The 56,308-nt window shown below is 71.0% G+C and carries 56 protein-coding genes, 1 tRNA gene and 1 pseudogene (2 of these 58 running past the window's edge); 37 read left to right on the plus strand and 21 right to left on the minus strand.

What is annotated here, in order from left to right; genetic code table 11:
- The 7 genes from hisS to ACZZ9K_RS14635 form a co-directional block, all read left to right on the plus strand.
- Positions 1-386 carry the end of a histidine--tRNA ligase gene (hisS, locus tag ACZZ9K_RS14605; protein WP_138802683.1) on the plus strand. The gene continues 859 nt to the left of window position 1, outside the view, so only the last 386 of its 1,245 coding nucleotides appear in the window; the start codon falls outside the window, past its left edge; its stop codon occupies positions 384-386.
- Between the two features lie 123 nt (positions 387-509).
- Positions 510-1,793 carry a phosphopyruvate hydratase gene (eno, locus tag ACZZ9K_RS14610; protein ID WP_027464494.1) on the plus strand — a complete coding sequence of 428 codons (1,284 nt, stop codon included), beginning with the start codon at positions 510-512 and terminating at the stop codon, positions 1,791-1,793.
- Between the two features lie 342 nt (positions 1,794-2,135).
- Positions 2,136-2,669 carry an FtsB family cell division protein gene (locus ACZZ9K_RS14615; protein ID WP_111056958.1) on the plus strand — a complete coding sequence of 178 codons (534 nt, stop codon included), beginning with the start codon at positions 2,136-2,138 and terminating at the stop codon, positions 2,667-2,669.
- Between the two features lie 76 nt (positions 2,670-2,745).
- The gene (locus ACZZ9K_RS14620) at positions 2,746-3,294 is read left to right on the plus strand and encodes a DUF501 domain-containing protein (RefSeq protein WP_027464495.1); all 549 of its coding nucleotides are present in this window, start codon (positions 2,746-2,748) and stop codon (positions 3,292-3,294) included.
- A gap of 40 nt (positions 3,295-3,334) precedes the next feature.
- Positions 3,335-4,810, plus strand: coding sequence for an NAD(P)/FAD-dependent oxidoreductase (locus tag ACZZ9K_RS14625; RefSeq protein ID WP_463444441.1), 1,476 nt, complete (start codon positions 3,335-3,337; stop codon positions 4,808-4,810).
- A gap of 71 nt (positions 4,811-4,881) precedes the next feature.
- Positions 4,882-4,955 (plus strand) — tRNA-Leu (locus ACZZ9K_RS14630).
- Positions 4,956-4,988: 33 nt separating this feature from the next.
- Positions 4,989-6,329, plus strand: a complete 1,341-nt coding sequence (locus ACZZ9K_RS14635; RefSeq protein ID WP_027464496.1) for a threonine/serine exporter family protein — start codon at positions 4,989-4,991, stop codon at positions 6,327-6,329.
- 67 nt (positions 6,330-6,396) lie between these two features.
- Here the strand turns inward: ACZZ9K_RS14635 and ACZZ9K_RS14640 are convergent, their stop codons facing one another.
- The 3 genes and pseudogenes from ACZZ9K_RS14640 to ACZZ9K_RS14650 form a co-directional block, all read right to left on the minus strand.
- Positions 6,397-7,416 carry a class I adenylate-forming enzyme family protein gene (locus ACZZ9K_RS14640; protein ID WP_463444442.1) on the minus strand — a complete coding sequence of 340 codons (1,020 nt, stop codon included), beginning with the start codon at positions 7,414-7,416 and terminating at the stop codon, positions 6,397-6,399.
- Positions 7,417-7,522: 106 nt separating this feature from the next.
- Positions 7,523-8,092, minus strand: a pseudogene (locus tag ACZZ9K_RS14645) (AMP-binding protein); the annotation flags it as partial.
- A 193-nt stretch (positions 8,093-8,285) separates the two neighbouring features.
- Positions 8,286-10,664: an Ig-like domain-containing protein gene (locus tag ACZZ9K_RS14650; protein ID WP_463444443.1), complete on the minus strand. Its 2,379-nt coding sequence runs from the start codon at positions 10,662-10,664 to the stop codon at positions 8,286-8,288.
- Positions 10,665-10,882: 218 nt separating this feature from the next.
- Between ACZZ9K_RS14650 and ACZZ9K_RS14655 the strand changes: the two genes are divergently transcribed.
- Both ACZZ9K_RS14655 and ACZZ9K_RS14660 read left to right on the plus strand, forming a co-directional pair.
- Positions 10,883-11,464 (plus strand): LemA family protein, encoded by a 582-nt coding sequence (locus ACZZ9K_RS14655; RefSeq protein WP_027464499.1) that lies wholly within the window; start codon positions 10,883-10,885, stop codon positions 11,462-11,464.
- A 19-nt stretch (positions 11,465-11,483) separates the two neighbouring features.
- Positions 11,484-12,386, plus strand: a complete 903-nt coding sequence (locus ACZZ9K_RS14660) for a M48 family metalloprotease (RefSeq protein WP_138802687.1) — start codon at positions 11,484-11,486, stop codon at positions 12,384-12,386.
- Positions 12,387-12,390: 4 nt separating this feature from the next.
- Here the strand turns inward: ACZZ9K_RS14660 and ACZZ9K_RS14665 are convergent, their stop codons facing one another.
- Entirely contained in the window at positions 12,391-13,674 is a 1,284-nt protein-coding gene (locus tag ACZZ9K_RS14665) for a winged helix-turn-helix domain-containing protein (RefSeq protein ID WP_463444444.1), read from the minus strand.
- 93 nt (positions 13,675-13,767) lie between these two features.
- Here ACZZ9K_RS14665 and ACZZ9K_RS14670 point away from each other — a divergent pair, with 93 nt between their 5' ends.
- Both ACZZ9K_RS14670 and ilvA read left to right on the plus strand, forming a co-directional pair.
- The gene (locus tag ACZZ9K_RS14670; protein WP_051596497.1) at positions 13,768-15,027 is read left to right on the plus strand and encodes an AI-2E family transporter; all 1,260 of its coding nucleotides are present in this window, start codon (positions 13,768-13,770) and stop codon (positions 15,025-15,027) included.
- Between the two features lie 48 nt (positions 15,028-15,075).
- On the plus strand, positions 15,076-16,335 hold the full coding sequence (ilvA, locus tag ACZZ9K_RS14675; RefSeq protein ID WP_232749655.1) for a threonine ammonia-lyase: 1,260 nt from the start codon (positions 15,076-15,078) through the stop codon (positions 16,333-16,335).
- Between the two features lie 133 nt (positions 16,336-16,468).
- Here the strand turns inward: ilvA and greA are convergent, their stop codons facing one another.
- A complete protein-coding gene (gene greA / locus ACZZ9K_RS14680; RefSeq protein WP_017886739.1) occupies positions 16,469-16,957 on the minus strand; it encodes a transcription elongation factor GreA in 489 nt (162 codons plus the stop codon).
- A gap of 71 nt (positions 16,958-17,028) precedes the next feature.
- Entirely contained in the window at positions 17,029-17,520 is a 492-nt protein-coding gene (locus ACZZ9K_RS14685) for a DUF4307 domain-containing protein (RefSeq protein WP_051596498.1), read from the minus strand.
- A gap of 19 nt (positions 17,521-17,539) precedes the next feature.
- Here ACZZ9K_RS14685 and mca point away from each other — a divergent pair, with 19 nt between their 5' ends.
- Both mca and ACZZ9K_RS14695 read left to right on the plus strand, forming a co-directional pair.
- Positions 17,540-18,430: a mycothiol conjugate amidase Mca gene (mca, locus tag ACZZ9K_RS14690; protein WP_027464504.1), complete on the plus strand. Its 891-nt coding sequence runs from the start codon at positions 17,540-17,542 to the stop codon at positions 18,428-18,430.
- Complete coding sequence (locus ACZZ9K_RS14695; protein WP_017886736.1) at positions 18,427-18,732, plus strand: hypothetical protein; 306 nt, start codon at positions 18,427-18,429, stop codon at positions 18,730-18,732. The genes mca and ACZZ9K_RS14695 overlap by 4 nt, the downstream gene beginning before the upstream one ends.
- A 182-nt stretch (positions 18,733-18,914) precedes the next feature.
- Here the strand turns inward: ACZZ9K_RS14695 and trhA are convergent, their stop codons facing one another.
- Positions 18,915-19,634, minus strand: a complete 720-nt coding sequence (trhA, locus tag ACZZ9K_RS14700; RefSeq protein ID WP_463444445.1) for a PAQR family membrane homeostasis protein TrhA — start codon at positions 19,632-19,634, stop codon at positions 18,915-18,917.
- A 96-nt stretch (positions 19,635-19,730) separates the two neighbouring features.
- On the opposite strand from trhA, the gene ACZZ9K_RS14705 reads away from it, so the two are divergent.
- The 3 genes from ACZZ9K_RS14705 to ACZZ9K_RS14715 all read left to right on the plus strand — a co-directional run bounded on the left by ACZZ9K_RS14705 (position 19,731) and on the right by ACZZ9K_RS14715 (position 23,568).
- Positions 19,731-20,516, plus strand: a complete 786-nt coding sequence (locus ACZZ9K_RS14705; RefSeq protein WP_071406129.1) for an isoprenyl transferase — start codon at positions 19,731-19,733, stop codon at positions 20,514-20,516.
- An 85-nt stretch (positions 20,517-20,601) separates the two neighbouring features.
- The gene (locus ACZZ9K_RS14710; protein ID WP_138802690.1) at positions 20,602-21,711 is read left to right on the plus strand and encodes an aminotransferase class V-fold PLP-dependent enzyme; all 1,110 of its coding nucleotides are present in this window, start codon (positions 20,602-20,604) and stop codon (positions 21,709-21,711) included.
- 495 nt (positions 21,712-22,206) lie between these two features.
- Positions 22,207-23,568 carry a PhoH family protein gene (locus ACZZ9K_RS14715; protein WP_173035851.1) on the plus strand — a complete coding sequence of 454 codons (1,362 nt, stop codon included), beginning with the start codon at positions 22,207-22,209 and terminating at the stop codon, positions 23,566-23,568.
- A 170-nt stretch (positions 23,569-23,738) separates the two neighbouring features.
- On the opposite strand, the gene ACZZ9K_RS14720 is transcribed toward ACZZ9K_RS14715, so the two are convergent.
- From ACZZ9K_RS14720 to xseA, 5 genes are all read right to left on the minus strand, one after another.
- Positions 23,739-25,142 (minus strand): class II fumarate hydratase, encoded by a 1,404-nt coding sequence (locus tag ACZZ9K_RS14720; RefSeq protein ID WP_138802691.1) that lies wholly within the window; start codon positions 25,140-25,142, stop codon positions 23,739-23,741.
- Between the two features lie 91 nt (positions 25,143-25,233).
- Positions 25,234-25,848, minus strand: coding sequence for a carbonic anhydrase (locus ACZZ9K_RS14725; protein ID WP_027464510.1), 615 nt, complete (start codon positions 25,846-25,848; stop codon positions 25,234-25,236).
- A gap of 55 nt (positions 25,849-25,903) precedes the next feature.
- A complete protein-coding gene (locus ACZZ9K_RS14730; protein ID WP_111029594.1) occupies positions 25,904-26,539 on the minus strand; it encodes a DUF4245 domain-containing protein in 636 nt (211 codons plus the stop codon).
- Positions 26,536-26,781: an exodeoxyribonuclease VII small subunit gene (locus ACZZ9K_RS14735; protein ID WP_017886728.1), complete on the minus strand. Its 246-nt coding sequence runs from the start codon at positions 26,779-26,781 to the stop codon at positions 26,536-26,538. The genes ACZZ9K_RS14730 and ACZZ9K_RS14735 overlap by 4 nt, the downstream gene beginning before the upstream one ends.
- A 71-nt stretch (positions 26,782-26,852) precedes the next feature.
- Positions 26,853-28,088 carry an exodeoxyribonuclease VII large subunit gene (gene xseA / locus ACZZ9K_RS14740; RefSeq protein ID WP_111056965.1) on the minus strand — a complete coding sequence of 412 codons (1,236 nt, stop codon included), beginning with the start codon at positions 28,086-28,088 and terminating at the stop codon, positions 26,853-26,855.
- A 126-nt stretch (positions 28,089-28,214) separates the two neighbouring features.
- Between xseA and ACZZ9K_RS14745 the strand changes: the two genes are divergently transcribed.
- On the plus strand, positions 28,215-29,279 hold the full coding sequence (locus tag ACZZ9K_RS14745) for a 4-hydroxy-3-methylbut-2-enyl diphosphate reductase (RefSeq protein WP_463444446.1): 1,065 nt from the start codon (positions 28,215-28,217) through the stop codon (positions 29,277-29,279).
- Positions 29,276-30,022 (plus strand): DUF6264 family protein, encoded by a 747-nt coding sequence (locus ACZZ9K_RS14750; protein ID WP_138802692.1) that lies wholly within the window; start codon positions 29,276-29,278, stop codon positions 30,020-30,022. Before ACZZ9K_RS14745 ends, ACZZ9K_RS14750 begins: the two co-directional genes overlap by 4 nt.
- Positions 30,023-30,425: 403 nt before the next feature.
- Here ACZZ9K_RS14750 and ACZZ9K_RS14755 read toward each other — a convergent pair whose 3' ends face one another.
- Together ACZZ9K_RS14755 and fbaA are read right to left on the minus strand one after the other, a co-directional pair.
- On the minus strand, positions 30,426-31,685 hold the full coding sequence (locus tag ACZZ9K_RS14755) for a M18 family aminopeptidase (protein ID WP_463444447.1): 1,260 nt from the start codon (positions 31,683-31,685) through the stop codon (positions 30,426-30,428).
- Between the two features lie 92 nt (positions 31,686-31,777).
- Positions 31,778-32,806 (minus strand): class II fructose-bisphosphate aldolase, encoded by a 1,029-nt coding sequence (fbaA, locus tag ACZZ9K_RS14760; RefSeq protein ID WP_463444448.1) that lies wholly within the window; start codon positions 32,804-32,806, stop codon positions 31,778-31,780.
- A gap of 159 nt (positions 32,807-32,965) precedes the next feature.
- Here fbaA and glpX point away from each other — a divergent pair, with 159 nt between their 5' ends.
- Positions 32,966-33,955 carry a class II fructose-bisphosphatase gene (gene glpX, locus ACZZ9K_RS14765; protein ID WP_017886722.1) on the plus strand — a complete coding sequence of 330 codons (990 nt, stop codon included), beginning with the start codon at positions 32,966-32,968 and terminating at the stop codon, positions 33,953-33,955.
- A 132-nt stretch (positions 33,956-34,087) separates the two neighbouring features.
- On the opposite strand, the gene ACZZ9K_RS14770 is transcribed toward glpX, so the two are convergent.
- A complete protein-coding gene (locus ACZZ9K_RS14770; protein ID WP_463444449.1) occupies positions 34,088-35,350 on the minus strand; it encodes a DNA recombination protein RmuC in 1,263 nt (420 codons plus the stop codon).
- Positions 35,351-35,540: 190 nt separating this feature from the next.
- Here ACZZ9K_RS14770 and iolC point away from each other — a divergent pair, with 190 nt between their 5' ends.
- The 11 genes from iolC to ACZZ9K_RS14825 all read left to right on the plus strand — a co-directional run bounded on the left by iolC (position 35,541) and on the right by ACZZ9K_RS14825 (position 47,878).
- A complete protein-coding gene (gene iolC / locus ACZZ9K_RS14775; RefSeq protein ID WP_463444450.1) occupies positions 35,541-36,581 on the plus strand; it encodes a 5-dehydro-2-deoxygluconokinase in 1,041 nt (346 codons plus the stop codon).
- Positions 36,574-37,563, plus strand: a complete 990-nt coding sequence (locus ACZZ9K_RS14780; protein WP_111235411.1) for a class I fructose-bisphosphate aldolase — start codon at positions 36,574-36,576, stop codon at positions 37,561-37,563. The genes iolC and ACZZ9K_RS14780 overlap by 8 nt, the downstream gene beginning before the upstream one ends.
- Positions 37,560-39,071: a CoA-acylating methylmalonate-semialdehyde dehydrogenase gene (locus tag ACZZ9K_RS14785; RefSeq protein WP_027464521.1), complete on the plus strand. Its 1,512-nt coding sequence runs from the start codon at positions 37,560-37,562 to the stop codon at positions 39,069-39,071. The genes ACZZ9K_RS14780 and ACZZ9K_RS14785 overlap by 4 nt, the downstream gene beginning before the upstream one ends.
- A gap of 8 nt (positions 39,072-39,079) precedes the next feature.
- Complete coding sequence (iolB, locus tag ACZZ9K_RS14790; protein WP_301600724.1) at positions 39,080-40,003, plus strand: 5-deoxy-glucuronate isomerase; 924 nt, start codon at positions 39,080-39,082, stop codon at positions 40,001-40,003.
- 17 nt (positions 40,004-40,020) lie between these two features.
- Positions 40,021-41,910, plus strand: a complete 1,890-nt coding sequence (iolD, locus tag ACZZ9K_RS14795) for a 3D-(3,5/4)-trihydroxycyclohexane-1,2-dione acylhydrolase (decyclizing) (RefSeq protein WP_463444762.1) — start codon at positions 40,021-40,023, stop codon at positions 41,908-41,910.
- Between the two features lie 33 nt (positions 41,911-41,943).
- Positions 41,944-42,897, plus strand: coding sequence for a sugar phosphate isomerase/epimerase family protein (locus ACZZ9K_RS14800; protein WP_406883233.1), 954 nt, complete (start codon positions 41,944-41,946; stop codon positions 42,895-42,897).
- A gap of 44 nt (positions 42,898-42,941) precedes the next feature.
- Positions 42,942-44,003 carry a Gfo/Idh/MocA family protein gene (locus ACZZ9K_RS14805; protein WP_138802696.1) on the plus strand — a complete coding sequence of 354 codons (1,062 nt, stop codon included), beginning with the start codon at positions 42,942-42,944 and terminating at the stop codon, positions 44,001-44,003.
- Positions 44,004-44,006: 3 nt separating this feature from the next.
- Complete coding sequence (locus tag ACZZ9K_RS14810; protein WP_110864413.1) at positions 44,007-44,876, plus strand: sugar phosphate isomerase/epimerase family protein; 870 nt, start codon at positions 44,007-44,009, stop codon at positions 44,874-44,876.
- The gene (locus tag ACZZ9K_RS14815) at positions 44,873-45,985 is read left to right on the plus strand and encodes a transaldolase family protein (protein ID WP_138802697.1); all 1,113 of its coding nucleotides are present in this window, start codon (positions 44,873-44,875) and stop codon (positions 45,983-45,985) included. Before ACZZ9K_RS14810 ends, ACZZ9K_RS14815 begins: the two co-directional genes overlap by 4 nt.
- 230 nt (positions 45,986-46,215) lie before the next feature.
- Positions 46,216-47,409 (plus strand): Gfo/Idh/MocA family protein, encoded by a 1,194-nt coding sequence (locus ACZZ9K_RS14820; RefSeq protein WP_463444451.1) that lies wholly within the window; start codon positions 46,216-46,218, stop codon positions 47,407-47,409.
- Between the two features lie 61 nt (positions 47,410-47,470).
- A complete protein-coding gene (locus ACZZ9K_RS14825) occupies positions 47,471-47,878 on the plus strand; it encodes a tautomerase family protein (RefSeq protein ID WP_463444452.1) in 408 nt (135 codons plus the stop codon).
- A gap of 143 nt (positions 47,879-48,021) precedes the next feature.
- Here the strand turns inward: ACZZ9K_RS14825 and ACZZ9K_RS14830 are convergent, their stop codons facing one another.
- On the minus strand, positions 48,022-48,780 hold the full coding sequence (locus tag ACZZ9K_RS14830) for a GntR family transcriptional regulator (RefSeq protein ID WP_027464530.1): 759 nt from the start codon (positions 48,778-48,780) through the stop codon (positions 48,022-48,024).
- Between the two features lie 122 nt (positions 48,781-48,902).
- On the minus strand, positions 48,903-49,568 hold the full coding sequence (locus ACZZ9K_RS14835) for an exonuclease domain-containing protein (RefSeq protein WP_027464531.1): 666 nt from the start codon (positions 49,566-49,568) through the stop codon (positions 48,903-48,905).
- Positions 49,569-49,612: 44 nt separating this feature from the next.
- Between ACZZ9K_RS14835 and ACZZ9K_RS14840 the strand changes: the two genes are divergently transcribed.
- Genes ACZZ9K_RS14840 through ACZZ9K_RS14855 form a run of 4 tightly spaced genes read left to right on the plus strand, consistent with a single transcriptional unit; the run spans position 49,613 to position 51,946 of the window.
- The gene (locus tag ACZZ9K_RS14840) at positions 49,613-50,170 is read left to right on the plus strand and encodes a hypothetical protein (protein WP_463444453.1); all 558 of its coding nucleotides are present in this window, start codon (positions 49,613-49,615) and stop codon (positions 50,168-50,170) included.
- Between the two features lie 9 nt (positions 50,171-50,179).
- Positions 50,180-50,389 (plus strand): hypothetical protein, encoded by a 210-nt coding sequence (locus ACZZ9K_RS14845; protein WP_463444454.1) that lies wholly within the window; start codon positions 50,180-50,182, stop codon positions 50,387-50,389.
- A 59-nt stretch (positions 50,390-50,448) separates the two neighbouring features.
- Positions 50,449-51,522, plus strand: a complete 1,074-nt coding sequence (gene ychF, locus ACZZ9K_RS14850) for a redox-regulated ATPase YchF (RefSeq protein WP_111100829.1) — start codon at positions 50,449-50,451, stop codon at positions 51,520-51,522.
- A 37-nt stretch (positions 51,523-51,559) separates the two neighbouring features.
- Positions 51,560-51,946, plus strand: a complete 387-nt coding sequence (locus tag ACZZ9K_RS14855) for a DUF2510 domain-containing protein (RefSeq protein ID WP_463444455.1) — start codon at positions 51,560-51,562, stop codon at positions 51,944-51,946.
- 36 nt (positions 51,947-51,982) lie between these two features.
- Here the strand turns inward: ACZZ9K_RS14855 and ACZZ9K_RS14860 are convergent, their stop codons facing one another.
- Both ACZZ9K_RS14860 and ACZZ9K_RS14865 read right to left on the minus strand, forming a co-directional pair.
- A complete protein-coding gene (locus ACZZ9K_RS14860) occupies positions 51,983-52,363 on the minus strand; it encodes a HepT-like ribonuclease domain-containing protein (protein ID WP_463444456.1) in 381 nt (126 codons plus the stop codon).
- A complete protein-coding gene (locus ACZZ9K_RS14865; RefSeq protein WP_463444457.1) occupies positions 52,363-52,827 on the minus strand; it encodes a helix-turn-helix domain-containing protein in 465 nt (154 codons plus the stop codon). The genes ACZZ9K_RS14860 and ACZZ9K_RS14865 overlap by 1 nt, the downstream gene beginning before the upstream one ends.
- Positions 52,828-52,927: 100 nt before the next feature.
- Here ACZZ9K_RS14865 and ACZZ9K_RS14870 point away from each other — a divergent pair, with 100 nt between their 5' ends.
- Entirely contained in the window at positions 52,928-53,392 is a 465-nt protein-coding gene (locus ACZZ9K_RS14870; protein ID WP_173035820.1) for a phage tail protein, read from the plus strand.
- Between the two features lie 82 nt (positions 53,393-53,474).
- Here the strand turns inward: ACZZ9K_RS14870 and ACZZ9K_RS14875 are convergent, their stop codons facing one another.
- Both ACZZ9K_RS14875 and ACZZ9K_RS14880 read right to left on the minus strand, forming a co-directional pair.
- Positions 53,475-53,762, minus strand: a complete 288-nt coding sequence (locus tag ACZZ9K_RS14875; RefSeq protein WP_017887091.1) for a hypothetical protein — start codon at positions 53,760-53,762, stop codon at positions 53,475-53,477.
- Positions 53,763-54,034: 272 nt separating this feature from the next.
- A complete protein-coding gene (locus tag ACZZ9K_RS14880) occupies positions 54,035-54,646 on the minus strand; it encodes an HD domain-containing protein (protein WP_463444458.1) in 612 nt (203 codons plus the stop codon).
- A gap of 139 nt (positions 54,647-54,785) precedes the next feature.
- Here ACZZ9K_RS14880 and ACZZ9K_RS14885 point away from each other — a divergent pair, with 139 nt between their 5' ends.
- Entirely contained in the window at positions 54,786-55,595 is an 810-nt protein-coding gene (locus ACZZ9K_RS14885; protein ID WP_463444459.1) for a hypothetical protein, read from the plus strand.
- On the plus strand, positions 55,592-56,308 hold the start of the coding sequence (locus ACZZ9K_RS14890; protein ID WP_463444460.1) for an amidase family protein. The gene runs 1,155 nt beyond the window's last position; only the first 717 of its 1,872 coding nucleotides appear in the window; its start codon is at positions 55,592-55,594; its stop codon lies off the right edge, out of view. The genes ACZZ9K_RS14885 and ACZZ9K_RS14890 overlap by 4 nt, the downstream gene beginning before the upstream one ends.

Here is a 56,308-nt window from a genome sequence, read left to right on the forward strand (position 1 = left end):
TCTTCGAGGTCGCGCACCCCGACTTCGGCTACAGCCTCGGTGGCGGCGGCCGGTACGACGGGATGATCGGCCGGTTCCTCGGGCAGGACGTCCCCGCGGTCGGGTTCTCGCTCGGGTTCGAGCGGCTCGTCGACCTCGTGACCCTCCCGGAGTCCGCCGAGGCCGACGCCGTCGTGCTCGTGTACGACAAGGACGTCGACCCGGTCCGGCTCGCCGCGCTGAAGACCGAGGCCCTGGCGTCCCACCGGCGCGTCCGGCTCGAGCGCCGCACGAAGAACACGAAGAACCTGCTCGCCGGCCTCGCCGCCCAGGGCTTCACGGCGTTCGCCACCGTCTCGGCGGACACCTCGTCGCTCGAGGGCGTGGCGTTCCGCCCGCTCGACTGAGCACCCAGTCCTCGTTCCAGCACGGACTCGTCCACAGCGGGGCGTCACGGCCGACGTCGTGTTCACCTCCGCTCGCTAGGATCGACACCGCAATCACCACAACCAATGTGTAGGGAGTACCCCGTGGCCCTGATCGATGCCGTAGGCGCACGCGAAGTCCTCGATTCCCGAGGCAACCCGACGGTCGAGGTCGAGGTCCTCCTCGACGACGGCGTCGTGTCCCGCGCGCTCGTCCCGTCCGGTGCATCCACCGGCGCGTTCGAGGCGTACGAGCTGCGCGACGGCGACGCCTCGCGCTACGGCGGCAAGGGCGTGCTCAAGGCCGTCGACGCCGTCCTCGACGAGATCGGCCCGGCGCTCGAGGGCTTCGACGCCACCGACCAGCGCCTCGTCGACGCCGCGCTCATCGAGCTCGACGGCACCGAGAACAAGTCCCGCCTCGGCGCGAACGCGATCCTCGGTGCCTCGCTCGCCGTGGCCCGTGCGGCAGCCGACTCGGTCGACCTGCCGCTCTTCCGCTACCTCGGCGGCCCGAACGCGCACACGCTGCCCGTCCCGCTGATGAACGTCGTCAACGGTGGTGCCCACGCGGACACCAACGTCGACATCCAGGAGTTCTTCCTGGTGCCGTACGGCGCCGAGTCCTTCTCCGAGGCACTCCGCTGGGGCGTCGAGACCTACCATGCCCTCAAGGGCGAGCTGAAGAAGCAGGGGCTGGCCACCGGCCTCGGCGACGAGGGCGGCTTCGCGCCGGAGCTCGCGTCGAACCGCGCGGCGCTCGACTTCCTGCTCACCGCGATCGAGAAGGCCGGCTACACGCCCGGCAAGGACATCGCCGTCGGCCTCGACGTCGCGTCCACCGAGTTCTTCTCGGACGGCAAGTACCAGTTCGAGGGCAAGCAGCTCTCGAGCCAGGAGTTCACCTCCTACTTCGCCGAGCTCGTCGCGAACTACCCCCTCGTCACCATCGAGGACCCGCTGGCCGAGGACGACTGGGAAGGCTGGTCGCACCTGACCGCCGAGCTCGGCGACAAGGTCCAGATCGTCGGCGACGACCTGTTCGTCACCAACCCGAAGCGTCTGCAGCGGGGCATCGACGAGAAGGCCGCGAACTCGATCCTCGTCAAGGTCAACCAGATCGGCACGCTCACCGAGACGCTCGACGCGGTCTCGCTCGCGCACCGTCACGGCCTGACCTCGATCCTGTCGCACCGCTCCGGCGAGACCGAGGACACCACGATCGCGGACATCGCGGTCGCGGTCGACGGTGGCCAGATCAAGACCGGCGCCCCGGCCCGCTCGGACCGCGTCGCGAAGTACAACCAGCTGCTCCGCATCGAGGAAGAGCTCGGCGACGCCGCGGTGTACGCCGGTCGCTCGGCCTTCCCGCGCGCCGCGTCGCTGTAACCAGCCCGGCCAGCAGCACCCGCACCACCGAGACGCCGTCCTCCTCCGGGAGGACGGCGTCTCGTCGTCTGTGCCTCCCCGGAGTGCCGAGCGGTCGGGACGTGCCGCCCGCGCCGCGTCGAGTGGTGGTGAGTCGTCGGTTGGCCCGGGCCTGGCCGACAGGACGTGACCACCGGACGTGCGCCGGGCGGTGTGTGGTGACCACTCCAGGTGCTGGGCTCCAGGGGCGGGCCGGAGCCGTGCCTCCCGGCTGCCTCGACGTGACGACGCGAGACGCTGAGAGGGCGCCGAACGGCCGCGTGCCGGGCGGCCGGACCGACCGAGCCGGGTTATCGTCGGACCGTGCCCAGCCAGAAGCCCCGCGTCCGCCGCGTCCCCGTGGCGATGCCCGACGGCAGCACGCCCGCGCAGCCCTGGTACCGCTCGATCCACTTCTCGGGGTTCAGCCTGCTCATGCTCGCGATCATCGTGCTCTTCGTGGTGGTGCTCGCGCCGTCGCTCCGGACGCTCATCCAGCAGCAGGAGCAGATCGCCCAGCAGCAGCACGAGGTCGCGAGCCAGAAGGCCGACGTCGCGCAGAAGAAGCAGGACGTCGCACGCTGGGACGACCCGGCGTACATCGAGGCACAGGCCCGCGACCGACTGCTCTACGTGTACCCGGGCGAGGAGAGCTACCTCGTGATGGGCGCCGAGGACGAGGCCGCCGACAAGACCCCCACCACCGACTCGGGCACCCCCGTGAGCGCGAAGGTGCAGACGCCCAAGGTCGACTGGGTGCAGGCGATGCTCTCGTCGGTGCTGCAGTCCGGGCTCACCGACGAGCGGGCAGCCGACCTCGTCGCCCCCGACGTCTCCGGGACGGGCGACAGCAAGTAGTCCCGAACCGCCGGGCGCGGCGCCGTCCGGCCCGACGGTGCGAGGGGTTCCGCTTCTCCGGTAGGCTCACGTTCCCGTGACGACCCCTCCCTTCGACCCGCCCTCCGACCGCGACGTCCAGGTCGTGTCGGCGCAGCTCGGCCGACCGGCACGTGACGTCATCGGGATCGCGGCACGCTGCGTCTGTGGCAACCCCACCGTCGTCTCCACGAAGCCCCGGCTGTCGAACGGCACCCCGTTCCCGACGTTCTACTACCTGTGCCACCCCGCGGCCACCGCTGCGGTCAGCACCCTCGAGGCCAACCAGGTGATGCCCGAGCTGGCAGCCCTGCTCGAGGACCCCGAAGTCGCCGCGCAGTACCGCGCGGCCCACGAGTCCTACCTGGCCGATCGCGAGTCGATCGAACACGTCGACGAGATCGACGGCATCAGCGCCGGTGGCATGCCCACCCGCGTGAAGTGCCTGCACGCCCTCGTCGGCCACGCCCTCGCCGCCGGACCCGGCGTCAACCCCATCGGCGACCTCGCGCTCGAGCGCGCGGACTGGTCGCCCTCCCGGTGTGCATGCCGGGCGTATGATGACGGTGCAGACGCTGGAGTCGGGGCGGGTGGCGGCGAAGTCTGACTCGACTCCCGCACACCCCCATCCAAGGAGATCATCCCCCGTGCCCAAGATCCTCGTCGTCGGCGGCGGTTACGCCGGTTTCTACACCGCATGGAAGCTCGAGAAGCACCTTCGCCAGGGCGAAGCCGAGGTCGTCATGGTGGACCCGCTGCCGTACATGACGTACCAGCCGTTCCTGCCCGAGGTCGCCGCCGGCTCCATCGAGCCGCGTCACGCGGTCGTCGCGCACCGTCGTCACCTGAAGAAGACCCGCGTCGTCACGGCGAAGGTCACCAAGGTCGACCACGGCACCAAGACGGCGACGATCACCCCGACCGAGGGCGAGGCGTGGGAGGAGTCCTACGACCAGATCGTCATGACCGCCGGCGCGGTGTCCCGCACGTTCCCGATCCCGGGCGTCGCGGACGAGGCCATCGGCCTGAAGACCATCGAGGAAGCCGCGTCCATCCGTGACCGCATCCTCAGCAACTTCCACAAGGCGGCGAACCTGCCGGCCGGTCCCGAGCGCGACCGCCTGCTCACCGTCGTCGTCGTCGGTGGTGGCTTCGCCGGCATCGAGGTGTTCGCCGAGCTCCGCTCCTTCGTCACCGACCTGCTGAAGAGCCACCCGCAGCTGTCCTTCGACGACACGCACTTCCACCTGGTCGAGGCGATGGGCCGCATCATGCCCGAGGTCTCGCTCGAGACCTCGCACTGGGTGCTCAAGAACCTCGCCGAGCGTGGCGCGACCGTGCACCTCGAGACCCAGCTGGCCTCGGCCGTGGGTGGCGTCTGCGAGCTCAAGACGAGCGACGGCGCGATCGAGACCATCCCGTCCGACCTCATCATCTGGACCGCCGGCGTCATGGCGAACCCGATGGTCAAGGGCACCGACTTCCCGCTCGAGCAGCGTGGCCGCATCCGCGTGCAGCCCGACCTGCGCGTGGTCGACGACAACGGCGTGATCGCCGACGCATGGGCCTGCGGCGACGTCGCAGCCGTGCCGGACCTGACCGGTGGCGGTGTCGGAGGGTTCTGCGTGCCGAACGCCCAGCACGCCGTGCGCCAGGCCAAGCAGCTCGCGAAGAACGTCGTCGCGACCATCCGTGGCGAAGCGACGACCGACTACAAGCACGAGAACCTCGGTGCCGTCGCGGGCCTCGGCCTGGGCACCGGTGTGTTCCAGTCCGGCAAGTTCGCCATGAAGGGCTTCCTGGCCTGGGGTGCCCACCGCGGCTACCACGGCCTGGCCATGCCGTCGTGGGAGCGCAAGTGGCGCGTCATCGGCGACTGGGTCGGTGGCTTCTTCCTGGGCCGCGACATCGTGTCGCTCGACGACCGCGAGACCCCGCGTGCCGCGTTCGAGGCGTTCGCGTCCCGTCCGAAGCCCGCTGCCGAGGCCCCGGCCGCGCCCGCCGCAGCCCCGGCTCCGGAAGAGGGCAAGGTCGCCGGTGCCGCCGGCCCCGTGTACGGCGAGCCCGCGAAGGACGTCTCCAACGCGGCCGAGCCGGTGACGGCCCCGGCCGACGCCAAGTAGCACCACTCGTCACGAAGGCGGTCACCCGTGAAGGGTGGCCGCCTTCGTGCATCGGTAGGCTGTTGCGGCCCGCCCCCGTGGCCCAATCGGTAGAGGCACGCGACTTAAAATCGCCGAGTTGTGGGTTCGAGTCCCACCGGGGGTACCGAACACCGCAGGCCCAGTAGCATCGACGATCGTGGTCGGACTCGGAAGCGCACTCGCCAACCTGCAGAACGCCCTCCGCCGACCGGAGGCCCACGTCGAGGTCGTCGACGGCGAGAGCGTCCCGGTCGGCATGCTCCTCGGCACCCTCGGAGCCCTGCTCCTGGACGCCGGCAGCTCCGTCACCGACGTCCGGTCGGCGCTCGAGAAGGCCCGGGACGCCGCCGGGGTCGGACCGACGCTCGCGATCGGCGTCCTGCCCGCCCTGGTGATGGTGAGCGAGGTCTCGACGGGCGCCGCCACCATCGTCAACGCCGAGGGCGTCGAACTGTCCTCCCGCCAGGCCGCCCGCGCCAACCGCGTCGTGCTCGGGCTCGAGAGCGGCTCCATCGCCCTCGCCGAGATCCCTGCCCGCGTCCGGGCCATCCGGGCCGGCACCGTCCCGCCGCCTGCCCTGCCGTGGATCCTCGGCAACGCCCTGACCTCGGCCGGCCTGGCCGTCGTCTTCCGCTGCCCCTGGTGGGCGATCGTCCTGGCGCTCGTCGTCGGCGGCCTGGTCGGCGTGATCGGACTGGTCCTCCGGCGGTTCCGCGAAGCCGTGGCGATCATCCCGTTCCTGGCCGCGTTCGTGTCGACGGCGATCGTCGGCCTGGTCGCCGCGGGCACCGGGTTCGAGCAGGTCCCGCTCTTCGCGGTCTGCGCCCCGGTCGCGGTCTTCGTCCCCGGCGCGCTCATCACCAACGCGTTGCTCGAACTCACCGCCGCGGACATCGTCACCGGGTCGTCACGGCTGGTGCAGGGGCTCATCATGCTCGGCTTCATGGCCGCCGGCATCGCGTCCGGCAGCGCCCTGACCGGGTTGCACGTCGACCCGTCGTCGGCCGCGCTCGTCGGCGAGGTCGCGGGGGTCGGCACGGACCTGGCCGGCTGGGAGTCGGTGCCGGCGTACTGGGTGTCGTGGGTGGCCGTCGTGGTGCTCGCGGTCGGGCTCGGTCTGGTCTTCCGGTCCGGGTGGCGCCTGACGCTCGTGTCGGTGGCGGTCATGGTCACCGCCTACGCCGTGGTGAGCACGACGACGCCGCTCTGGGGCAGCGTCGTCGCGACCGGGGCCGCGGCGGCGCTGCTGTTCGTCGCGACCCGGTTGCTCGAGCGGCTCGTGCCGGCGATCCCGGCGACGGTGTCGTTCTTCCCGGCGTTCCTGCTGCTCGTGCCGGGGACGGTCGGGCTGGTGGCGGTGGCCACCTTCGACCCGGAGGCGCTCGCGACCCCGCTCGCGACCTTCGTCAGCCTGTGCATCGGGACGAAGATCGGCGGGCTCCTGCCCGGCCTCTTCGCCCGCAACGCGCCCCGGCGCGCGGTGGACGCGACCAGCTGACGGCCTGGAGGCCCGTGGCGGCGCCGCCACGGGCCTCCAGGCCGCCATCGGCCGGGTACCGGGCCCGCTACGGCTCGATCAGCCGGCCGGCTGCTGCATCCGCCGCGGCCGTGTCCTTCGCCAGGTAGTGCACCTTCTTGCCGGTGGCGTTGTAGGGGACGTCCGTGACGAAGCGGTACCGCCGCGGGCGCTTGTACCGGGCGAGGCCCGGGTGGGAGCCGGTCCACTCCTCGAGCACGGCCGCTGCCTCGGCGTCGTCGGCCGGCAGCCGGTCGCCGGCACGGACGACGTACGCCGTGACGACCTCGCCCCACCGCGGGTCCGGCACGCCCACCACGATGGAGTCGGCGACCCCGGGGTGCTCCTGCAGCACCGCCTCGACCTGGACGGGGTGCACGTTCTCGCCGCCGGAGATCACCATGTCGTCCTTGCGGCCCACGATCGTGACCCGCTCGTGCTCGTCCCACGTGGCGAGGTCGCCGGGGTAGAACCAGCCGTTCGCGAACTTCTCCGCCTCGAGCCCGGGGTTCCGGTACGAGTAGCCGGACTTCACGGTGCGGACGGCGAACTCGCCGATCTCGGTGCCGTCCTTCGCCACCGTGTCGGTCGGGTCGGCCAGACGGTCCTCGTGCACGCGGACGACGGCGACGTCGTCGTCGGTCGATGCGCGACCGGTGGACCCGGCGCCGTCCGGGAAGTCCTCCGGGCGCAGGAACGTGTTCCAGAAGGTCTCGGTGGTGCCGTAGCCGTTGAAGATCCGCGGCGACAGCAGCTCCTGGTAGCGCAGTGCCGCGGCTCGGTCGAGCGGTGCGCCCATCGTGACGATGCCGTTGAGGCTCGACAGGTCCCGCGCCCGGCGTTCCTGCGCGTCGGCGAGCTGCACCAGGTTCGGCGGAGCGCCGATCAGGAACGTCAGGCGTTCGGACTCGACCAGGTCGAGCACCCGGTCGGCGTCGAAGTGGCGCAGCGTCGTGAGTTCCGCGCCGACGTAGAACACCGGGTTCGGGCCGCCGGAGTACAGGCCGCCGCGGTGGAACAGCGGCGACATGTTGAGCGTCTTGTCGAACGGACTGAGCGGGAAGTGCATGACCACGTCGTGCGCGCTGAGCACCTCGACCAGGCTCGGCAGGGGGTACGGGCTTCGGCCGACCGGTGGTGCCCGAGGTGTAGAGCCGGGTGGACTCGTCGTAGGTGCTGCGCGGACCGATCGCCGCGAGTTCCCCGGGGGAGAGGGGCTCGGACGCGAGCAGCTCGGCGAACCGGTCGTGGTCGCCGCCGACCGGGACGACCTGGTCCGGCCGGTGCGGCGACGACCCCAGCGCAGCGGCGATCGCACTCGTCCGCTCGGTGTCGTGCACCAGGACGGCGGGTGCGGAGTCCTCGATGATGAACGCGACCTCGTCCGGGGCGAGCCGGAAGTTCGTCGGCGAGAACACCGCGCCGATGCGGTGGCAGGCCAGGTAGAGCATCGCGAACTCGGGGGTGTTGAACAGCTCGACCATCACGACCGAACCCCGTCCGCCACCGTGCCGGACGAGCCACCCGGCGATCCGGTCGACGACGTCGCCGAGCTCGGCGTAGGTCCACGAGCGGTCCGTCCCCGGCTCGCGCAGCGCGGGTCGGCCGGCGAAGCGGTGGGTGTTGCGGACGAAGCCGTTGGCGTAGGTGAAGCTGCCCTCGAACACCTCGCGGAAGCGCGTCGCGTCGTAGTCGGACCGGGTGTCCGTGTCGGGTCGGGTGTCGGGTCGGGTGTCGGTCATCATCGCTCCTGCCGCGGTCGTGCGGTGCACACCGACCGTCCTGCGCGGGCAACGGTCACGAGGCGCCGCTGCACCGCTGGTCCGGTGCGGCGTGGTCGTCCGATCGTCACACTAGCCCGCTGTCCGCGAACCGGCCCGGATGTGCGTCTTCTGTCCCGGGGCGGTGCGGAGCGCCGCTCTGGAGGCCCGGCTCGGCTCAGACGCGTGCCGCGCGCCGGTCGGTGCGCAGCCAGACCAGGGCCGCGATCGCGGCCACCACACAGGCCGCGGCGATCCCGACGAGCAGGGCCGGTGCTGCGTGCGTGCCGGTCGTCCCCGAGTAGACCGCGGTCGTCAGCGCCACAGCGACCACCGCGAGCGCGACGTACCGACCGCGGGAGGCGGCGAGCAGCGCGCTGCCGGCGGACCCCGCGACGGGCAGCAGGGTCGCGACCACGGCACCGAGGCCACCGACGCACAGGGTGATGGCGAACTCCGACCCGAGCGACACCCAGAAGCCCCCGCCGGTGAGCAGGCTGTGCAGCACCCAGCCGGCCGCGGCGAGTCCGAGCAGGGCCAGCACCCGCCAGGTCGCACCCCGGGCGCTCGTGGCGATCCCGGTGCCGAGGCGGAGCGGGCCGGTCCCCAGTGCCGGGCGGCCGGACGGCACGAGGACGACACCGACGATGAGGGCGGGGGAGAGGTCGGCCGCACGGGTGACGCCGCACGCCACGAGCGCCGCGAGCACGAGCCACGGCGACACCCGGAAACCCACGGTGCGGTGATCGCTGCCGGCTGCCCACCGCGTGGCGAACACGACGGCGGCGGTCAGGACGCCGGTACCGGCGAGGACGGCGATCGCCAGACGGGCGTACCGGGCCTCGAGTTCGACGCCGACCCCGAGCAGGGTGCACAGCGCCGCGAGGGACACCGCGATGGTGATGGACGCCCAGGTCGGCAGGACGTCGTCGCCCCGTGTGCGGTCCGACCGCGAGCGGTTGCGTCCGAGCAGCGCGGCGAACGGCGAGCGGAGGCGGCCGCGGGTGACCGCGGCCACGAGGGCGAGCGGCGCGGCGATGAGCAGGAGGAACCCGGCGGCGACGGCGGTGGCGACCAGGACGGTCCGCCACGAGAACGCGGCCTGGATGGTCGGCACGGTGCGGTCGTAGGTGGTCGCCGCGGTCCAGTCGCCCGCGGGGCCGGACCAGTCGGGGTGGCCTCCGGTGCTGCCGACGCCGGCCGGGGTGCTGCCGGTGCCGGTGCCGGTGCCGTCGCCGTTGCTGGCCCCGTTGCCGGTGCCTGCTGCGCCGTCGTCGTCGTTGCCGCCGTCGCCCCCGTGGCCGGCGGCGTTCGTGCCGTTGGCGTCGCCGGTTCCGCCGTGGCCGGTCGTGCCGGGGGTGCCCGCCGTCGCGCTGGACCCCGGCGTCGACGTGCCCGGTGTCCCCGGGGTGCCCGTGGCGCCCGGCGTCGGTGCTGCCGTCGGCGCGGTCGTGGTGGACCACACCGTGACCCGCACGGCGGCTGACGACCGGGAGTAGTTGCCCGCGATGTCGTGCTGCGTCGCGGTGAGCTTGTGCCCGCCGGCGCGCAGTGTCGACCCCGCGGTCGAACACGACCACGAGGCGTCCGACCCCACCACCGCGCCGCACACCGGCGCACGGTCGACGTACACGGTCACGCGGGCGCCGGGTTCACCGGTCCCGGTCACCGTCGTCGAGCGGGTGCCGATGCGCTGGCCGTCGTCCGGTGTCGTGATGCGCGGGGCGGCGGGCGCGGTGCGGTCGACCGTGACCGTCACGGGAGCGGAGGCCGCGCTCCGCAGGTCGGACCGGTACCCGTCGGCCGTGCTGGCCGTCTGCGACGCCGTGACGGTGAACCGACCGTCCGCCCGGGTCCCCAGTGCGGCGACCCACCGGCCGTCTGCACCGACCCGGGCGGTCTGCTGGGCCGAGGACCCGGACACCGAGAGCGTCACGGTCGATCCGGGGTACCCCGTGCCGGAGACCGTCCCGCCGGTGGGCCCGGCGGACGCGAGGGTCGGCGGGACGATGACGTCCGACGCCGGTGCGCTCGCGACGGGCAGGGCGGCGGTGAGGTCGCGCACCGTGAACACCTGTTGCGGACCGGAGCGGACGGTTCCGAGGCAGGCCCACGATCCGTTCGGGTCGACCCGGGTCGTGCACCCGGACGAACCCGTCGCGGCCGGGCCCGTCACCCGGACCGCGTGCCCGGGGGTGCCGGTGCCGTGGAAACGGGTCGTGCCCGTCGTGACGTCACCCGGATCGGCGATGGTGGGCCGCACGGCGGGACGGGTGGGTGTGGGCGTCGGAGCACCCGGACGGCCGGTGTTCGGCGGGGCGATCTCGCTCGTCCCGGGCGTGGCGGTGGGAGCAGCGGCGGCCGGGGCGTCCGCAGCGGCCGCGACGACCGACGGGTCGCCCGCGGCGGCCGCGACGGCCGGGGCGGCCGCGGCGCCGAGCAGGGCGGCGACCAGGACCGCCGTCGCCGCTGCGAGAAAGGCGAAGCGGGGACGACGACGACGAGGGCTGTCGCCCCCGACAGCCCCCTCGTCCACGTTCTCCCCGCTCGTGTTCACCGGACCCATCCCACGGGATCGGCGGCCTCCGGTCAATACACCTCGCGGATGAGGTTCGCTATCGGGCCGCAGTCCGGGAGCCCGGTGTGCGTGACTCGGGAATCGGCCGTGAACACTGCGCACGGAACAGAGCATGCTCAGCGCGTCGATAGACTTCACGATGGCCGTTCAGGCCAACGCAGCACCGCGGATCCCGACGCGCAAAGGAGTACGCCCGCATGGACACCGGACTCGTCACGACGCTCATCGTCGTCGGAGTGGTGGTGGTCGTCCTGGTGATCATCGGGATCTACCTCTGGGTGACGTACAACTCCCTCGTCACGCTCAAGGTCCGGGTCGACGAGGCCTGGAGCGACATCTCGGTGCAGCTGAAGCGTCGCGCCGACCTCATCCCCACCATCGTGGACACGGTCAAGGGGTACGCCACGCACGAGAAGGCGGTCTTCGACGACGTGACGAAGGCCCGCGCCGAGACCCTGTCCGCCGGTGACGCCGACACGGCCTCCACCGCCGAGGGGCACATGCAGAAGGCGCTGAAGAGCGTGTTCGCGGTGGCCGAAGGGTACCCACAGCTGCAGTCGAGCCAGAACTTCCTGCAGCTGCAGTCCGAGCTCGTCGACACCGAGGACAAGATCCAGGCCGCCCGCCGGTTCTACAACGGCGGCGTGCGTGAGCTGAACACGAAGATCCGGGTGTTCCCGAACTCCACGTTCGCGAAGAACCGCGGCTTCTCCGAGGCACCGTTCTTCGAGACGAACGAGCCGGCGGCCATCGCCGAGCCGCCGCGCGTCCAGTTCTGACCACAGCGTCGGATCCGACGTGTACAGCGCCATCGCGCGGAACAAGCGCAACACCGTGGTCATCGTCCTGGTGTTCCTGCTGATCATCGGCGCGCTCGGGTTCCTCGGCGGGTACCTCGCCGGCAACGTCTCGATCGGCTTCGTCGTCCTCGTGGTCGCCCTCGGGTACGCGGTGCTGCAGTACTTCCTGGCTGCACGGCAGGCCACCGCCATCGCCGGTGGGGTCGAGATCGACCGCGTCTCCGAACCACGGCTGTGGCGGACCGTCGAGAACCTCGCCATCGCGACCGGCATGCCGATGCCCCGGGTGTTCGTCATCCCCGACCCCTCGCCGAACGCCTTCGCCACCGGGCGTGACCCCGAGCACGCGGTGGTGGCGGCGACGACGGGGTTGCTCGAGCTCATGGACGACCAGGAGCTGCAGGGCGTGATGGCGCACGAGCTCGGACACGTCCGGAACTACGACATCCGGGTGTCGACGATGGTCTTCGGTCTCGTCGTGGCCGTCGGGCTCATCGCCGACGTCCTGCTCCGCATCTCGATCTTCAGCGGTCTGTCCGGCGGGCGGAACCGCAACTCGGACAACGGCGGCAGCGCCAACCCGGTGCTGCTCATCGCCGGGATCGTCGCCGTCATCGTGGCGCCGATCGCGGCGGCCGGCGTCCAGGCGGCGGTGTCCCGGCAGCGGGAGTACCTGGCCGACGCGACGGGCGCGATGACGACCCGTCACCCGGAGGGCCTGGCGCGGGCCCTCGAGAAGCTCGGTGCGTACGGTCGACCGACGCAGACGCAGAACTCCTCGATGGCACACCTGTGGATCGCCGACCCGATGCGCCCCGGGGTGATGGACCGGCTGTTCTCGACACACCCGCCGTTGCCCGACCGCATCGCGCGGTTGCGGGCGAACGCCGACCGATTCTGAGCGGTCAGCCGACGCCGTCGGCGGCCGAGTCGCCAGCGGACTCGACCGGTTCGGGGGCGTCCGCGTCGTCAGCGGACGCGTGCGGCACCAGGGGTACTCCGAGGGCTCCGGCGACGGTCGCAGCAGCGGTGCCGCGGTCGGTCACCTCGATCGCGCCGAGGCCCTGCCAGCTCGCGGTCCGTCGCAGTGTGTCGGCGAGACGCTCGGGGTCCAGGTGCTCGCCCGGCTCCTGCCACGCGGTCCGGACGCGGAGCACTCCGCGCTGCCGGTCGCTCTTCAGGTCGATCCGGCCGACGAGCCGGTCGTCCTGCAGCACCGGCAGCACGTAGTAGCCGAACACCCGCTTCGGGGCCGGCGTGTAGATCTCGATCCGGTAGTGGAAGCCGTACATCCGCTCGGCCCGCCGCCGGAACCAGACGACCGGGTCGAAGGGGCTCAGCACCGCGTCCGCGGGCATCTGCCGGGGGACCCGAGCTCCCGCGTGCAACCAGGCCCGCTCACCCCAGCCCTCGACCCGCACCGGCAGGAGCTCGCCGGCGTCGGTGAGCTCGGCGATCGCGGCGGCCGTGTCGTCTGAGCGCAGCCGGTAGTAGTCCGCGATGTCCGCTCGGGTGCCGATGCCGAGCGCCCGTGCGGCCTGGCGCACGAGTTCGAGCACGGCGTCGGCACGCGGCGGGGCGGTCTCGAGGAAGCCTGCGGGCAGCACCTGCTCCGGCAGGGCGTACACCCGCTCGAAACCGGCTCGTCCGGCACTCACCGCCTCGCCCCAGCGGAACATCTGCTCGAGCCCGAGCTTCACGTCGCTCCACCCCCACCAGGGGCCGCGCCGAACGTTCGACTCGTGCTCCACCGCGCTCGCCCGCATCGGCCCCTCGGCTCGGAGCATGGCGTGCAGTTCGCGCCGGACGGCAGCGGTCCGGGTGACGCCGTCGACCCTGGTCGGGCCGGCGTCACGCTCCCGCAGGGCGTCCATCCGCCACCGGAACAGCCGCAGGTCGTCGCGGGGGATGAACGCCGCCTCGTGCGCCCAGTACTCGGTGTACGGACCCGAGCGTCCGAGCGTCAGCCGGTCGAGCGTCGACCGATCGTAGGCCCCGAGCCGGGCGAAGAGCGGCAGGTAGTGGCTGCGTTCGAACACGTTGACGGAGTCGATCTGCAGCAGCCCGAGCCGGCCGAACGCTGCGTTCAGCGCACGCGTCGAGACGGGTTCGGCGGGTGGTCGTCCGAACCCCTGCGCGGCGAGTGCGACCCGGCGGGCATCGGCGGCGGAGAGCGTCGACCTGGGCATGCCGCGACGCTACCGAACCCCGCCGACATGAGGGTCCACGAACGTATGCCGTATCTGGCACCTGACGGGAAGCACATCGCTACACTCGGGCGCATGGCATGGGGAAGCAAGCAGACACATCCCGACCCCGTGGTCGAGGAATCCGTCCCGGTCGGCGTGCGCATCGCCGGTGCGTGGTCGTGGCGGGCGCTCGTCGTCGTGGGCGTGATCGCCGTCTTCATCTGGCTCGTCACGGTCTTCAGCGAGATCCTCATCCCGTTCCTGGTCGGCATCGTGGTCTCGGCGCTCCTCGTCCCCATCTCGAACTGGCTGCAGCGGCACCACGTGCCCAAGTGGCTCGCCGTCGTGATGAGCCTGCTCGGCGGCATCGCGGCGCTCGGTGGCCTGATCTGGCTCGTCGTCGACCAGATCATCGCGTCCTACCCGTCCCTGCGTGACCGGACGGTCGACCAGTACGCGAACATCAAGGACTTCGTCCTGAGCTCCGGGTTCGGCATCAGCCAGTCCGACGTCAACGGCTGGCTCGACGACGGCACGAAGTGGCTGCAGGACAACTCCGCGTCGATCCTGTCCGGGGTCGCCAGCGCGGGTTCGGGTGCCACGCACGCCTTCGAGGCGCTCTTCATCATCCTGTTCACCACGATCTTCCTGCTGATCGACGGCAAGAACGTCTGGCGCTGGTCCGTCCGGCTGTTCCCGAAGAAGGCGCGGGCAGCGGTCGACGGCGCCGGTGTCGCCGGCTGGATCACCCTGACGAGCTTCATCCGGGTGCAGATCTTCGTCGCGTTCGTCGACGCGGTCGGCATCGGCCTGGGCTCCTTCATCGTCGGGCTCTTCTTCGGCGGCATGCCGCTGGTCATCCCGATCGCAGCCTTCGTGTTCCTCGGTGCGTTCATCCCGGTCGTCGGTGCCATCGTCACCGGCTTCCTGGCGGTGTTCGTCGCGCTGATCTTCAACGGTCCCCTCGCGGCTGTCCTGGTGCTCGGGGTCGTGCTGCTGGTCCAGCAGATCGAGGGCCACATCCTGCAGCCGCTCGTCATGGGCAACGCGGTCAAGGTCCACCCGCTGGCGGTCGTCCTCGGCGTCACCGCGGCCTCCGGTCTCGCGGGCATCGCCGGAGCGTTCTTCGCCGTCCCGCTGATCGCGACGCTGAACGCCATGGTCACCACCATCGCGAGCGGACGCTGGCGGCGGCTCGACTCCGACCACGTCCTCGAAGCGACGCCGAAGCGCGGGCAGCACGGGCAGATCCAGCTGCTCCGACGCCGTCGGCACAAGGTCGGCGACGACGTGCCGGCACCGGGTGTCGACTCGGGTCCCTCGGCCGAGGAAGACACCGCCAGCACCAACTGAGCGTCACACGAGTTCGCTGCGGGGGCCGGGAGCGACGATGATGGGGGAGTGACCGACACCAGCGCCTCCCCGCACACGCTCACCGCGATCCCGACCCTCGCGGACATCGAGGCGGCGCGCGAGACCATCAAGGGCGTCGCACGCGTCACCCCGATGGAGACGTCGCAGTTCCTCGCCGAGCTGCTCGGGTCGCCGGTGCACCTGAAGTGCGAGAACCTGCAGCGCACGGGTGCCTACAAGGTGCGCGGCGCCTACAACCGCCTGTCGACCCTGTCCGCCGAGCAGCGCGCCAAGGGCGTCGTCGCCGCGAGCGCTGGCAACCACGCGCAGGGCGTCGCCCTCGCCGCCCGCGAGCTCGGCATCCCCGCGACGATCTTCACGCCGGTCGGCGTCGCCCTTCCCAAGCTGCAGGCCACCCGCCACTACGGAGCCGACGTCGTGTTGCGGGGCCACTCCGTGGAAGAGGCGCTGAGCGCCGCGAAGGACTTCGCTGCCCACACCGGCGCCGTGTTCATCCCGCCGTTCGACCACCCGGCCGTGATCGCCGGGCAGGGCACGCTCGGCCTCGAGATCATCGACCAGGTGCCGGACGTCGACACCGTCGTCGTGCCGATCGGTGGGGGCGGCGTCATCTCCGGCATCGCGCTCGCCGTGAAGGGCATGGCCGATCGGCTCGGACGGCAGATCCGGGTCATCGGCGTGCAGGCGGAGAACGCTGCGGCCTACCCGTCGTCGATCACCGCCGGCGAGCCCGTCACCATCACCACGAAGCCGACCATCTCCGACGGCATCGCGGTGGCGCGCCCCGGCGACCTGAACTTCCCGATCATCCGCGACCTGGTCGACGACATCGTCACCGTCTCGGACGACGACACCGCCCGCGCACTGCTCGTCCTGCTCGAGCGCGCCAAGCTCGTGGTCGAGGCAGCGGGGGCCGTCGGCGTCGCCGCGATCATGTCCGGTGCCGTCCGCGACACCGGCCGCACCGTGGTGCTGCTGAGCGGCGGCAACATCGACCCGCTCATGATGGAGCGCGTGATCACCCGCGGGCTCGTGGCGGCCTCGCGCTACATCGGCATCCGCATCATGCTGCCGGACCGTCCGGGCCAGCTCGCCCGCGTCGCGCAGGTCATCTCGGACGCCGGCGCGAACGTGGTCGAGGTGCTGCACACCCGCCACGGCCAGGGCCTGGTCATCAACGAGGTCGCGCTGGACCTGTCGATCGAGGCGCGGGGTCCGGAGCACGCGCAGGAGGTCATCCAGCGCCTGCACGAGGTCGGCTTCCGCCCGGAACTCCTCGAGCACTAGTCCGCGACGATCCACGAGTCGTTCGACGCGTGGACTGTCGGAAATGCGGTGCGCGCTCTGGGCGCGAACGGCGGACAGACGGGAGGCCCGTGGCGGTGTCGCCTCGGGCCTCCTGTCGGTCAGTGGGCCGGGTCTACGGCTCGTAGCGCTCGATCTTGACGACCTCGACGGCGATCTCCTTGCCGTTCGGCGCCGTGTACGTGGCCTTGTCGCCGGCCTTGAGGCCGACGATGGCCGCGCCGACGGGGCTGACCGGGCTGTAGACCGTCAGGTCCGAGCCCTCGGCGACGATCTCGCGGCTGCCGACCAGGAAGGTGGACTCGTCGCCGGCGATGACCGCCGTGACGACGGTGCCCGGCTCGACCGTTCCGTCGAACTCCGCCTCGCTGACGGTGGCGTGCTTGAGGAGCTCGGTGAGGACGCGGATGCGGGCCTCGATCTTGCCCTGCTCGTCCTTCGCGGCGTGGTAGCCGCCGTTCTCCTTGAGGTCGCCCTCTTCGCGAGCGGCCTCGATGCGGCGCGCGATCTCGGCACGGCCCTCGCCGCTCAGCTCGTCGAGCTCCGCCTTGAGACGGTCGTGCGCCTCCTGGGTCAGCCAGGTGACCTGCGTGTCGTTGCTCATGTTCTGTCCCTTCGACCATGAAAAAACGAGACCGGCCGAGTGGTCGGTCTCGAGAGGCGAATCAGGACAGTCTAGGGAATCCAGCAGTCGTGGATCAAGCCGGTCACGCCCCGCGTCGTCGTGGTGACCTGCGTGGAGATGCTCCGGCTGCGCTGTTCGGACGCCGGGACGGTGATCTCCTTCCAGCCCACGATCGAGTAGCTCTTGTCGAGGACCTGCACGGCGCACTTCGCCTCGACGCCCGGGTCGACGGACACCTGCGAGTGGACGACGGTGCTGTGCTCGGACAGCACCTCGTACCCGATGACGTCCTGGTCGAGGCCGCGGTCGGACTGGTCGAGCCCGGCCCAGATCACCCACGCACCGAAGACCACGACGACCGCGATGGCCGCGACGATCGCGAAGAGGCGGCTGCGGCGCTTGCGGGCCGGGGTGCGGCCGTAGCGCTCGTCGAGGGTGGCGGTCTGGGTCTGTTCGGACAGTTCGGGGCTCCCGGGGTGGATATCCTGATCCCAGGGTAGTTCACGCGATGCTGTGCGCTGCCCGCGTCCGACGCCGCTCACCCGCAGTGAGGAACCCCACGTGCCCTACCGTCTGCTGGCCGTCCACGCCCACCCCGACGACGAGTCGAGCAAGGGTGCCGCGACCGCCGCGAAGTACGTGGCCGACGGGCACCAGGTGCTCGTCGTGTCCTGCACCGGTGGCGAGGCCGGCGACATCCTGAACGACCAGCTCGGCGAGCCGGCGACGAGCCGTGCGCACCGTGACATGGCCGGGTACCGCCGCACCGAGATGGCCGCGGCGCAGCAGGCGCTCGGCATCGACCACGTGTGGCTCGGCTACCACGACTCGGGGCTGCCCGACGCCGAGAAGGGCGAGACGGTCCGGCCGGGCACGTTCTCCACGGTGCCGCTCGAGTACAGCACCGAGGCCCTCGTCCGCGTCATCCGCCGGTTCCGCCCGCACGTGCTCGTCACCTACGACGAGAACGGCGGCTACCCGCACCCCGACCACATCCGCACGCACGAGGTCTCGATGGCCGCGTGGTCCGCCGCCGCTGACCCGTCGGCGTACCCGTCCGCCGGTGCCCCGTGGTCGATCGCGAAGCTCTACTACGAGCGCACGATGAACCCGCGCCGCTTCAGCACGATCTTCGAAGCCCTGCAGGAGCGCGACCCGGACAGCCCCGCGATCGAGCAGCTGCGCGAGTGGGTCGAGCGGTTCGCCGACCGGCCCGACCTCGCCACCACCCACGTCGACGTGCACGAGTACTTCGACCAGCGTGACGCCGCACTCCGCGCGCACGCCAGCCAGGTCGCACCGGACAGTGCCTTCTTCTACTGGCCGAACGACCTCCTCGCGACGGTGTGGCCGACCGAGGACTACCAGCTCGTGGAGGCACGCGTGCCGACCGAGCTCCCGGAGACCGACCTGTTCGCCGGGATCCCAGCCGACAAGGAACCGACCTCGTGAGCACCATCGCGGCGGCACTCGCCGCCACCCCCAGTCCCAGCCCCTCGGTCGTCCCCGACGTCGACGTCACCCCGGGTGTCGTCGGGTTCATCGCGATCGCACTCGTCGCGATCGTGACGATCCTGCTCGTGGTGGACATGACCCGACGCATCCGCCGGACCCGCTACCGCGCCGAGGTGCGCGAGCGGCTCGAGGCCGAGGCGAACGGCACCGCGGGCGACGGCACCGCGACGGACGAGCCGGAGCGGCGGGCTGCAGAGGACGGCCGGGCCGACGTCGGCGACGACACCGAGCGCGGCTGACGCGACTCCAAGGCGGACTGGAGGCCCGTGGCGATCCCGCCACGGGCCTCCAGTCCGCCTCGTGCGCACCTGCCGGAACCGGGCGTACCTGGTCGAATCGGGAGTACCTGGTCAGAAGTTCCGGCTGAGTACGCCCGGAACCACCAGGCATCGCACCCGTTCTGGGAAGGAACGTGCGACGGTCAGCGCACCGGGTCCAGCGCGACGATGAGCACGCCGGCCCACTGCGCACCGAAGGCCACCACGGTCAGGGCGTGGAACACCTCGTGGAACCCGAACTGCGTCGGCACCGGGTTCGGCCGCTTGAAGCCGTAGACCAGCGCGCCGATGATGTACGCGACGCCGCCGGACAGGATGAGCACGGTCATCGGCACGCTCGCCGCGAAGAACTGCGGCAGCAGCCCGAGGGCGGCGCACCCGAGCACCAGGTAGATCGGGACGTACAGCCACCGAGGCGCGTTGATCCAGAGCACCCGGAACGCGATGCCGAGCGCTGCGCCCGACCACATCACCCAGAGCACGGCGACCATGAGCGTGTGCGGCAGGGCGCAGATCGCGACGGGTGTGTAGGTGCCGGCGATGAGCAGCAGGATGTTGGTGTGGTCGATGCGCTTCAGCACGGCCTTCACCTTCGGCCCCCACGGGAACCGGTGGTAGGTCGCGGAGACGCCGAACATCGCCAGCGACGTCGCCATGAACACCGCGCTCCCGACCTTCGCTGCGGTGCTGTCGGCGAGGGTGATCAGGACGATCCCCATCGCGATCGCGAACGGGAACGCACCGAGGTGGATCCAGCCGCGCCAGGCCGGACGGGGTTCGGCAGCGGTCGTGGTGGCGGTCGCCGACGCCTCTTCCGTGAACGGGACGTGGGGGAGTGTTCCGGTCTCGTGCTCGTCCTGCATGGTCCCGACCATAGGGCCTGACCCCGAACGACAGCCACGTGTCCGCAGAGCGGGAGCATCAGGGATCGTGTGTCGGTGGTGCACTACGCTCGGTGCGTGACCGGGACGGCGGGATGGACAGGGCGAGGGATCCTCTACCGCGCCTACCAACGCCGGATCCGCCGCCAGCTCGAGGGGGCAGCGAAGCCCAAGCACGTCGCCATGATCGTGGACGGCAACCGCCGCTGGGCGAAGCAGCTCGGACTCGAGTCCGCCGCACACGGCCACCGCGCCGGCGCCGCGAAGATCCCGGAGTTCCTGACGTGGTGTGACGACCTCGGCATCGAGGTCGTGACGCTGTACCTGCTGTCGGCCGACAACCTGACGGGTCGGGGCGGCGAGGAGCTCGAGGAACTCGTGGGGATCATCGCCGACCTCGCCGGGGTCCTGGCCGACAATCGTGACTGGCGCGTGCAGCACGTCGGGTCGAACGAGGGGCTGCCGCAGAACCTGGTGACCGCGCTCGAACAGGCTGAGCAGCGCACCGCCGGCCGCACCGGGCTGCACGTCAACCTGGCCGTCGGCTACGGCGGTCGTCGTGAGATCGCGGACGCCATGCGGAGCATCGTGCAGGCGCACGGCGCGGGTGGCGGCACGATCGACACCCTGGCCGAGGTGCTGACGCCGGAGCTCATCGGCGACCACCTGTACACGCAGGGTCAGCCCGACCCCGACCTGGTGATCCGGACCTCGGGCGAGCAGCGGCTGTCCGACTTCATGCTGTGGCAGAGCGCGCACAGCGAGTTCTACTTCGTCGAGGCGTTCTACCCGGACCTGCGCGAGGTCGACTTCCTCCGGGCGGTCCGCGACTTCGGGCTCCGGTCGCGTCGCTTCGGCGGCTGAGCAGCCACCTCCCGCACCGGGTTCGTCGGCGGAGCCGCGTCCCAGTAGGCTCTCAGGGTTCAACCCTGTGAAAGGTGCACCACCTGTGAACATCGACGAGTACGCCGCCGGCTTCTCCGAAGACCCCGGTTACCTCGACCACGCTGCGTTCGGCCCCGTGCAGACCGCCGTGCTCGAGGAGCAGCGTGTGCTCGGCACCATCCAGGCACACATGCGCTTCGGCGCCATGGAGACCCTCGACGAGCAGGACGCCCGCGTCCGCACCGTCGCCGCCCGCCTGGTCGGCCGCCGCGAGGACCAGGTCGTCTCGCAGGCCGCGACGACCCCGGGCCTGCTGCACACCGCCTTCGGTCTGACCGGCGGTGTGCTCGTGTCTGCCGACGAGTACCCGTCGCTGCCGCTCGCACTGGCCAGCGCCGCCTCGGCCACCGGCGGACGGGTGCAGCCGGTCGTCATCGAGTCGGGTGCCGGTTGGGTGACCCCCGAGCTGATCCGTGAGCGCCTGACCGACGAGGTGACCGCCGTCGCGGTGTCCCTGGTCGACTGGCGCACCGGCTACCTGACCGACCTCGCCGCCATCCGCGAGGTCATCGGCGACCGCCTGCTCATCGTCGACGCGATCCAGGGTTTCGGCGTGGTCGACGCCCCGTACGAGGTCGCCGACGTCGTCGCCACCGGCGGACAGAAGTGGTTGCACGCCGGGTGGGGCACCGGGTTCGTGGCGTTCAGCGACCGTGCCCTGAACCGGATCCGTCCGGCACTGTCCGGCCCGCACGGCACGTCCGGCTGGCCCACAGAGGTGCCGGCGGTGCGTCCGGGGGCCGCCGGCTTCCAGATGTCCCGCATCGACCCGGTCGCGCAGGCCCGGCTCGCGGTGTCGCTCGAGCGCCTCACCGCGGTCGGCGTCGCCGCCGTGCAGGAGCGGGTCACCGACCGCGTCGCGCGCGTGTTCGCGATCGCCGACGAGTTCGGGCTCGAGGTCGAGTCCAGCCGCGACCCGGCCGAGCGCGCGGGCATCGTGGTGCTCCGGCCGACGCAGGGTCGCGTGACGGCCCTGTCCGCCGCGATGCACAACCACGGCGTCACCGCGACCACGCGGCTCGGGGTCGCGCGGGTGTCCGTGTTCCCGTCGACCACCGACGAGACCCTGGACATGTTCCGCGACGCCTGCGTCTCCTACGCCACCATGCAGTAGCAGCGGCGCGCCTGCTGCCCGTGGCCCGTCCGGCGCCGTCCCGCAGCCCGCGAGCGGTCACGACACCCCGCTCACCTCCGCCGGGTGGTCATGAACTGTCGGTCGGAGCGGCCGCAGTCGACAGTTCGTGACCGACGGACGGCCTGGAGGCGCGGTGTCGGGCCGCCACGGGCCTCCCGTCCCCAGTCCGCGAGCGGTCACGACACCCCGCTCACCTCCGCCGGGTGGTCACGAACTGTCGGTCGGAGCGGCCGCAGCCGACAGTTCGTGACCAGCCGGCGTCACCGCCGCGAGCGGCGTCGCGAGCCACGCTCGCGTTGTTCACGCGACCGTAACTCCGGAAACCGCGTGTCGCTGTCAGCGTGTCGGGGGCCGGACGTACGTTGTCCCCATCGGGCACCGCGCCCGATCGAAGCGGCCACAGTCGGTGCTTCGGGACCCGCTCCGTGGCCGCGTTCGAGGACAGGACCGGGCCCGTCGCGGCCCGGGGATGGAGTGGTCGTGACCTCTCAGAACGTCTCTCGCGGAGCACAGCAGCAGCACACCGCGGACTCGTCCACATCGGTCGCCCAGCGCACGTACGTGCTCGACACATCGGTGCTCCTCAGCGATCCGCGGGCCTTGTTCCGCTTCGCCGAGCACGCCGTGGTCCTGCCCGTGGTGGTCGTCAGCGAACTCGAGTCGAAGCGCAACGACCCGGAGATCGGGTACTTCGCCCGGCAGGCCCTCCGGCTGCTCGACGAACTGCGCATCGAGCACGAGCGGCTCGACTTCCCGATCGCGATCGGCGACGGCGGCTCGTTCCGCGTCGAACTGAACCACTCCAACCAGTCCGTCCTGCCGTCGGGCCTGCAGCTCGGCGACAACGACTCCCGCATCCTCGCCGTCGCGTCGAACCTGAAGAACGACGGGCTCGACGTCGTCGTCGTGTCGAAGGACCTGCCACTCCGGGTCAAGGCGTCGTCGATCGGCATGGCGGCGGAGGAGTACCGCGCCGAACTCGCGGTCGACTCGGGCTACACCGGCATCGCCGACCTGCAGGTCTCCGGCGAGCAGATGTCCGACCTGTACGAGAAAGAGGAGATCCGCTCCGCGAAGCTCGACGGCGTCCCGGTGAACACCGGGGTCGTCATCCACTCCGAGCGCGGATCGGCCCTCGGCCGCGTGCACGTCGCCGGAGCCGTCGCCCTGGTGCGCGGCGACCGCGAGGTCTTCGGACTCCGCGGACGCTCGGCCGAGCAGCGGCTCGCCATCGACGCCCTGCTCGACTCCGAGATCGGCATCGTCTCGCTCGGTGGCAGCGCCGGTACCGGCAAGTCGGCGCTCGCCCTGTGCGCCGGACTCGAGGCGGTGCTCGAACGGCAGCAGCACAAGAAGATCATGGTGTTCCGGCCGCTGTACGCCGTGGGCGGGCAGGACCTGGGCTTCCTGCCCGGTGACGCCGGCGAGAAGATGAACCCGTGGGCGCAGGCCGTCTACGACACCCTCGGCTCGGTGGTGTCGGACAACGTCCTCGACGAGGTGATCGAGCGCGGCCTGATCGAGGTGCTGCCCCTGACCCACATCCGCGGCCGCTCCCTGCACGACGCCTTCGTGATCGTCGACGAGGCGCAGTCGCTCGAACGGAACGTGCTGCTCACGATGCTCTCGCGCATCGGCCAGAACTCGCGGGTCGTGCTCACCCACGACGTCGCGCAGCGCGACAACCTGCGGGTCGGCCGGCACGACGGGATCGCGTCGGTCATCGAGCGGCTCAAGGGGCACCCGCTGTTCGCGCACGTCACGTTGACGCGGTCCGAGCGCTCCGCGATCGCCGCCCTGGTCACGGACCTGCTGGACTCGCCCGACCTGGTGTAGCGGCGGGCGCTGTCAGTTTTCGCGCTGACCGACAGGTCACGCGCCTCTGGGCGCGTGACCTGTCGGTCAGCGCGTGAGGCGGGTCGAGCCGCCATCGGACGGACGGGAGGCCCGGTGCCAGCTGGCACCGGGCCTCCCGTCCGTCCTGGGGGTGCGTCAGGAGCGTCGCGCTACTTCGGGTGCGTCATGCTGAGGACGTCGAGCGCCTCGTCGAGCTGCGCCTCGGTGACCTCGCCGCGCTCGACGTGGCCGAGGGCCACGACGGCTTCGCGCACGGTGAGGCCCTCGGCGACGGCGTACTTCGCGACCTTCGCCGCCGCCTCGTAGCCGATGACCCGGTTGAGCGGGGTGACGATCGACGGCGAGGACTCCGCGAAGGCACGGGCGCGCTCGAGGTTCGCCTGCAGCCCGTCGATGGTCTTGTCCGCGAGCACGCGCGAGCTGTTCGCCAGCAGTCGGATCGACTCGAGCAGCGCCGTGCCCATCACCGGGATGGCGACGTTGAGCTCGAACGCACCCGAAGCCCCGGCCCAGGCGATGGTGGCGTCGTTGCCGATGACCCGGGCGCCGACCATCAGGGTGGCCTCGGGGATCACCGGGTTCACCTTGCCGGGCATGATCGAGGAGCCGGGCTGCAGGTCGGGGATGTGCAGCTCGCCCAGGCCGGTGTTCGGACCCGAGCCCATCCAGCGCAGGTCGTTGTTGATCTTCGTCAGGCTGACGGCGAGCACCTTGAGCGCTCCGGAGGCCTCGACCAGGGCGTCACGCGCACCCTGCGCCTCGAAGTGGTCGACGGCCTCGGTGATCGGCAGGTCGGTGTCGCTCGCGAGCTGGGCGATGACCCGCTGCGGGAAGCCCTTGGGGGTGTTGATGCCGGTGCCGACCGCGGTGCCGCCGAGCGGGACCTCGGCGACGCGGGGGAGCGTCGCCTGCACCCGCTCGATGCCCAGGCGGATCTGGCGTGCGTAGCCGCCGAACTCCTGCCCGAGGGTGACGGGCGTGGCGTCCATCAGGTGCGTCCGGCCGGACTTCACGGCGTCGGCCCAGAGCGTGGCCTTCGCTTCGAGGGACTCGGCGAGGTGCTCGAGGGCGGGCACGAGGGTGCGGAGGAGCGCCTCGGTCACGGCGACGTGCACGGAGGTGGGGAAGACGTCGTTCGACGACTGCGAGGCGTTGACGTGGTCGTTCGGGTGCACCGCCGAACCCGCGATGTCGGACGCCAGTGTCGCGAGCACCTCGTTCATGTTCATGTTCGACGACGTGCCGCTGCCGGTCTGGTAGACGTCGACCGGGAACTGGTCGTGGTGCTTGCCGCCGATGATCAGGTCGGCCGCACCGGCGATGGCGTCGGCGACGGCTGGCTCGACGATGCCGAGTTCACCGTTCACGATGGCCGCCGCACGCTTGATCCGTGCGAGCGCCACGATCTGCGCCGACTCGAGCCCGGTGCCCGAGATGGGGAAGTTCTCGACGGCGCGCTGGGTCTGTGCACGGTAGAGCGCCGACTTCGGCACCCGTACCTCGCCCATGGTGTCGTGCTCGATGCGGAACTCGGTCGGGGTGGTGTCGGTCACGTCGTCGTGGTCCTTCCTGGGGTGCTCGCCGGTCGCGGTCGCGCCGGCCCGTGCCTGCGCCCCGGGGTCGCCGGGGCTGTCGTCGGGTCGGTCAGACCTGGCCGACGACGGTGTCGATGGTGACTTCTCCGGTGGCGAGGTCGTAGGTCGCCCCGACGACGGCCAATCTACCCTCGGCCACGGCATCGGAGACCGCGCCGGAGCGCTCGATCACCTGGCGGAGGGTGGCTTCGAGGTGTGCGGCGCCGACGGCTTCCTGCGGGAGCTCGGCGTCGGTGAGCCGGACCTTCTCGACGCTCGGGGCGATCGCGTCCACGAGGGCCTGCAGGTGCGGGGCGGGGACGGGCTCACCGGAGCGGGCTGCCGCGACGGCACCGCACCGCGTGTGCCGGAGCACGACGACCAGCGGCGTGCCCAGGGCGACGACCGCGAACTCGATCGAGCCGAGCACGACGTCGTCGACGATCTGGCCGGCGTTGCGGATCGCGAACAGGTCACCGATGCCGGCGTCGAAGACGTGCTCGAACGGCACCCGCGAGTCCGAGCAGCCGAGGACGGTCGCGAACGGCGACTGCGATCCTTCGAGCTCGGTGCGGCGGTCCGGGTCCACGCGGCCCATCCGGCGCTTGTCGGCGGCGAAGCGGGCGTTGCCGTCGACGAGCAGGCGCAGGGCGTCGGACGGGGTGGAGGCGGCGCGGTCGGGCATGGGGCTCCTCGGTTCGGGCGGGACGGGGGGTGACTGGCGGGGCGGTGCCCGTCGTCTACTCGGTCAGTTCTCGGGAGACGGCGGTCGCGACGGTCCGGAAGGCCTTGTCGTCGGCGGTGCCGGAGAGCACGATCGTGTTCTTGCCGAACGTCGAGACGAGCGAGTACGCGTGGTTGCCGGCGTCGGTGCCCTCGGCGCGGCGGTCGTAGACGGTCCACTCCGTGTCACCGATCGTGCGGTCACCGGTGGACGGCCGCTGGTCGAGCTGGTTCGACACCCACGAGGCGTTGGCGTCGATGCCCTGCTGCAGGCCGAGGTACTGCTTGTCCGGCGTCACGAAGCCGACGGTCCAGACGTCCACGCCGTCGGTGGTCTTGCTCGCGAAGTCCGCGCGGTTGGCGCTGTAGCCGTCCGGCAGCGGCGGCGCCACCAGGGTGACGTCGTCGACGTTCGCCTTCGCCGCGATCTGCTGGTAGTCGACGGTGCGGTCCACCGTGGTGTCGGGCCGGACGACGACCGCCACCAGGAACAGCACGATGCCGAGCGAGGCGATGAGGGCGATGACCAGGTTGAACGCGGTCTGGTGCTGCCGGCGGGCGGTCCGGGCAGCGTCCTTGCGGGCCCAGGTCTCCTCTGCCGTCTCGGGGCGACCGAGCTCGGCGACGATCGGGCGGCCGTCGGGGTCGGTCATCGGCCCGAGCCGTCCTGGGCGTCGCTGGCGGCACGGGCCGCGTCGAGCCGTGCACGGGCGCCGACGAGCCACTCTTCGCACCGGGCGGCGAGGGCTTCGCCCCGCTCCCAGAGCGCCAGGGAACGCTCGAGGGTCGCGGAGCCCTGTTCGAGCTCGCTCACGACGCGCACGAGTTCGTCGCGGGCCGCTTCGTAGCTCAGCGACTGGACGTCGGTCTGCTCGGGTTCCTGCTGGGATGGCACGGGTCGATCCTACCGAGCGTCCACCGACGATCCGTCGCCCGGTCCCAGGCTGTGGAGAACACCCGTGGTGGTCAGGAGCCGTCCGGGCCGGGGCCGTCCGGTTCGAGCGTGCCCGTGGCCGTGCCGGCACCGAGCGTGACGTGCACCGGCGTCGCTCCGGACAGGTCGTCGGTGCCGCGGACGACACCCCCGTCGGCACGCTGCACGATGGCGTACCCGCGGCGCAGGGTGTCACGGGGCGAGAGCGCGCGGAGGCGGGCGGTCAGGTGGCCGACCTCGGAGTGCCCGCGTTCGAGCCGGCGGTCGAGCAGTTCGCGGGCACGGGACAGGTCGCGCGCGACCTCTTCCGCACGGGTGTCGACGAGCCACGCGGTCGACGCCAGGGCCGGCCGCGACCGCAGCGCGGCGAGCCGGTCGGCCTCGACCGACAGCGTGTGCGAGAGCCGCAGTCCGAGCCGGGCGCGGGCCGCCCGGACGTTGGCGAGTTCCTCGGCGACGTCGGGCACGACGCGCTTGGCGGCGTCCGTCGGGGTCGAGGCGCGCAGATCGGCGACCTCGTCGAGGATCGGGCGGTCGGCCTCGTGCCCGATCGCCGAGACGATCGGGGTCGACGCCGAGGCCGCGGCACGGACGAGTCCTTCGTCGCTGAAGCCGAGCAGGTTCTGGAAGTCACCGCCGCCGCGGGCGATGATGATGACGTCGACCTCGGGGTCGGCGTCGAGCTCGAGGATCGCCGCCGTGACCTCGCCCACGGTCCGTTCGCCCTGCACGGCGGTGTGCACGGTGCGGAACTCCACCTGGGGCCACCGCAGCTGCGCGTTCCGCTTGACGTCCTTCTCGGCGTCGGAGTCCTTGCCGGTGATCAGGCCGATGCGGTGCGGCAGGAACGGCAGACGGCGCTTGCGGGACGGGTCGAACAGCCCTTCCTCGGCGAGGGTGCGACGGAGGCGCTCGAGGCGTTCGAGCAGGTCACCGAGGCCGACGTGCTTCATCTCGACGACCTGCATGGTCAGCGAGCCGCCCTTGACCCAGTAGTTCGGCTTGAGCGCGGCGACGACACGGTCGCCCTGCTTGATGTCCGCCGGCACCCGGGAGCGCACGCTCGACCAGATGGAGAACGACACGGTGGCGTCCACCTCGACGTCCTTGAGCTTGCCGTACACGTTGCCGCCGGCGACGTTCCACTGCGTGATCTCGCCCTCGACCCACGCCGTGCCGAGCCGGTCGATCCAGTCGCGCAGCTTCGCGCCGAGGAGCGCGACCGGCCACGGGTTGTCGGCCGTCGGCGGGCCCTGTTCGATCGCCATGTCGCTCCTTGTCCTGCTGGGACGTCCATCGTGCCCGAGACCGGTGACAGGGGACGGCCGTCGTGTTGTCCACAGGCGCCCCGCGCGCCCAGGTCGCGTGCGTGCTGCTCACCTATCATCGGGGACGTGACGATCACCAACGGCCACACGGTCCCGCTCGCCCCGCCGCGTGTGCACGCGGCACGGGGCCGACTGCGTGACGAACCGGTCGCCGGCCCCAAGAAGGTGCTGCTCGCGGCGCCCCGTGGCTACTGCGCCGGGGTGGACCGCGCGGTCGTCGCGGTCGAGAAGGCCCTGGAGCAGTACGGCGAGCCCGTCTACGTCCGCAAGCAGATCGTCCACAACGTGCACGTGGTGTCGACGCTCGAGCAGCGCGGTGCCGTCTTCGTCGACGACGTGGCCGAGGTGCCCCGGGGTTCGCACGTCGTCTTCAGCGCGCACGGTGTGTCGCCGGCTGTCGTCGCGGGTGCCGCCGAGCGCGACCTGCACGCCATCGATGCCACCTGCCCCCTCGTCACCAAGGTCCACCGCGAAGCCACCCGGTTCGCCAAGGCCGAGCGCACCATCATCCTGATCGGGCACGCCGGCCACGAAGAGGTCGAGGGCACGATGGGGCACGCCCCGGACCGCACGATCCTGGTGAACGGCCCCGACGACGTCGCCGCCCTGTCGGTCCCCGACCCGGACAACCTCGTCTGGTTGTCGCAGACCACGCTCAGCGTCGACGAGACGATGGAGACCGTGCGGCTGCTGCGCGAGAAGTTCCCGGCCATCCAGGACCCCCCGTCGGACGACATCTGCTACGCCACCCAGAATCGCCAGGTCGCGATCAAGAAGGTGGCGCCCGGTGCCGACCTGGTGATCGTGGTCGGCTCCGCGAACTCGTCGAACAGCGTCCGTCTGGTCGAGGTCGCGCTCGAGCACGGTGCGCGGGCCGCCCACCGTGTCGACTACGCGGAAGAGATCCAGCAGGAGTGGCTCGACGGTGTCGAGACGGTCGGCGTGACCAGCGGTGCGTCCGTGCCGGAAGAACTCGTCGCCGAGGTGCTCGAGCAGCTCGCCGACGCCGGGTACGCCGCCGTCGAAGAGGTCGTCACCGCACACGAAGACCTGATGTTCTCGCTCCCCAAGGAGCTCCGCACCGACGCCTCGGGCAACCCGACGCGCGAGCTCGGCGGGCGTCGGGCATGAGCGGCGCGGACGGCTGGTCCTCGGTCCCGCGTCGCGACCCGGCGAACCACGTCGACGCCGGTGCCGGTAGCGGCCAGGAGGCCCGGGGCGCGTCCCCGACGGCGGCCGCCGGTCCCGTGGACGGTCGGCCCCAGGGCCGTCCCGCACCCGGGTACGGCGAGTACGCGCCAGAAGGGTGGGTCAACCCGGTCCTCGTCGAGCAGGAACGCCAGGAGCGTGAGCGTCAGGCACGGGAACGGCAGGACCAGGCCTCCGCCACCGGCATTCGCGACGCTGCTCCGAGCGACGGCGGGCACGGCGACCGCGCCGGTACGGATGTCCGCTCCGGGGCAGTCCCGGCCGGGGCACAGCGGTCGATGGCCCGTAGCCGGTTCGGCCGCACGCCCGCCGACTTCGTGCTCACCGTCGGGCTGCTCGCCTTCGGGCTCGTCTCCGTGGTGCAGTCCCTGTCCGTCGGCCAGGTCGCCTCGACCGTGCGGCGCACCCTCGAGACCCAGTACACGGCCCTGAACGACCCGAGTGCCCTCAGCACGGCCGCCGCCATCGCCGCGATCACCAACGTGGTCGTCTTCGCCCTGGTCGCCTGGTGGTCCATCCGTCGGCTCCGAGCACGGAAGCGGACGTTCTGGGTGCCGCTGGTCGGAGCCGTCGTCGCCACGGCGATCAGTACGATCGCGTTCGTCGTCGTGGTCATGCAGGACCAGGCCTTCGTCGACTTCATGCTGCGGCAGTCCGGCGCCTGACCGCCTGACCGCCTGACCGCCTGACCGCCGGGTTGCTCGCGGTGCCGAGCTTCGCGCGCCGAGTGGTCGCAACACACCGTGGGCCCGGGCCGAGTGGTCACGAAGTGTCGTCTGGCATCGGCGCGAGCGACAGTTCGTGACCTCTCGGCCCGGTGCGCGCGGGGAGTCGTGACCTCTCGGCAGCCCGTCCGTCGGCCAGTGGCGGTACGGTGCCCTTCCGGCGACCGTGGTCAGCCTCGCGGGCACGCCCAGCATCGACTGCCGAGTGGTCGCAACACGCCGCGGGTCCGCCGCCGAGCGGTCAGAACGTGTCGCCTGGCATCGGCGCGAGCGACAGTTCGTGACCTCTCGGCCGGCGCGTACGGGGAGTCGTGACCACCCAGCAGCCGACGCCGCCCGGAGGTCACCCGGCCAGGAAGGCGGCGACCGCCCCGTGCAGGGCAGCCAGGTCGTCGACGTGCACGAGCTCCCGGATCGAGTGCATCGACAGCAGCCCGACGCCGATGTCGATCGTCGGGATCCCGAGCCGCGTCGCCGCGATCGGGCCGATCGTCGAGCCGCCGGGGATCGTGTTCACGTTGACGAACGGCTGCCACGGCACACCGGCGGTCTCGCACGCCGCTGCCCAGACGGCCTCGCCCTTCGCTTCGGTCATGTAGCGCTGGTTCGCGCTGATCTTCAGCAGCGGTCCGGCCCCTGGGCGCGGACGGTTCGTCGGGTCGTGCTTCTCCGGCTGGTTCGGGTGCACCAGGTGCCCGGCGTCGCTCGACAGCAGCCACGACGCACGGAACGCCCGTGCGGCCTCGGAGCGGGTGGCGCCGAGGCCCTCCTGCACACGGCCGAGGACGTCCTCGAGGAACGGACCACCGGCACCGGACGGCGTCGACGACCCGATCTCCTCGTGGTCGAACGCCGCGAAGACCGGGATGTGGTCGCCGTCGGTCGGAGCGTCCACGATGCCCCGGAGCCCGGCGTGCACGCTCGTCAGGTTGTCCATCCGGCCGGACGCCAGGAACTCCCGCTCGATGCCGATCCGGGCCGGTGCCTGGGTGTCGGCGAGGAACAGGTCCCACGACACGGCGCCCTCGCCGAGCCGGGCGAGCAGCCACTCCACGACAGAGGTCCCACCGGCGTCGCCGTCGACCCCGACGATCGGCAGGGTGTGGCGCTGGCGGTCGATCTCCTTGCCGTCGTTGACCCCGCGGTCCAGGTGGATCGCCAGGTTGGGGATCCGTGCGACGGCGTCGGTGCTGACGAGCCGCACGCTGCCGTCGGCCTCGACGACCCGGCCGGCGATCCGCAGGTCGCGGTCGAACCAGGTCGACAGGAGCGCACCGCCGTAGACCTCGACGTTCAGCTGCTCCCACCCACCCGTGCGCACGCCCGGGTTCGGCTTGATGCGGAAGCCGGGGGAGTCCGTGTGCGCGCCGAGGATGCGGAACGGTGTCGTGGGGACGGCGCCGTCCGGCAGGCGCCAGGCGATCACCGCGCCGTCGCGGACGACCACGTAGGCACCGGCCTCGGTCGGCCAGGCGTTGAGCTCGGAGAGCTCGGTGAACCCCGCCGCGACGAGCCGGTCCCGGGCGGCCGCGGCCGCGTGGAACGCGGTCGGCGACTCGGTGACGAACTGGGCGAACTCGGAGGCGATGGCGTCGACGGTCACCCGCCCATCGTGGCATGCAGGGGAGGCGACCGGACGCAGAACGGGGCGCGTCCGTCGGACGCGCCCCGTGCCTCCAGGCTGTGGAGTGGGTCTCAGCCCTGGGTGTGACCGGCCGAGCCGAGCACCTTCGCGGCCTCGCCGACGCGAGCCGCCATGGCGGTCTCGGCGACCTTGCCCCAGGCGCGCGGGTCGTACTGCTTCTTGTTGCCGACCTCGCCGTCGATCTTCAGCACGCCCTCGTAGTTCCGGAACATCGAGTCGGCGATCGAGCGCGTGAACGCGTACTGCGTGTCCGTGTCGATATTCATCTTGATGACGCCGTTGCGCACGGCCTCGTGGATCTCGTCGTCGGTCGAGCCGGAGCCGCCGTGGAAGACGAGGTCGAGCGGGTTCTCACCGGTGCCGTGCTTCGCGGCGACCGCTGCCTGGATCTCACCGAGGAGCTCGGGGCGGAGCTTCACGTTGCCCGGCTTGTACACGCCGTGCACGTTGCCGAAGGTGAGCGCCGCGATCCAGCGGCCCTTGTCGCCGAGGCCGAGTGCGTCCACGACCTTCTCGACGTCGTTCGGGGTCGTGTAGAGCGCGTCGTTCGTGCCCTCGTGCTCGACGCCGTCCTCTTCGCCGCCGACGACGCCGATCTCGACCTCGAGGATCGCGTTGATGTTCCGCGTCTTCTCGATCATGGTCTTGGCGATCTCGATGTTCTCGTCGAGCGGCACGGCCGAGCCGTCCCACATGTGCGACTGGAAGATCGGGTTGCGCCCCGCGCGGACCTCTTCCTCGCTCGCGGCGATGAGCGGCAGGACGAAGCCGTCGAGGGCGTCCTTCGGGCAGTGGTCGGTGTGCAGGGCGACCGTGATGTCGTAGTTCTTGGCGACCTCGTGGGCGAACTTCGCCATCGCGAGGGCACCCGCTGCGCGGTTCTTGATGGTGTGGCCGGCGAAGTAGTCGGCACCGCCCGTCGTGACCTGGAGGATGCCGTCGGAACCGGCCTCCTGCAGGCCCTGGAGGACCGCGTTGATGGTCTGCGAGGAGGAGACGTTGACCGCGGGGTACGCGAACTTGCCCGCCTTCGCGCGTTCGATCATCTCGGCGTACTGTTCCGGCGTTGCGATGGGCACGTGGATCTCCTTCGACTTCGGTGATGTCCCCGCCGATCGTAGTCAGCCGGACTGGAGGCGCGGTCCGGGTTACGCGGTCGGCTCACGTCCGGCGTGCACATGCGTGCACGGGCCCGGTGTCCGGACCGCGGGTCGGCCGCCGGTCGGTAGGCTCGGGTCGTGACTCCCACTACGGAAACCGGCTCCCTGTTCCTCCAGCCCGACCGCAACCTCGCGCTCGAGCTCGTGCGTGCGACGGAGGCCGCCGCGATCCGTGCGCAGCCGTGGGTCGGGCGTGGTGAGAAGAACCTCGCCGACGGCGCCGCGGTCGACGCGATGCGCAAGTTCCTCGGCACGGTGAACTTCGACGGCGTCGTCGTCATCGGCGAGGGCGAGAAGGACAACGCCCCGATGCTCTACAACGGCGAGCACGTCGGCAACGGTCACGGTCCGGCCTGCGACATCGCGGTCGACCCGATCGACGGCACCTCGCTCACCGCCGCCGGCCGCCAGAACGCCATCTCCGTGATGGCCGTCTCGGACCGCGGCTCGATGTACGACCCCTCCGCCGTCTTCTACATGGACAAGATCGCCGCCGGTCCCGAGGGTCGCGGTGTCCTGGACCTCGAGAAGCCGATCGGCGACAACATCCGCGCGCTGGCGAAGGCCAAGGGCAAGGACCTCGAGGACATGGTCGTCGCCGTGCTCGACCGCCCGCGCCACGACGAGCTGATCCGCGCCATCCGCGCGACCGGTGCCGGGACACGACTGCTGCTCGACGGGGACGTCGCCGGAGGCATCGCCGCGGCCCTGCCCGGCTCGACGATCGACATGTGCGTCGGTGTCGGCGGCACCCCCGAGGGCATCATCACGGCGTGCGCGATCAAGGCGCTCGGCGGCGTGATCCTCGGCAAGCTCCAGCCGAAGGACGACGAGGAGCGCGAGCGCGCCATCGCCGCCGGCCACGACCTGGACAAGGTCCTCGACCAGGACGACCTGGTCACGGGGGACAACACGTTCTTCGTCGCCACCGGCGTCACCGACGGTGTCCTGGTCGACGGCGTGCGTCGTTCGCGCGGCGTCATCCACACCGACTCGCTCGTCCTCCGCTCGCGCTCGAACACGATCCGCCGCATCCAGGCGGACCACCGTGCGGAGAAGTGGTTCTGATCCGCAGGCGGTCCTGATCGGCGCGGATCCGCGCTGAACCACTGCAACCCGTCCGAACCACGCGATTCCGTGGTTCGGACGGGTTTCCGTTGTGCGGCGCGGTGCGGCGCGGCGCGGTGCGGCGCTGCGCCGTCAGTCCTCGTCGACGGCGCCGACGAGCTCCGGGGCCGTGAGCAGCCGCGGCTCGTCCTCGATCGACGACGGGTCCGCGATGACCTTCGACTCGTCGAGCAGCGACAGCCGACGAGCGCTCGGCAGCACCTGCCGTTCGAGGGATCCGACGAACCGGTTGTAGTCGACGACCGAGCCCCGGATCGAGCGGCCGAGCTTGTCGACGTGCCCGGCCATCGTGGCCAGCCGGCCGTAGAGCTCACGGGAGACCTTGAAGAGCTCGTGCGCCTCTTGCGAGACGACGTCCTGCTGCCACGAGAACGCCACGGTCTTGAGCACGGACCACAGGGTCACGGGTGAAGCGAGGGCGATGCGCTTGCGGAAGGCGTGGTCGAGCAGCCCGGGGTCGGCGGCGAGTGCGCTCGAGATGAGCGACTCGGACGGGATGAAGGCGACGGTGAGCTCGGGGGAGGCGTCGTACCCGGTCCAGTACTCCCGTGCGGCGAGGGCGTCGACGTGCGCGCGGAGCGCCTTGACGTGCTGGGCGATGAGCTGGTCGCGTCGTGCCGCCTCGGTGCCGGTGGCGGTCGCCGGGATCTCGGCGGCCTGCAGGTAGGCGCTGAACGGCACCTTGGCGTCGACGGCGATGGTCTTGCCGCCGGGCAGGTGCACGACCATGTCCGGCCGGGCGGAGCCGACGGCCGTGGTGACGGAGGACTGCACGTCGAAGTCGACCCGTTCGAGCAGCCCGGCGGCCTCGACCACGTTGCGCAGCTGTGTCTCGCCCCAGACGCCGCGTGTGCTGTTCGACGACAGGGCGCTGGCCAGGGTGTCCGCGGTGGCGCGCAGGCGCTCTTCGGACTCGGCAGCCGACCGGAGCTGCGCCGACAGCGCGCCGTACTGCTCGCTCCGCGACTGCTCGAGCTCGGCGATCTTCGTGCGCATCACGTCGAGCGTCTGCGCCACGGGGCTGAGCGCGGAGAGCACCTTCGACTCGTTCTGGTTGCGGGCCGCATCGACACCGTGCATGCGCTGCACCAGGTGCTCGAGTTCGGCGGAGCGTCGTTCGAGCGAATCGACCTGGCGCCGGTACTGCGTGTCCTGGGCGTCGAGGCGTTCCTCGGCGTCGCGCCGCACCGCCTCGAGCTGGCCGCGCAGGGCCTCGGCCGTCGCGCGGGCCGACGCGGCGTCGACGCCCGCGCGCGAGCGGGCGAGCGACCAGGCGACGACCGCACCGACGGCGATGCCGATCACGAGACCGATGACCAGGGCGAGGATCTGCATGTCGCGACCCTGGCAGAACCCACCGACACCGCGCCTCCCGGCCCACCGGCGCGCGCCGCAGAGCCGGCGTGACCGGCGCCACGCGACCAGCGTGACGGACCTCGAAATCCATGTCATGACATTAGGGCAAACAGGGTGTACAGTCGTGATCGTCCGCCGATGAAGCCGCACGGAAGGTCCACCGCGTCGCATGACGAACCAAGCTCCCCACGCCTACGACGTGATCACGATGGGACGCGTCAGCGTCGACATCTACCCGCAGCAGACCGGCCCGCTCGAGGACGTCTCGACCTTCTCGAAGTCCGTCGGCGGCAGCGCCACGAACGTCGCCATCGCCGCTGCTCGCCACGGCGCAGACGCCGCGGTCATCACCCGGACGGGCAACGACCCCTTCGGCCGGTACATCGCCCGCACGCTGCCCGAGTACGGCGTCGCGAACGCCTTCGTCGAGACGGTCGAGGGGCTGAACACCCCCGTCGCCTTCTGCGAGATCTTCCCGCCGGACGACTTCCCGCTCTACTTCTACCGGGCCCCGAAGGCGCCCGACCTGATGATCACGGTGAAGTCCCTGCCGCTGCACGAGATCGAGCGCGCGAAGATCTTCTGGACCACGGTGACCGGCCTCAGCGAGGAGCCGAGCCGACAGGCGCACCACGTCGCCTACGAAGCCCGGTCCGCGGCGCAGAACAGCACGAAGACCCACACCGTGCTCGACCTGGACTACCGGTCGATGTTCTGGTCGAGCCCCGAGGCCGCCACGCGCGAGGTCGCGATCGCCCTCGAGCACGCCACCGTCGCCGTCGGCAACCGCGAGGAGTGCGAGGTCGCGGTGGGGGAGACCGACCCGGTCCGCGCCGCCGACGCCCTGCTCGACCGAGGTGTCGAGATCGCGATCGTCAAGCAGGGGCCGAAGGGCGTGCTCGCGAAGACCCGCGACGAGTTCGTCGAGTTCCGTCCGCACCAAATCGACGTCGTGAACGGGCTCGGCTCGGGCGACGGCTTCGGCGGCGCGCTGACCCACGGACTGCTGCAGGGCTGGAGCCTCGAGCGGATCCTGGCGTTCTGCAACGCAGCCGGCGCGATCGTCGCGACGCGGTTCGAGTGCTCGACGGCGATGCCGACGAGTGACGAGATCGAGCAGTTCCTGACCGACAACCCGGCCGAGGGCACGAACCACACGGGTGAGACGTACACGGGTGAGACGAACACCGAGGAGAAGACCCATGCCTGAGCTCAGCCCCGCTGACTTCCAGCGCCTCCGCGACATCCGTGCCGGCCAGCCCGACCTGGTGCGTGCCACGCTCGACGCCCGCCGCAAGCGCTCCCTGCTCGCCGACGACGGCAAGCTCTTCATCGTCGCCGCCGACCACCCCGCACGCGGTGCGCTGGCCGTGCGCGACGACGAGTCGGCGATGGCGGACCGCTACGACCTGCTCGAGCGGCTCGTCACGGCCCTCGGCCGTCCGGGGGTCGACGGGGTGCTCGGCACCCCCGACATCCTCGAGGACCTCGCGCTGCTCGGCGCACTCGACGGCAAGGTCGTCGTCGGGTCGATGAACCGCGGCGGGCTGCGCGGTGCCACGTTCGAGATGGACGACCGGTACACGGCGTACTCGGCGCGGGCGATCAAGGACTCCGGGCTCGACTTCGCCAAGCTGCTGGTGCGCATCGCCCTGGAGGACTCGGGCACTGCGCCGACGCTCGAGGCAACGGCCCGCGCCGTCAGCGAGGCCGCTGCGCTCCAGCTGCCGATCATGCTCGAGCCGTTCATGTCCGAGTGGCGGGACGGCCGGGTCGTCAACGACCTGTCGGCCGACGCCGTGATCACCTCGATGGCGATCGCTGCGGGACTGGGCGAATCCAGCGCCTACAGCTGGCTCAAGATCCCCGTCGTCGATGACATGGAGCGCGTGATGGCCGCGACGACGCTGCCGACGCTGCTCCTCGGCGGAGACCCGGCTTCGCGGCCGCTGGAGACGTACGCCAAATGGGCTGACGCCCTGGCCCTGCCCGGCGTCCGCGGCCTGGTCGTCGGACGCACCCTGCTCTACCCCTCGGACGGCGACGTCGCCGCCGCCGTGGACGTCGCCGCCGGTCTCGTCCACAGCCAGGAGGCCCGGGGCGGGTTCTCCACAGATGCCCACGACCCAGCCGCTCGGCTCGCGGGCGCCACCACCATGGACTCGTCCATCTCGGAAGGAAGCAACGCATGACGCTCACCGACACGACCACCACCACCGTCGGGCACTGGATCGACGGCAAGCGCGTCGAATCCGCGTCGGGCAACACCGCCCCCGTGTACGACCCGGCGCTCGGCGTCGCGACCAAGCAGGTCGCGCTGGCCGACGAGTCCGAGATCCAGGCGGCCATCGGCAGCGCCAAGGCGGCGTTCCCCGGCTGGAGCAACCTGTCACTGGCCAAGCGCCAGGCGATCCTGTTCTCGTTCCGCGAGATCCTGAACCGCGACAAGGCCGAGCTGGCCGAGATCATCACGAGCGAGCACGGCAAGGTCATCGACGACGCGCTGGGTGAGATCGCCCGTGGGCAAGAGGTCGTGGAGCTCGCCACCAACATCCCGAGCCTGATGAAGGGCGAGTTCTCCGACCAGGTCTCGACCGGCATCGACGTCTACTCGATCCGCCAGCCGCTCGGCGTCGTGGGCATCATCAGCCCCTTCAACTTCCCGGCGATGGTGCCGCTCTGGTTCCTGCCGATCGCGATCGCCGCGGGCAACACCGTCGTGCTGAAGCCGAGCGAGAAGGACCCGTCGGCCGCCATCTGGCTCGCCGAGAAGTTCAAGGAGGCCGGGCTGCCCGACGGCGTCTTCAACGTGCTCAACGGCGACAAGCTGTCCGTCGACGGCCTGCTCACCAGCGACGACGTCGAGTCGATCTCGTTCGTCGGCTCCACGCCCATCGCGCAGTACGTCTACGAGACCGGCACGAAGCACGGCAAGCGCGTGCAGGCCCTCGGTGGCGCGAAGAACCACATGCTCGTCCTGCCCGACGCCGACCTCGACCTGGTCGCCGACAACGCGATCAACGCAGGCTTCGGTTCGGCCGGTGAACGCTGCATGGCGATCTCGGTCGTCGTCGCCGTCGAGCCGGTGGCGGACGAGCTCATCCAGAAGATCAAGGACCGCGCGGCGACCCTGCGCATCGGCGACGGTCGTCGCGGGTGCGACATGGGGCCGCTCGTCACGAAGCAGCACCGTGACAAGGTCGCCTCGTACATCGAGGTCGCAGAGCAGGACGGTGCGGTGGTTGTGGTGGACGGCCGCACCGTCCGACCCGACGGCGACGAGAACGGCTTCTGGCTGGGTCCGACGCTGATCGACCAGGTGCCCACCACCAGCCGCGTCTACACCGAGGAGATCTTCGGTCCGGTGCTGAGCGTCGTGCGGGTCGCCACCTACGAAGAGGGCCTCGAGCTCATCAACTCCGGCGCGTACGGCAACGGCACCGCCATCTTCACGAACGACGGTGGCGCCGCCCGACGGTTCCAGCGCGACGTGCAGGTCGGCATGATCGGCATCAACGTGCCGATCCCGGTGCCCGTCGCCTACTACTCGTTCGGCGGCTGGAAGAACTCGCTGTTCGGCGACCACAAGGCGTACGGTGCCGACGGCGTGAGCTTCTTCACCCGTCAGAAGGCGATCACGAGCCGGTGGCTCGACCCGTCGCACGGCGGCATCAACCTCGGCTTCCCGTCGAACAACTGACCCGCAGCATGGCGAACGAACAGCACCAGCACGACCAGTGGTTCATCCCGGCGGGCTCCCGGCCCGAGGCGGGCTGGACCGACGTGGTCGACGGTCGCATCGAGGGGTGGGCGCACACCGGGCTCCGGACCGGCGCGCTGACCGACGGGGGCGAGCTGCGCCTCCCGGCCGACGCCGTGGAGCGCATCGTCGTGCCGCTCGCCGGGTCGTTCCACGTGTCCCACTCGGGCGCTGCCGGCGACGGCGAGCAGGCGCTGCAGGGTCGGGGGAGCGTCTTCGACGGCCCCACCGACGTCCTGTACCTGGGCTCGGGTTCCGCGGCCACCATCACCGGCAGCGGCCGGTTCGCCGTCGCCGAGGCGCCCACCGACACCGTCAAGCCGACCACCTACGTGGCCCGGCCGGACGTGCCGGTGGAGCTCCGCGGCGCCGGGCAGTCGAGCCGTCAGGTGCACAACTTCGGCACCCCGGCGGCGCTCGACGCCGTCAAGTTCATCGTGTGCGAGGTGATCACACCGGCCGGGAACTGGTCGTCGTACCCGCCCCACAAGCACGACACGAACGTGCCCGGTTCAGAGTCGAACCTCGAGGAGATCTACTACTACGAGGCTGCGGTGTCCCGTGGGCTCGAGTCGATCGCGCCCGAGGCCGCCGACCCGTTCGCCCTGCACCGCACGTACGCCTCGGACGACCGCGCCATCGACGAGTTCCGGCAGGTCCGGACCGGCGACGTCGCCCTGGTGCCGTACGGCTGGCACGGTCCGGCGGTCGCCGCGCCCGGCTACGACATGTACTACCTGAACGTGATGGCCGGGCCCGACCCGGAGCGCGTCTGGAACATCACCGACGACCCCGCCCACGGGTGGGTCCGGCAGGCGTGGGCATCGGAATCGATCGACCCACGACTGCCCTACGAAAGGAAGCAGGCGTGACCACCACCACGCGGAAGATGACGGTCGGCCAGGCACTCGTCGAGTTCCTGGCCAACCAGTGGACCGTCGACGGCGACGTCCGCGAACGCACCATCCCGGGGATCTTCGGCATCTTCGGGCACGGCAACGTCGCCGGGGTCGGTCAGGCGATCAAGCAGCTCCACGTCGAACAGCCCGGTCTGCTGCCGTACCACCAGGCCCGCAACGAGCAGGCGATGGTGCACGAGGCCGTCGGCTTCGCCCGCATGCACCGCCGCCGCGCGACCTACGCGTCCACCGCGTCGGTCGGCCCGGGCGCCGCCAACATGCTGACCGCCGCGGCACTCGCCACCACGAACCGGCTGCCGGCACTGCTGCTGCCGTCGGACACCTTCGCCACGCGCACCACGGACCCGGTGCTCCAGCAGATCGAGCTGCCGCACGACACGTCGTTGCAGGTCACCGACGCCTTCCGTCCGCTGTCGCGCTACTTCGACCGTGTGGAGCGTCCGGAGCAGCTGTTCTCGATCGCCCTCGCCGCGATGCGGGTGCTGACCGACCCGGCCGAGACCGGTGCGGTGACGATCGCGCTGCCCGAGGACGTCCAGGCCGAGGAGTTCGACGTGCCCGTCGCGTTCCTGCAGCCGCGCGAGTGGCACATCCGCCGCCCGCTGCCCGAGCGTGGCCCGCTCGAGCGTGCCGTGGCCGCGATCCGTGCCGGCCGGCGTCCGGTCATCGTGGCCGGCGGCGGGGTGCTGTACTCCGACGCCGCCGACGAGCTCCGCGCCTTCGTCGAGGCCACCGGGATCCCGGTCGGCACGTCGCAGGCCGGCGGCGGATCCCTGGTCTGGGACCACCCGCAGTACCTCGGCGGGATCGGCGCGACGGGCACGGCGGCCGCCAACGCGATCGCCGCCCAGGCCGACGTCGTCATCGGGATCGGCACCCGCTACAGCGACTTCACCACGGCGTCGCGCACGGCGTTCCAGAACCCGGACGTCACGTTCGTCAACGTCAACGTGGCCGCGTTCGACGCCTACAAGCACGGTTCGCAGCTGCCGCTGATCGCGGACGCCCGGGAGGCGCTGGTCGCCATGACCGAGTCGCTCACGTCGGACACGGCGTACGTCGTCGAGCCCGGCTACGCCTCCGAGATCGCCTCGCTGAAGGCGGCATGGGACGCCGCCGTTGACGGCGCCTTCGCCCCGTCCGGTGCAGACCTGCCCGGCCAGCCCGAGATCATCGGAGCCGTGCAGTCGGTCTCCGACCCGCGCGACGTCGTGATCCAGGCGGCGGGCTCGCTGCCCGGCGACCTGCACAAGCTCTGGCGGGTGCGGGACGAGCTCGGGTACCACGTCGAGTACGCGTTCTCGTGCATGGGCTACGAGATCGCCGGTGGCATCGGGGTCCGCCGCGGTGCTCCGGACCGCGACGCGATCGTGATGGTCGGAGACGGCAGCTACCTCATGCTGCACACCGAGCTCGTCACCGCCGTGGCCGAGGGCATCAAGATCATCGTCGTGCTCATCCAGAACCACGGGTACGCGTCGATCGGGCACCTGTCCGAGACCGTCGGCTCCGAGCGCTTCGGCACGAAGTACCGCTACCTCGACGAGACCGAGTCGTTCGAGAACGGCGACCCCCTGCCCGTCGACCTCGCCGCCAACGCCCGCTCGTACGGCGTCGACGTCATCGAGGTGCAGCCCGGTCCGGACAGCATCGAGGACCTGAAGGCCGCGCTGCGTCAGGCGAAGGCGAACGACCACACCACCCTGGTGCACATCAACTCCGACCCGCTGGTCTACGCCCCCGAGGGCGACGGCTGGTGGGACGTGCCGGTCGCGCAGACCTCCACCCTCCCCAGCACCCAGGCCGCCCGCGCCGAGTACGAGCAGCAGGTCGCCACGCAGCGTCCGCTGCTCGGCTGAACCGTTCACGAGACAGAAAGCGACAGCGACGTCATGACCGACACCGCCACTCCCATCGGCAGCCCTGCCGCCGACGCGGCACCCGCCTCGATCCGCATCGGCACCGCCCCGGACTCGTGGGGCGTCTGGTTCCCGGACGACCCGAAGCAGGTGCCGTGGCAGCGCTTCCTCGACGAGGCGTCCGCCGCCGGGTACGAGTGGATCGAGCTCGGCCCGTACGGGTACCTGCCGACCGACCCGTCCCAGCTGTCCGACGAGCTCGAGTCCCGCGGGCTCAAGCTGTCGGCGGGCACGGTCTTCACCGGGTTCCACAAGGGCGAGGACCAGTTCCAGCGCGCGTGGGACCAGGCCGTCGCGGTCGCCGGTCTGGCAGCGAAGCTCGGCGCCGAACACCTGGTGACGATCCCGGACCTGTGGCGCTCGGACGCCACCGAAGAGGTGCTCGAGGCGCGCACGCTCACCGACGAGCAGTGGGAGCGTCTCGGCAAGGGCCACGACCAGCTCGGCAAGGCGCTGCTCGAGGAGTACGGCGTCCATCAGCAGTTCCACACCCACGCGGACAGCCACGTCGGCACCTACAAGGAGACCGTGCGGTTCCTCGAGGTCACGAACCCCGAGTACACCAACCTCTGCCTCGACACCGGCCACTTCGCCTACTACGGCGGCGACAACCTCAAGCTCATCGCCGCCCACCCGGAGCGCATCGGCTACCTGCACCTCAAGCAGGTCGACACCGACCTGCTGTTCGACGTGCTCAAGAACGACGTGCCGTTCGCGACCGCCGTGTCGCAGGGCATCATGACCGAGCCGCCCCACGGCACCCCGGAACTCGCCCCGATCATCGAGGCCGTCGCCGCGATCAACCCGGACGTCTTCGGCATCGTCGAGCAGGACATGTACGGCTGCTCCGTCGACGCCCCCGGGCCGATCGCCGAGCGCACCTTCCAGCACATCTTCGGCTCGACGTCGGCCGCCCGCGCCTCCTGACGCACCGTCCACGCAGCGTCAACAACCACCAGGAGAACACCACCATGACCACCACGCAGAACCTCCGCGTCGCCGTCGTCGGCGCCGGCATGATGGGCGCCGACCACGTCCGCCGCATCACCGCCAAGATCTCGAACGCCGACGTCGTCGCCGTCGTCGAGCCCGATCAGGCCCGTGCCGCTGCGGCAGCCGCCCTGGCGCCCGGCGCGATCACCGCCGCGTCCTTCGACGAGGCCCTCGAGCAGACCGAGATCGACGCCGTCATCATCGCGACGCCGGGTTTCCTGCACGAGCCGATCCTGGTGACGGCGCTCGAGCGCGGGCTCACCGTCCTGTGCGAGAAGCCGCTGACGACCAGCGCCGAGGACTCGCTGCGCATCGTCGAGCTCGAGCAGCAGCACGCCGCCCGGCCCGTCATCCAGGTCGGCTTCATGCGCCGGTTCGACACGGGCTACCAGGAGCTCAAGGCCCTGCGCGAGTCGGGGGCGAACGGCGCCCTGCTCGCCCTGCACCACGCACACCGCAACCCGACGACGCCGCCGAACTTCAGCGAGTCGATGCTCATCCACGACTCGGTGATCCACGAGATCGACATCATCCCGTTCCTGACCGGCGAAGCGATCACGAGCGTCGAGGTGAAGAAGCCGCGCAAGAACTCCCTCGCGCCGGCCGACCTGCCCGAGCCGCAGTTCGTCCTGTTCACCACCGAGTCCGGCACCATGGCGATCGTCGAGATCAACGTCAACGCCCAGTTCGGCTACCAGGTGACCACCGACGCCGTGTTCGAGTCCGGTGTCGCCTACATCGGCCGCGACACCTCGCTCTCGCTCGCCGCAGCCGGGGCGACCTCGCAGGGCGTCACGCCGTCGTTCAAGGAGCGGTTCGCAGCCGCCTACGACGAAGAGGTCCAGCGCTGGGTCGACGCGGCCCGGACCGGCGGCATCGACGGGCCGAGTGCCTGGGACGGCTACACCGCCTCCGTCGTCGCCGAGGTCGCCGTCCGGGCCCAGCAGTCCGGCGCGCACGAAGTGGTCGAGTACGCGGTCACGAAGCCGGCGTTCTACGACGAGACGAGCGACGCGACCGCCGCGCTCGCCGGGGCCTGATCGATGCCGAAGATCGCGCTCGACCCGACCCCGTTCCACCACGACCTGTCGCTGCTCGAGTTCCCGCGCAAGGTCGCGGAGCTCGGCTACGAGTACCTGCAGCTCACGCCGCACAAGGACTTCATCCCCTTCTACCGGCACCCGAAGGCCGACGACGACCTGGTCGACGCGTTCGCCGCGGCGTGCCGTGACGCCGGTGTCCAGGTGGCGAGCGTCCTGCCGGTGCTGCGCTGGTCGGGCCCGGACGAGGACGCTCGACAGGCTGCGGTGCGGAAGTGGAAGCGGGTCATCGAGATCACGAAGCGCCTCGGCGTGGACACCATCAACACGGAGTTCTCCGGCCGCCCCGAGCGCGCCGAGGAGTCCGAGGACCAGTTCTACCGGTCGATGGAGGAACTGCTGCCGATCATCGAGGACGCCGGCATCCGTGTGCTCATCGATCCGCACCCCGACGACTTCGTCGAGGACGGGCTCGAGGCGCTCCGGGTGATCCGCGGCCTGAACTCGAAGCACGTCGGCTTCGTCTACGTCGCCTGCCACACGTTCCACTACGGCGGCAACATGGACGAGATCATCGACGCCGCCGGTGACTCGCTGCAGCTGGTCCACGTCGCCGACGCGTACGACCACCGCCGCTCGCACGGCCTGCGCTACATCACGAACCCGCCCGGCAACCCGGTCCGGGTGCACCAGCACCTGCCGGTCGGCCAGGCGGACGTCGACTTCGACGCCTTCTGGGCGGCACTCGACCGGGTCGGTTTCTCGGCGCGCGAGGACACCGTCGCGGTCTCGAGCGTCTTCGCGGAGGACGAGAACGCCGACGCGGTGTCGCGGTTCCAACTCGACACGATCACGAAGGGACTCCACCGATGACCACCACCCTCGAGACGCAGGCGTCCACCGACGCCGACTCCCGTCCCGTCACCCTGCAGGCCGCGGAGCAGACCCCGACCGCCCTGTGGAACGACTCCGCCGACCCGCGCGAACTGTCGACCGCCATCCACGAGTACGGTGCCGTCGGCGCGACCTGCAACCCGGTGATCGCGTACACCTGCATCCAGCAGGACCCGGAGACCTGGGTCCCGCGCATCCGCGAGATCGCCGAGGAGCACCCGACGGCGGGGGAGTCCTGGATCGGCTGGAAGGCCGTCGAGGAGCTCTCCATCGCCGCCGCGGCGCAGCTGCTGCCCGCGTTCGAGGCATCCGGCGGCCGCAACGGTCGACTGTCGATGCAGACCGACCCCCGGTTCCACCGCGACGCCGACGCGCTCGTCGAGCAGGCCGTCCGGTTCTCGCAGCTCGCGCCGAACATCATCGTGAAGATCCCCGCCACGAAGGTCGGCATCGCCGCGATCGAGGAAGCCGCCTACCGCGGGGTCTCGATCAACGCCACGGTGTCCTTCACCGTGCCGCAGGTCGTCGCCGTGGGCGAGGCCATCGAACGGGCACTCGACCGCCGTGCTGCCGAGGGCCTGCCCGACCAGGAGTTCGGCCACGTCGTCACCCTGATGGCCGGCCGCTTCGACGACTGGCTGAAGACCGTCGTCAAGCGCGACCACGTGATGGTGGACCCGGGCATCCTCGAGTGGGCCGGTGTCGCCGCGGTGAAGAACGCCTACCGCGTCTTCCAGGAGCGTGGGTTCCGCTCACGCGTGCTGGTCGCCGCGTTCCGGAACGCACTGCAGTGGTCGGAGTTCCAGGGCGGCGACCTGGTGGTGTCGCCGCCGTTCCAGTGGACGAAGGACATCAACGACAACGCGTTCCCGTTCCGTCCGCACGCCATCGACGACGAGGTCCCCGTGCACGTCATCGAGGCGCTCCGGGCCGCGACGCCCGAGTTCGCCCGCGGCTACGACGTGGACGGCATGACGATCGACGAGTTCGACCGCTTCGGCGCGACCGTGACGACGCTCCGGCAGTTCCTGGACGCCGACGCGAAGCTCGACGCCCTGGTCCGCGACATCATCGTCCCCGCGATCTGAGACGCGATCTGAGACGCGATCTGCGACGCGATCCGATGCGCGGCGCGATCCGCGGTCGAAACCACGGGTCGCGCCCCGCGCGCTGACGCACCAGCCTGGAGGCTCGGTGCCGGTCCCCGAGACCGGCACCGGGCCTCCAGGCGGTTGCGCCATGTGCTGACAAAGTCCGCCGCATCGGCTACGCTCGTTGTCGCGCTCCAATGCGCGTCACCTGAACGAAGGAGTTCTCCATGGACAGCATCGGTGTCGGGCTGATCTCGGTCGGCTGGATGGGGCGGTTGCACTCGCGTGCCTACCGAGCGTTGCCGGACCACTTCCCGGAGCTCGGCGTCCAGCCGCGGCTCGTCGTCGCGGCCGACCCGATCGAGGCGGCCCGTGACGAGGCGGTGACGCGGCTCGGGTACGAGCGGGCCGTCGCCGACTACCACGAGGTCCTCGCCGACCCGGCGGTCGACGTCGTGTCGATCTGTTCGCCGAACTTCCTGCACCGCGAGATGGCCGTCGCCGCGGCCGAGGCGGGCAAGCCGTTCTGGATCGAGAAGCCGATGGGTCGGTACGCCAGCGACTCGCGGTCCATCCACCAGGCGGTGCAGCGCGCCGGAGTCATCACGAGCGTCGGTTTCAACTACCGGCACGCCCCGGCGATCGAGCGTGCCCGTGAACTCGTCCGGAGTGGACGGCTCGGCCGGATCACGAACGTGCGCGGCTCGTTGCTCGCCGACTACTCGTCCGACCCGGCGGCCCCGCTGACCTGGCGCTTCGAGCGTGAGCGTGCCGGATCGGGTGTGCTCGGCGACCTGCTGTCGCACGGACTCGACCTGGCGCAGTACGTGGTCGGACGGATCGCCTCGGTCAGTGCGCTCGCCGAGACGTTCATCGAGTCGCGGCCCCGCCCGGCTGCCGGCATCGTCGACCGCAGCGGCGCGGCGACCGGCGAGCTCGGTGCCGTCGAGAACGAGGACTACGCCGCGCTGCTGTTCCGGTTCGAGGACGGTGCGGTCGGCACGATGGACTCGAGTCGGGTCATGCGTGGGCCACACGCCGAGTACACGCTCGAGATCTACGGCACCCGCGGTTCGGTCCGGTGGGACTTCCAGCGCCTCAACGAGCTCGAGGTGTACCTGGACGGCCAGGAGGTCGACGGGTACGCGACGCACTACGTCGCTCCCGGAGACGGGGAGTTCGGTCGGTTCCAGCCGGGTGCCGGCACGGCGATGGGCTACGACGACCTGAAGACGATCGAGGCGGCGCAGTTCATCGCGAGCGTGCAGCGCGGGGAGCAGCTCGCGCCCTCGGTCGCCGACGGGCTGGCTGCCGCGTCGATCGTCGAGGCCGCGGAGGCCTCGCTGGTCGACGGTTCGTGGCACGACGTCGCTCGTGTCGACGGGCCGCTGACGTACGGGGCGCCGACGCCGAAGTTGTAGACACCCGGTCGTTGTTGCTTGTTAGTATGTAAGGACAAAGTCCGAGCAACCAGGAGGCACCATGCCGCTCGTCCGTATCGACCTCGCCACCGGCCGCACGCCGGAGGCCGTCCGTGGCATCGCCTACGCCATCCACCAGGCCATCGTCGACGTGTACGGGATCCCGGTGCGGGACCGGTTCCAGGTGATCACCGAGCACCCCGCGCAGCAGATCATCGCCGAGGACGCCGGCCTGGGGTTCGAGCGCACCGAGGGTGTCATCGTCATCCAGGTGTTCACGCAGCGCGGACGGACCGACGAGGCGAAGGCGGCGCTGTACCGGGCGATCCACGACGCCCTCGCGGCGATCGGTGTCGCGTCCGAGGACGTCTTCATCGGCTACGTCGAGAACGGGCCGCAGGACTGGTCGTTCGGCTTCGGGCGTGCCCAGTACGTCACGGGTGAGCTCGGGGTGCCCGCGCTCGGGTGAAGCCGTGCGGTCGCGGGGTGGTCACGACAACCCGCTCAGTTCCGCCGAGTGGTCACGAACTGTCGGTTGCCGGACGTCCGGGCGACAGTTCGTGACCACTCGGCGCATCGCCGACAGCGTGTCGTGACCACTCACCGAGCGGCCTACTTGTCGACGAGCGTGACCTCGAACGAGTACCGGTCCGGGCGGTAGCAGTGCACGCCGTACTCGACCGCACGGCCCGAGGCGTCGTACGCGGTGCGGCTCATCGTGAGCACCGGGTCGCCGTCCTCGATCTCGAGCAGGCCGGCCTCTTCGTCGGTGACCGCACGGGCCCCGATCCGCTGCTTCGCCACCCGCATCGTGACACCTCGGCCGCGCAGCAGCTGGTACAGCCCGTACGCCTGCAGGTCCTCGTCGGTCAGGTCGAGGAACTCCGGCGGCAGGTAGTTCTCGAGGATCGCCATCGGGACGTCCTCGGCGAACCGCACCCGCCGGATGTGCGCGACGGTCGTGCCGGGCTCGATGCTGAGCGCCGCGGCGACCTCGTCGGACGCGGGGACGTCGTTGCGCTGCAGGAGCTTCGTCGCCGGAGCCTGCGAACCCTGCGCCAGGTCGTCGTACAGGCTCGTCAACTCGACCTTGCGGGTCACCGGCCCGTGCACGACCTGGGTCCCGATACCGCGGCGGCGCACCAGCAGGCCCTTGTCGACGAGGTCCTGGATCGCGCGACGGATCGTCGGCCGCGACAGACCGAGACGCTCACCGAGGGCGATCTCGTTCTCGAGCCGGGCCCCTGGCGGCATCGCGCCGGATCGGATCGACTCCTCGATGCGCGAGGCGACCTGGAAGTAGAGGGGCATGGGACCCGACCGGTCCAGGTCCATGAACAGGTCGGACGGCAGCTGGCCTTCGTTGGTCATCGCGGTCCTTCACACGTGCGGAGATGCCGGCGTCGGTGCCGACGGCATTGTCGTGACAATACCACCGGGGATGTGGCGACCCGGCCGCGCGCAGCGGGCGTTGCGTCAGTCAGCGCACACCGTCAGTCAGCGAACACCATCGGCCGGTTCGACAGTCGCGGCTGGTTCGCGGCCTTCGGCTTCTCGGCACGCGCACGGACCGGGGCGATCGTCACCCGGGTCACTGCGCCGAGCGCCTCGACCGTCTCGACCCCGTGGTGCCCGGCGGCGTGCACGACGATCGCGGCGCAGGCTTCGGCGTCGGCGGCGGCGTCGTGGTGCTGGAAGCCCTCGAACCCGGCGGCCATCGCGGCGACCGGCAGACGGTACGAGTCGAGCGTGTAGGTCTTGCGGGCGACCGCCAGGGAGCACAGCGAGTGGTGCTCGGCCAGGTCGATGCCCGTCGCGGAGCAGCCACCGGCGATGACGCCCATGTCGAAGCGGGCGTTGTGGGCCACCAGGACGTCGCCCTCGGCAAAGGCCACCAGGTCGGGGTACTGCTGCTCCCAGGTCTTGGCGTGCGTGACGTCCTCGGCGACGATGCCGTGGATCCGCGTGTTCCACTCCAGGAACGCGTCGTGCCCGAACGGCGGGCGGATGAACCACGACGCACGATCGACGACCCGGCCGGCTCGGACCTTCACGAGCCCGACGGAGCAGGCGCTGGCGGGCGAGCTGTTGGCGGTCTCGAAGTCGATCGCGGTGAAGTTCAACGGCACGGTCCCGATCGTCGCACGGGGTGCCGACATCGCCCTCCGTTCCCGTCGGCGTTGCGTGTGGCTACTCTCGGCGCATGGGGAACGAGGCCGACCGCCGTCCGCTCGTCCTGGTGCTCGCCGGTGCCGGCTACGGGCAGCAGGCGCCGCTGCTGTGGTGGACGAGCGAGATCGCCGCCGCGGCCGGGTGTGAGGTCGTCGCGCCACGCTGGCACGTCGACGACGCTGCCGGTGCCGATCCGGTCGGGTTCGTCGAGACCGCTGTCGCCGCGGCGATGGGAAACCGGCTGCCCGACCTCGTCGTCGCGAAGTCGTTCGGCTGCTTCGCCCTGCCGTGGGCGATCCGCCACGAGGTGCCCGGCGTCTGGCTCACCCCGGTGCTGACGCATGACGACGTGGCCACAGCGCTCGCCGCCGCCACCGACGCGCACGAGGCGATCGGGGGTGGAGACGACACCATGTGGCGGCCCGAGCGGGTCTCGGGGACTGCTGCGCGCCTCCAGACCGTCGACCGTGCCGACCACTCGCTCCAGATGCCTGGGGACTGGCGGCGATCGCAGCGGCTGCAGGCCGATGTCTTCGACGTCGTCGAGCGGCGCATCGCGGCCCTGCGGACGCCGATGACGACGGACTAGGTTCGGCGCATGGGGGATCCGCAGGACATGGACGAGCTGCTGGCACAGGCGGAGCGCGTCGACGCAGCGCCGCACACCACGCGGCGTGCCGTCGGGGTGGCCGCCGCGCTCGTCGCGGCCGGCGCCGCCGTCGCGATCGTGGTGACGGGATCGGCGCACGGCCTGCTCGTTGCGATCCTGTGGCTGGTCACGCTGGGCGGGTCGCCTCCGCTGTCCTGACGGACGGACTGGAGGCCCGGGTCGGCTCCGACAGGCCGCCGCCGGTAGGCTCTTCTTCCGTGGCTCTCACCATCGGAATCGTCGGTCTCCCGAACGTCGGCAAGTCGACCCTGTTCAACGCCCTGACCAAGAACCAGGTCCTCGCCGCGAACTACCCGTTCGCGACGATCGAGCCGAACGTCGGGGTGGTGAACCTGCCCGACTCGCGGCTCGACCAGCTCGCTGAGCTCTTCCACTCGGAGAAGACCGTGCCGGCGCCGGTGTCGTTCGTCGACATCGCGGGCATCGTCAAGGGCGCGAGCGAGGGCGAAGGCCTGGGCAACAAGTTCCTCGCCAACATCCGCGAGGCCGACGCCATCGCGCAGGTCGTCCGCGGCTTCACCGACGACGACGTCGTGCACGTCGCGAACAAGGTCTCCCCGAAGGACGACCTCGAGGTCATCAACACCGAGCTGATCCTCGCTGACATGGAGACCATCGACAAGGCGCTCCCGCGGTACGAGAAGACCGTGAAGCTCAAGCAGACCGAGCCGATCGTGCTCGAGACCGCTCGCGAGGCCCGTGCCGCGCTCGAGCAGGGCACCCTGCTGTCCGCCACCAAGATCGACCTCTCGCCGATCGCCGAGCTCGGCCTGCTCAGCGCCAAGCCCTTCATCTTCGTCTTCAACGTCGACGAGGCGATCCTGACCGACGAGTCCCGCAAGGCCGAACTGGCCGCGCTCGTCGCCCCGGCGCAGGCCGTGTTCCTCGATGCCCAAGTCGAGTCGGAGCTCATCGACCTCGACCCGGCGGACGCCGCCGAACTGCTCGAGTCGACCGGTCAGACCGAGTCGGGCCTCGACCAGCTCGCCCGCATCGGGTTCGACACCCTCGGGCTGCAGACCTACCTGACGGCCGGTCCGAAGGAAGCCCGTGCGTGGACGATCGGCAAGGGGTGGAAGGCTCCCCAGGCTGCCGGCGTCATCCACACCGACTTCGAGAAGGGCTTCATCAAGGCCGAGGTCATCTCGTTCGACGACCTGGTCGCGACTGGCTCGATCGCCGAGGCCCGCGCTGCCGGCAAGGCCCGCATCGAGGGCAAGGACTACGTCATGCAGGACGGCGACGTGGTGGAGTTCCGCTTCAACAACTGATCTGCCCACGTGGTTCGTCGTGCGCCAGGATGAGCGCATGACGAACGCACAGGCAGGGTGGTACGACGACGGCTCCGGCACCATGCGGTGGTGGGACGGTTCCGCGTGGACGGAGCAGGTGCAGCAGGCGCCCGCGGCGTCGGGGGTCGGTGGAGTGATCGGCCGGTTCCAGGCGGAAGCCGCTTCGGGTGGTCAGCCGCGTCCGGCACAGAACGGCATGAGCTACGTCGTGCTGCAGGTGGTGCTCAAGGAGAAGTTCTTCGGGACCGGTTCGGGCAACCTCACCGAGCTCGAGAAGGCGATCAACGCGCAGGCTGCGCTCGGGTACCGGCTGCACACGATCACGACGGCTTCCTCGGGGAGCACGGGTTTCGGCGGCGGCGACCGGGTGCAAGCCACGATGGTCTTCGAGCGCCTGAACTGAGGCGAGCGGTCCGAGGCGTCGGGACGCCGGGCGTGGTCAGTCGACGAGCGCCAGGATCACCGCGGGGATACGGTGCTCGATCGCGTCCCAGACGATCTCCTTCCGCGCCTTCCGGTAGTCGTGGGACAGGATGTTGCGGGTCTTCCGGACCGCCGCGAGCGACAGGTCGGACGGAAGTCGTGCCTCCCGGTCCTGGGGGATGCGACCGAGCAGGTCGTCAAAGTGGATGATGACCGCTTCGGCTGCCCGGTAGGTGAGGCTGCGGGTCGCGTCGAACTCGCTCCGCCCGTGCTCGACGATCATGGAGCACTCGGCGAGCAGGTCGAGGAAGTTGGCCTGCAGCGACGGCCACCGCTCGTCGAGGGCAGCAGGGTCACGGTCGTTGCGGGGCCGAGGCGTGAACCGGGGAGCCGACATCACAGCGGCACGGCTTCGTCGAGGACGTGGGCGAAGTGCTCGTCGTCCTCGAGGTCGTCGGTGAGGACGTCGACCTCGAAACCGGTGATGCGCTCGACCTCGTGCGCGAATCCACCGAGATCGAACAGCGATGCCGCGGGGGTCAGGTGGACCAGCAGGTCGATGTCACTGTGTTCGGTGTCCTGACCGCGCACCGCGGAGCCGAAGACGCGGACGTCCTCGAGGTGGAAGCGCTTCGCCTCGTCGAGGATCGCGTCGGCGTAGACGGCGAGCGGGATGCTCGGGCGGGTGTGCGCCGCTTCGAGGATCCGCCGGAGCGACTCCGGGCGCGGCCGCTTCCGTCCGCTCTCGTACGCCGAGATGGTGGGCTGCTGCATGCCGGCGGCGGCAGCGAGACCGGTCTGCGAGAGGCCGAGGTCTTCGCGGGCGGCGCGGATCAACTCCGCAGCACGTTCGACCCGCATGGCGACCCCCCTATAGCTCTCGACTATAAAGGACTCGCCCTTGCTGGTGAAGCGGCATGGGGGACTAGATTCGGCTCGTCCGAGCGCCCGAGGAGGCCCCATGCCGTACGTCGTCGACTTCGTGAACGTCTCCACGGTGGGGCTCGAGACATCACCGGTGGTGGATGCGCTCGCCGGCCTCCGTGCGAACGAGGCCCGTTACTTCAAGAACAAGTACGACCACGACCTCACCACACGTCCTGCCGCCGAGGCTCCCGAGCTGGTCGAGTACGTCGCCCGCGTACTCGTGGAGGAGCGGGGTCTCGTGATCGCGTCCCCGCCACTCGAGGCCACCGAAGCAGTGGTCGACGGTGTCCGCTGGACCTACGTCTTCTACGAGTCCGGCCTGGCGATCAACGTGCTCTACACACTCGAACCGGGCGGCAAGCGAGCGGTCGGGTTCAAGCTCTCCGACGGCATGGAAGTGCCGGAGGAGCTCGCCGACAAGTTCAAGTTCGCCCGGCAGCGGTCGAAGCTCGCGGGCACGATCCGCGGCTCGTTCTTCGTGATCAAGGGCGAGTACTGACGCGTCGCACCGGGGCAGCCCCGGGAACCACGAAGCGCCGCCGAGCGGACTCGGCGGCGCTTCGTGGTGGGGCTGGTGGGACCTAGGCCGCGAGGGCCATCTCGCCCGCCTGCACGGACTGTGCCTGCAGCAGGGTTCGGCTGGCCTCGCCCGCCCAGGAGCGGCCCGGGACGGTCCAGCCGGCCTCGCCGACGGCGTCGAGCCGGGTGCCCCGGGTGACGAAGGTCCCCAGGTCGTCGGCCGCGATGCGCACGAGGTACTCGCGCTGCGAGCGGTCGTCGCGCACCGGGAACTCGGCGATGCGGTCGGGGGTGATCGTCGGGGCCGCGAGTGCGGTCCCGAACACGGTGATTCGTTCGTTGCTGGTCATGGTGCTGTACTTCCTGGTCATTCGGCGCCAGGGCGACTCGGTGTCGGCGGACGTCTCAGTCCAGCGCGACGCATCGAGTGCGGGGCGCGCACGTCGAGTTTCAACGTGCAGCTCGTCCGTTCGGATCGAGCGGTGTCTCGAGTGGAATGCGACTCGGGTGAGTCGGTGTCGAGAGGTTGGTGTGCGCGAGTCAGATGGGTTCGCTGCAGTGCACCAACCAGAGACTATACGCCCACCCCGCCGAGAAGTCCAGCGAGCGACCGGACCGAGCGTCAGGACGCCAGGAACGCCGTCCAACGGTCTCCACCGGCGGCCACGTTGCCCGAGCCGTCGAGGCGAGCCGCGGCCGAGGAGGGCTTGCGCGAAGCCTGCTCGCGGATCAGCCCGTCGAACGACGCCGAGAAGTCCAGACGGGGCAGCGCGGCCGTGACGTCCCGCAGGTCGTCCGGCGACCACCTGTCGAAGCCCACTCCGGAGACGTCGAGCGAGGTCGCGACCTCGAGCAGGTGCCCCTCGGCGTCGAGCTCCGGGTCGACGGACCGCCACATGTGCCGCTCGATGATCTCCCCGACCCGACGGGCTCGCACGGCGTCCCACCCGGCACCGAGCGCGAAGACCGAACCGACCGCGCCGCCGGCGTCCTCGAAGGGCACCCCGTGGGCGTCGAACGACGGGGTCACGCCGAGGTCGTGGAGCATCGTCGCGACGAAGAGCAGCTCGGGGTCCGGTTCGAGGTCGACCGTCGGGGCGAGCAGGACGGCCCAGGCCCACGAGCGCAGGCAGTGGTGCACGAGGGCGGGTTCGGACCACGCCCGTACGACGTCCAGTGCGCGCGCAGCGACGGGGGAGGGCGGGGTGAGCAGGGCTTCGACGTCGACCGACATGGCACGACAGTAGCGGCAGGAACGAGCCGTAACGGGGCGGAAACGTGCTGGGCCAGAACCGGAAACAGCACCCCGTTAGCTTTCGGTTCACTGAGTACCCGCTCAGCACCCCTCCACCCCACCCGAAGGAACTGCGACCATGCAGCACCGACCACGGCTGCGCCCCCGCGCGACGATCGTCTCCTCGACGCTCGTCGCCGCCGGGGCGTTCGGCCTCGCCGTCCTGACGGCCGCTCCGGCCCAGGCAGCACCCACCGCGACCACCGCCACCATCGACGCCCCGGCCACCGTGACCGTCGGCACCGCATTCGACGTCGACCTGACGATCCCGGACACCGCCGACGTCTACGCGTACGAGATCACGCTCGAGGCCGACTCGGTGCAGTACCGGGACGACAGCGTCACCGGCCCGGACGGTGGCTTCGACAGCGTCGAGCAGGACGGTGACGCCCTGACGATCGTGCACACCCGCCTCGGCACCTCACCGGCACTCGACGGCGACCTGGCCGCCTCGATCTCGCTGACCCCGACGGCGGTCGGCAGCGTCGACCTCGACGTCACGAGCATCACCCTCGTCGGCTCCGACGGCACGTCGACGACCCTCGACGACCCGGCGAGCACCACCGTCGTGGTCGCCGCGGCCGCGACCACCGCCCCGACGGCCACGCCGACGCCGGGTGCGACCACGCCGCCCGGCGACGGTGGCGGAACGGGTGCCCCCGCCGGCCCCGGCGACCCGACGGCACCGGGCGCCGATCCGACCGACGGCGCCACCGCCGGGGCAGGAGCCGGCGGGGACGACCGTCCGACCGGAGGCGACCTCGCCTGGACCGGCGCCGACGTCGCGCCGTGGATCGCCGCGTCCATCGCCCTGCTCGCAGCCGGCGGCACCCTGATCACCCTGCGGGCCCGTCGTGCCCGCCGCGACCGCACCGGAGCCTCCGCATGACCGCCACGAAGCAGGCCGCCCGCAAGCAGGCCGCCAGCAAGAAGCGCACGGCCGTCGCCGGCGCCGCACTCATCGCCCTCGTCGGCACCGTCCTCGCCGCGACCCCCGCGATCACCGCCGCCGCAGCACCCGCGGCCGTCGACGCCAGCCCCGCCGCCATGCTCGCGCCGTACTACACGGACCTCGACCTGACCGGCGACGACCAGGTGACGAAGGCCGACCTCGCCGTGCTCACCGACCACCTCGGTGCGACGACCGCGAGCACCGACTGGGCGACGGTCAGCGCCGCGGACACCGACGCCGACGGCACCATCAGCGTCGCCGACCTGGCCGGGTTGTCCCAGCGGATGATCTACGACGACGGCCCGTTCCAGCTCGTCGAGGCGTCGACCATCGACATGCAGGCCGCGATGAACGCCGGGGTCACCACGTCGGTCGCGATCACCGAGGACTACCTCGACCGCATCGCCGCCTACGACCGCGCGAAGGTCGACACCGCGTCGACCGGGCGCCCGCTCAACTCGATCGTCACCACCAGCGCCGACGCCCTGGCCGCCGCGAAGACCGCGGACACCGAGCGCGCCGAGCACGGGATGACGAGCATGCTGCTCGGCGTCCCGATCGCGGTGAAGGACAACTACGACACGAAGGACATGCCGACCACCGGCGGCTGCGGCTGCTGGGACGACAACCAGACCGACACCGACGCCGCC

The sequence above is a fragment of the Curtobacterium sp. AC268 genome (assembly GCF_979258745.1).

Coding starts and splice junctions, on each gene's coding strand:
- ACZZ9K_RS14640 (WP_463444442.1), bottom strand. CDS start 7,416: ATGCACTTCCCGCTCAGTCCGTTCGACAAGACGCTCAACATGTCGCCG.
- ACZZ9K_RS14655 (WP_027464499.1), top strand. CDS start 10,883: ATGGACACCGGACTCGTCACGACGCTCATCGTCGTCGGAGTGGTGGTG.
- ACZZ9K_RS14665 (WP_463444444.1), bottom strand. CDS start 13,674: ATGCCCAGGTCGACGCTCTCCGCCGCCGATGCCCGCCGGGTCGCACTC.
- ACZZ9K_RS14670 (WP_051596497.1), top strand. CDS start 13,768: ATGGCATGGGGAAGCAAGCAGACACATCCCGACCCCGTGGTCGAGGAA.
- greA (WP_017886739.1), bottom strand. CDS start 16,957: ATGAGCAACGACACGCAGGTCACCTGGCTGACCCAGGAGGCGCACGAC.
- trhA (WP_463444445.1), bottom strand. CDS start 19,634: ATGCAGGACGAGCACGAGACCGGAACACTCCCCCACGTCCCGTTCACG.
- ACZZ9K_RS14725 (WP_027464510.1), bottom strand. CDS start 25,848: ATGCCCGACCGCGCCGCCTCCACCCCGTCCGACGCCCTGCGCCTGCTC.
- ACZZ9K_RS14730 (WP_111029594.1), bottom strand. CDS start 26,539: ATGACCGACCCCGACGGCCGCCCGATCGTCGCCGAGCTCGGTCGCCCC.
- xseA (WP_111056965.1), bottom strand. CDS start 28,088: ATGGCGATCGAACAGGGCCCGCCGACGGCCGACAACCCGTGGCCGGTC.
- ACZZ9K_RS14750 (WP_138802692.1), top strand. CDS start 29,276: ATGAGCGGCGCGGACGGCTGGTCCTCGGTCCCGCGTCGCGACCCGGCG.
- ACZZ9K_RS14770 (WP_463444449.1), bottom strand. CDS start 35,350: ATGCAGATCCTCGCCCTGGTCATCGGTCTCGTGATCGGCATCGCCGTC.
- iolC (WP_463444450.1), top strand. CDS start 35,541: ATGACGAACCAAGCTCCCCACGCCTACGACGTGATCACGATGGGACGC.
- ACZZ9K_RS14780 (WP_111235411.1), top strand. CDS start 36,574: ATGCCTGAGCTCAGCCCCGCTGACTTCCAGCGCCTCCGCGACATCCGT.
- ACZZ9K_RS14785 (WP_027464521.1), top strand. CDS start 37,560: ATGACGCTCACCGACACGACCACCACCACCGTCGGGCACTGGATCGAC.
- iolB (WP_301600724.1), top strand. CDS start 39,080: ATGGCGAACGAACAGCACCAGCACGACCAGTGGTTCATCCCGGCGGGC.
- iolD (WP_463444762.1), top strand. CDS start 40,021: ATGACGGTCGGCCAGGCACTCGTCGAGTTCCTGGCCAACCAGTGGACC.
- ACZZ9K_RS14800 (WP_406883233.1), top strand. CDS start 41,944: ATGACCGACACCGCCACTCCCATCGGCAGCCCTGCCGCCGACGCGGCA.
- ACZZ9K_RS14805 (WP_138802696.1), top strand. CDS start 42,942: ATGACCACCACGCAGAACCTCCGCGTCGCCGTCGTCGGCGCCGGCATG.
- ACZZ9K_RS14810 (WP_110864413.1), top strand. CDS start 44,007: ATGCCGAAGATCGCGCTCGACCCGACCCCGTTCCACCACGACCTGTCG.
- ACZZ9K_RS14815 (WP_138802697.1), top strand. CDS start 44,873: ATGACCACCACCCTCGAGACGCAGGCGTCCACCGACGCCGACTCCCGT.
- ACZZ9K_RS14820 (WP_463444451.1), top strand. CDS start 46,216: ATGGACAGCATCGGTGTCGGGCTGATCTCGGTCGGCTGGATGGGGCGG.
- ACZZ9K_RS14825 (WP_463444452.1), top strand. CDS start 47,471: ATGCCGCTCGTCCGTATCGACCTCGCCACCGGCCGCACGCCGGAGGCC.
- ACZZ9K_RS14830 (WP_027464530.1), bottom strand. CDS start 48,780: ATGACCAACGAAGGCCAGCTGCCGTCCGACCTGTTCATGGACCTGGAC.
- ACZZ9K_RS14835 (WP_027464531.1), bottom strand. CDS start 49,568: ATGTCGGCACCCCGTGCGACGATCGGGACCGTGCCGTTGAACTTCACC.
- ACZZ9K_RS14840 (WP_463444453.1), top strand. CDS start 49,613: ATGGGGAACGAGGCCGACCGCCGTCCGCTCGTCCTGGTGCTCGCCGGT.
- ACZZ9K_RS14845 (WP_463444454.1), top strand. CDS start 50,180: ATGGGGGATCCGCAGGACATGGACGAGCTGCTGGCACAGGCGGAGCGC.
- ACZZ9K_RS14855 (WP_463444455.1), top strand. CDS start 51,560: ATGACGAACGCACAGGCAGGGTGGTACGACGACGGCTCCGGCACCATG.
- ACZZ9K_RS14860 (WP_463444456.1), bottom strand. CDS start 52,363: ATGTCGGCTCCCCGGTTCACGCCTCGGCCCCGCAACGACCGTGACCCT.
- ACZZ9K_RS14865 (WP_463444457.1), bottom strand. CDS start 52,827: ATGCGGGTCGAACGTGCTGCGGAGTTGATCCGCGCCGCCCGCGAAGAC.
- ACZZ9K_RS14870 (WP_173035820.1), top strand. CDS start 52,928: ATGCCGTACGTCGTCGACTTCGTGAACGTCTCCACGGTGGGGCTCGAG.
- ACZZ9K_RS14875 (WP_017887091.1), bottom strand. CDS start 53,762: ATGACCAGCAACGAACGAATCACCGTGTTCGGGACCGCACTCGCGGCC.
- ACZZ9K_RS14880 (WP_463444458.1), bottom strand. CDS start 54,646: ATGTCGGTCGACGTCGAAGCCCTGCTCACCCCGCCCTCCCCCGTCGCT.
- ACZZ9K_RS14885 (WP_463444459.1), top strand. CDS start 54,786: ATGCAGCACCGACCACGGCTGCGCCCCCGCGCGACGATCGTCTCCTCG.